The organism is Streptomyces sp. CA-250714 (assembly GCF_050936705.1).
Taxonomy (GTDB): Bacteria; Actinomycetota; Actinomycetes; order Streptomycetales; family Streptomycetaceae; genus Streptomyces.
On the sequence record NZ_JBNJMI010000002.1, the window covers coordinates 1,412,716 to 1,469,907 of the forward strand.

Annotated in this window: 47 protein-coding genes, 3 rRNA genes and 1 pseudogene (1 of these 51 only partly in view); 14 read left to right on the plus strand and 37 right to left on the minus strand. The window is 70.1% G+C overall.

The features are described 5' to 3' along the window. The 3 genes from ACQEU8_RS25220 to ACQEU8_RS25230 form a co-directional block, all read right to left on the minus strand. Positions 1–13: the start of a hypothetical protein gene (locus ACQEU8_RS25220; protein WP_433104866.1), read on the minus strand. 989 nt of this gene lie to the left of the window's left edge; 13 of the gene's 1,002 nt are visible here — the first part of the coding sequence; it begins with the start codon at positions 11–13; its stop codon lies beyond the left edge, outside the window. Continuing rightward, on the minus strand, positions 10–1,263 hold the full coding sequence (locus ACQEU8_RS25225) for a glycosyltransferase family 4 protein (protein WP_433104868.1): 1,254 nt from the start codon (positions 1,261–1,263) through the stop codon (positions 10–12). The genes ACQEU8_RS25220 and ACQEU8_RS25225 overlap by 4 nt, the downstream gene beginning before the upstream one ends. 255 nt (positions 1,264–1,518) lie before the next feature. Then, positions 1,519–2,166 carry a transglycosylase family protein gene (locus ACQEU8_RS25230; RefSeq protein ID WP_433104870.1) on the minus strand — a complete coding sequence of 216 codons (648 nt, stop codon included), beginning with the start codon at positions 2,164–2,166 and terminating at the stop codon, positions 1,519–1,521. A gap of 458 nt (positions 2,167–2,624) precedes the next feature. On the opposite strand from ACQEU8_RS25230, the gene ACQEU8_RS25235 reads away from it, so the two are divergent. Beyond that, positions 2,625–3,503 carry a hypothetical protein gene (locus tag ACQEU8_RS25235; protein WP_433108699.1) on the plus strand — a complete coding sequence of 293 codons (879 nt, stop codon included), beginning with the start codon at positions 2,625–2,627 and terminating at the stop codon, positions 3,501–3,503. A gap of 251 nt (positions 3,504–3,754) precedes the next feature. Then, entirely contained in the window at positions 3,755–4,009 is a 255-nt protein-coding gene (locus tag ACQEU8_RS25240; RefSeq protein WP_433108701.1) for a hypothetical protein, read from the plus strand. Between the two features lie 56 nt (positions 4,010–4,065). Here the strand turns inward: ACQEU8_RS25240 and der are convergent, their stop codons facing one another. The 5 genes from der to aroH form a co-directional block, all read right to left on the minus strand. Continuing rightward, positions 4,066–5,544 carry a ribosome biogenesis GTPase Der gene (gene der, locus ACQEU8_RS25245; RefSeq protein ID WP_433104872.1) on the minus strand — a complete coding sequence of 493 codons (1,479 nt, stop codon included), beginning with the start codon at positions 5,542–5,544 and terminating at the stop codon, positions 4,066–4,068. A gap of 76 nt (positions 5,545–5,620) precedes the next feature. Continuing rightward, positions 5,621–6,277 (minus strand): lysophospholipid acyltransferase family protein, encoded by a 657-nt coding sequence (locus ACQEU8_RS25250; protein WP_433104874.1) that lies wholly within the window; start codon positions 6,275–6,277, stop codon positions 5,621–5,623. Continuing rightward, positions 6,274–7,008 carry a (d)CMP kinase gene (gene cmk / locus ACQEU8_RS25255; RefSeq protein ID WP_433104876.1) on the minus strand — a complete coding sequence of 245 codons (735 nt, stop codon included), beginning with the start codon at positions 7,006–7,008 and terminating at the stop codon, positions 6,274–6,276. Before cmk ends, ACQEU8_RS25250 begins: the two co-directional genes overlap by 4 nt. A 356-nt stretch (positions 7,009–7,364) precedes the next feature. After that, positions 7,365–8,474, minus strand: coding sequence for a prephenate dehydrogenase (locus ACQEU8_RS25260; protein WP_433104878.1), 1,110 nt, complete (start codon positions 8,472–8,474; stop codon positions 7,365–7,367). Between the two features lie 15 nt (positions 8,475–8,489). Beyond that, positions 8,490–8,861 carry a chorismate mutase gene (gene aroH, locus ACQEU8_RS25265; protein WP_433104880.1) on the minus strand — a complete coding sequence of 124 codons (372 nt, stop codon included), beginning with the start codon at positions 8,859–8,861 and terminating at the stop codon, positions 8,490–8,492. A gap of 136 nt (positions 8,862–8,997) precedes the next feature. On the opposite strand from aroH, the gene ACQEU8_RS25270 reads away from it, so the two are divergent. Further along, a complete protein-coding gene (locus ACQEU8_RS25270) occupies positions 8,998–9,318 on the plus strand; it encodes a DUF952 domain-containing protein (protein ID WP_433104882.1) in 321 nt (106 codons plus the stop codon). Positions 9,319–10,018: 700 nt separating this feature from the next. On the opposite strand, the gene ACQEU8_RS25275 is transcribed toward ACQEU8_RS25270, so the two are convergent. The 9 genes from ACQEU8_RS25275 to ACQEU8_RS25315 all read right to left on the minus strand — a co-directional run bounded on the left by ACQEU8_RS25275 (position 10,019) and on the right by ACQEU8_RS25315 (position 21,504). Beyond that, positions 10,019–11,236 (minus strand): pseudouridine synthase, encoded by a 1,218-nt coding sequence (locus ACQEU8_RS25275; protein ID WP_433104884.1) that lies wholly within the window; start codon positions 11,234–11,236, stop codon positions 10,019–10,021. Beyond that, complete coding sequence (gene scpB / locus ACQEU8_RS25280; protein ID WP_433104886.1) at positions 11,236–11,943, minus strand: SMC-Scp complex subunit ScpB; 708 nt, start codon at positions 11,941–11,943, stop codon at positions 11,236–11,238. Before scpB ends, ACQEU8_RS25275 begins: the two co-directional genes overlap by 1 nt. Then, on the minus strand, positions 11,936–13,120 hold the full coding sequence (locus ACQEU8_RS25285) for a segregation/condensation protein A (protein WP_433104888.1): 1,185 nt from the start codon (positions 13,118–13,120) through the stop codon (positions 11,936–11,938). Before ACQEU8_RS25285 ends, scpB begins: the two co-directional genes overlap by 8 nt. Positions 13,121–13,145: 25 nt before the next feature. Next, on the minus strand, positions 13,146–13,865 hold the full coding sequence (locus ACQEU8_RS25290; protein WP_433104890.1) for a hypothetical protein: 720 nt from the start codon (positions 13,863–13,865) through the stop codon (positions 13,146–13,148). Next, a complete protein-coding gene (locus ACQEU8_RS25295) occupies positions 13,862–15,070 on the minus strand; it encodes a ParA family protein (RefSeq protein ID WP_209242470.1) in 1,209 nt (402 codons plus the stop codon). Before ACQEU8_RS25295 ends, ACQEU8_RS25290 begins: the two co-directional genes overlap by 4 nt. 384 nt (positions 15,071–15,454) lie before the next feature. Further along, the gene (gene ald / locus ACQEU8_RS25300) at positions 15,455–16,570 is read right to left on the minus strand and encodes an alanine dehydrogenase (RefSeq protein WP_433108703.1); all 1,116 of its coding nucleotides are present in this window, start codon (positions 16,568–16,570) and stop codon (positions 15,455–15,457) included. A 217-nt stretch (positions 16,571–16,787) separates the two neighbouring features. After that, the gene (locus ACQEU8_RS25305) at positions 16,788–19,022 is read right to left on the minus strand and encodes a tetratricopeptide repeat protein (protein ID WP_433104892.1); all 2,235 of its coding nucleotides are present in this window, start codon (positions 19,020–19,022) and stop codon (positions 16,788–16,790) included. A gap of 188 nt (positions 19,023–19,210) precedes the next feature. After that, the gene (locus tag ACQEU8_RS25310) at positions 19,211–19,849 is read right to left on the minus strand and encodes an NUDIX domain-containing protein (RefSeq protein WP_433104894.1); all 639 of its coding nucleotides are present in this window, start codon (positions 19,847–19,849) and stop codon (positions 19,211–19,213) included. A gap of 5 nt (positions 19,850–19,854) precedes the next feature. Next, on the minus strand, positions 19,855–21,504 hold the full coding sequence (locus ACQEU8_RS25315; protein WP_433104896.1) for a CTP synthase: 1,650 nt from the start codon (positions 21,502–21,504) through the stop codon (positions 19,855–19,857). A gap of 430 nt (positions 21,505–21,934) precedes the next feature. On the opposite strand from ACQEU8_RS25315, the gene ACQEU8_RS25320 reads away from it, so the two are divergent. Continuing rightward, positions 21,935–23,764 carry a glycoside hydrolase family 15 protein gene (locus ACQEU8_RS25320; RefSeq protein WP_433104898.1) on the plus strand — a complete coding sequence of 610 codons (1,830 nt, stop codon included), beginning with the start codon at positions 21,935–21,937 and terminating at the stop codon, positions 23,762–23,764. 105 nt (positions 23,765–23,869) lie between these two features. On the opposite strand, the pseudogene ACQEU8_RS25325 reads toward ACQEU8_RS25320, so the two are convergent. The 8 genes and pseudogenes from ACQEU8_RS25325 to ACQEU8_RS25360 all read right to left on the minus strand — a co-directional run bounded on the left by ACQEU8_RS25325 (position 23,870) and on the right by ACQEU8_RS25360 (position 32,455). Further along, positions 23,870–24,972, minus strand: a pseudogene (locus ACQEU8_RS25325) (glycosyltransferase family 4 protein). Between the two features lie 280 nt (positions 24,973–25,252). Further along, complete coding sequence (gene recN, locus ACQEU8_RS25330) at positions 25,253–26,995, minus strand: DNA repair protein RecN (RefSeq protein ID WP_433104900.1); 1,743 nt, start codon at positions 26,993–26,995, stop codon at positions 25,253–25,255. A 164-nt stretch (positions 26,996–27,159) separates the two neighbouring features. After that, complete coding sequence (locus ACQEU8_RS25335; RefSeq protein ID WP_433104902.1) at positions 27,160–28,149, minus strand: NAD kinase; 990 nt, start codon at positions 28,147–28,149, stop codon at positions 27,160–27,162. After that, the gene (locus tag ACQEU8_RS25340) at positions 28,146–28,952 is read right to left on the minus strand and encodes a TlyA family RNA methyltransferase (protein WP_433104904.1); all 807 of its coding nucleotides are present in this window, start codon (positions 28,950–28,952) and stop codon (positions 28,146–28,148) included. The genes ACQEU8_RS25335 and ACQEU8_RS25340 overlap by 4 nt, the downstream gene beginning before the upstream one ends. Positions 28,953–28,955: 3 nt before the next feature. Next, complete coding sequence (locus tag ACQEU8_RS25345) at positions 28,956–29,339, minus strand: hypothetical protein (RefSeq protein WP_433104906.1); 384 nt, start codon at positions 29,337–29,339, stop codon at positions 28,956–28,958. A 47-nt stretch (positions 29,340–29,386) separates the two neighbouring features. Then, positions 29,387–30,229 (minus strand): ABC transporter ATP-binding protein, encoded by an 843-nt coding sequence (locus ACQEU8_RS25350; protein WP_433104908.1) that lies wholly within the window; start codon positions 30,227–30,229, stop codon positions 29,387–29,389. Between the two features lie 85 nt (positions 30,230–30,314). Further along, complete coding sequence (locus ACQEU8_RS25355) at positions 30,315–31,367, minus strand: FecCD family ABC transporter permease (protein WP_433104910.1); 1,053 nt, start codon at positions 31,365–31,367, stop codon at positions 30,315–30,317. Beyond that, positions 31,364–32,455, minus strand: coding sequence for a FecCD family ABC transporter permease (locus ACQEU8_RS25360; RefSeq protein ID WP_433104912.1), 1,092 nt, complete (start codon positions 32,453–32,455; stop codon positions 31,364–31,366). Before ACQEU8_RS25360 ends, ACQEU8_RS25355 begins: the two co-directional genes overlap by 4 nt. Positions 32,456–32,619: 164 nt before the next feature. On the opposite strand from ACQEU8_RS25360, the gene ACQEU8_RS25365 reads away from it, so the two are divergent. Continuing rightward, a complete protein-coding gene (locus ACQEU8_RS25365) occupies positions 32,620–33,648 on the plus strand; it encodes an ABC transporter substrate-binding protein (RefSeq protein WP_433104914.1) in 1,029 nt (342 codons plus the stop codon). A gap of 83 nt (positions 33,649–33,731) precedes the next feature. Further along, positions 33,732–34,619, plus strand: a complete 888-nt coding sequence (locus ACQEU8_RS25370; protein WP_433104916.1) for a siderophore-interacting protein — start codon at positions 33,732–33,734, stop codon at positions 34,617–34,619. A 28-nt stretch (positions 34,620–34,647) separates the two neighbouring features. Here the strand turns inward: ACQEU8_RS25370 and ACQEU8_RS25375 are convergent, their stop codons facing one another. Then, positions 34,648–35,742: an HAD hydrolase-like protein gene (locus tag ACQEU8_RS25375; RefSeq protein ID WP_433104918.1), complete on the minus strand. Its 1,095-nt coding sequence runs from the start codon at positions 35,740–35,742 to the stop codon at positions 34,648–34,650. A gap of 157 nt (positions 35,743–35,899) precedes the next feature. On the opposite strand from ACQEU8_RS25375, the gene ACQEU8_RS25380 reads away from it, so the two are divergent. The 5 genes from ACQEU8_RS25380 (at position 35,900) to ACQEU8_RS25400 (ending at position 42,653) form a co-directional block, all read left to right on the plus strand. Further along, positions 35,900–37,189: a DUF1015 family protein gene (locus tag ACQEU8_RS25380; protein WP_433104920.1), complete on the plus strand. Its 1,290-nt coding sequence runs from the start codon at positions 35,900–35,902 to the stop codon at positions 37,187–37,189. A 139-nt stretch (positions 37,190–37,328) separates the two neighbouring features. Beyond that, complete coding sequence (locus ACQEU8_RS25385; protein ID WP_433104922.1) at positions 37,329–38,849, plus strand: pyridoxal phosphate-dependent decarboxylase family protein; 1,521 nt, start codon at positions 37,329–37,331, stop codon at positions 38,847–38,849. After that, positions 38,843–40,267 (plus strand): lysine N(6)-hydroxylase/L-ornithine N(5)-oxygenase family protein, encoded by a 1,425-nt coding sequence (locus ACQEU8_RS25390; protein WP_433104924.1) that lies wholly within the window; start codon positions 38,843–38,845, stop codon positions 40,265–40,267. The genes ACQEU8_RS25385 and ACQEU8_RS25390 overlap by 7 nt, the downstream gene beginning before the upstream one ends. Continuing rightward, positions 40,264–40,845: a GNAT family N-acetyltransferase gene (locus tag ACQEU8_RS25395; protein ID WP_433104926.1), complete on the plus strand. Its 582-nt coding sequence runs from the start codon at positions 40,264–40,266 to the stop codon at positions 40,843–40,845. The genes ACQEU8_RS25390 and ACQEU8_RS25395 overlap by 4 nt, the downstream gene beginning before the upstream one ends. Next, the gene (locus ACQEU8_RS25400) at positions 40,842–42,653 is read left to right on the plus strand and encodes an IucA/IucC family protein (protein ID WP_433104928.1); all 1,812 of its coding nucleotides are present in this window, start codon (positions 40,842–40,844) and stop codon (positions 42,651–42,653) included. Before ACQEU8_RS25395 ends, ACQEU8_RS25400 begins: the two co-directional genes overlap by 4 nt. Before the next feature lie 89 nt (positions 42,654–42,742). Here the strand turns inward: ACQEU8_RS25400 and ACQEU8_RS25405 are convergent, their stop codons facing one another. From ACQEU8_RS25405 to ACQEU8_RS25430, 6 genes are all read right to left on the minus strand, one after another. Continuing rightward, the gene (locus ACQEU8_RS25405) at positions 42,743–43,495 is read right to left on the minus strand and encodes a hypothetical protein (protein ID WP_433104930.1); all 753 of its coding nucleotides are present in this window, start codon (positions 43,493–43,495) and stop codon (positions 42,743–42,745) included. Continuing rightward, positions 43,435–44,346: a hypothetical protein gene (locus tag ACQEU8_RS25410; protein WP_433104932.1), complete on the minus strand. Its 912-nt coding sequence runs from the start codon at positions 44,344–44,346 to the stop codon at positions 43,435–43,437. The genes ACQEU8_RS25405 and ACQEU8_RS25410 overlap by 61 nt, the downstream gene beginning before the upstream one ends. 278 nt (positions 44,347–44,624) lie before the next feature. Beyond that, positions 44,625–44,741, minus strand: a 5S ribosomal RNA gene (gene rrf, locus ACQEU8_RS25415). Positions 44,742–44,862: 121 nt separating this feature from the next. Beyond that, positions 44,863–47,988, minus strand: a 23S ribosomal RNA gene (locus ACQEU8_RS25420). A gap of 310 nt (positions 47,989–48,298) precedes the next feature. Beyond that, positions 48,299–49,827 (minus strand): 16S ribosomal RNA (locus tag ACQEU8_RS25425). The 16S, 23S and 5S rRNA genes sit together here, the layout of an rRNA operon. A 408-nt stretch (positions 49,828–50,235) precedes the next feature. Beyond that, positions 50,236–50,931: a DNA-3-methyladenine glycosylase gene (locus tag ACQEU8_RS25430; RefSeq protein WP_433104934.1), complete on the minus strand. Its 696-nt coding sequence runs from the start codon at positions 50,929–50,931 to the stop codon at positions 50,236–50,238. 66 nt (positions 50,932–50,997) lie between these two features. On the opposite strand from ACQEU8_RS25430, the gene ACQEU8_RS25435 reads away from it, so the two are divergent. Beyond that, complete coding sequence (locus tag ACQEU8_RS25435; protein WP_433104936.1) at positions 50,998–51,780, plus strand: sporulation protein; 783 nt, start codon at positions 50,998–51,000, stop codon at positions 51,778–51,780. Between the two features lie 57 nt (positions 51,781–51,837). Here the strand turns inward: ACQEU8_RS25435 and ACQEU8_RS25440 are convergent, their stop codons facing one another. Further along, on the minus strand, positions 51,838–52,269 hold the full coding sequence (locus ACQEU8_RS25440; protein WP_433104938.1) for a barstar family protein: 432 nt from the start codon (positions 52,267–52,269) through the stop codon (positions 51,838–51,840). Between the two features lie 180 nt (positions 52,270–52,449). On the opposite strand from ACQEU8_RS25440, the gene ACQEU8_RS25445 reads away from it, so the two are divergent. Then, positions 52,450–52,989, plus strand: a complete 540-nt coding sequence (locus tag ACQEU8_RS25445) for a YbhB/YbcL family Raf kinase inhibitor-like protein (RefSeq protein WP_433104940.1) — start codon at positions 52,450–52,452, stop codon at positions 52,987–52,989. Positions 52,990–53,415: 426 nt separating this feature from the next. After that, the gene (locus ACQEU8_RS25450) at positions 53,416–53,925 is read left to right on the plus strand and encodes an HNH endonuclease (protein WP_433104942.1); all 510 of its coding nucleotides are present in this window, start codon (positions 53,416–53,418) and stop codon (positions 53,923–53,925) included. A 70-nt stretch (positions 53,926–53,995) separates the two neighbouring features. Here ACQEU8_RS25450 and ACQEU8_RS25455 read toward each other — a convergent pair whose 3' ends face one another. The 4 genes from ACQEU8_RS25455 to ACQEU8_RS25470 form a co-directional block, all read right to left on the minus strand. Continuing rightward, positions 53,996–54,763 (minus strand): sulfite exporter TauE/SafE family protein, encoded by a 768-nt coding sequence (locus ACQEU8_RS25455; RefSeq protein ID WP_433104944.1) that lies wholly within the window; start codon positions 54,761–54,763, stop codon positions 53,996–53,998. Positions 54,764–54,876: 113 nt separating this feature from the next. Next, on the minus strand, positions 54,877–55,842 hold the full coding sequence (locus tag ACQEU8_RS25460) for an SPFH domain-containing protein (RefSeq protein ID WP_433104946.1): 966 nt from the start codon (positions 55,840–55,842) through the stop codon (positions 54,877–54,879). A gap of 70 nt (positions 55,843–55,912) precedes the next feature. After that, positions 55,913–56,335 (minus strand): NfeD family protein, encoded by a 423-nt coding sequence (locus tag ACQEU8_RS25465; RefSeq protein WP_433104948.1) that lies wholly within the window; start codon positions 56,333–56,335, stop codon positions 55,913–55,915. Positions 56,336–56,356: 21 nt separating this feature from the next. Then, on the minus strand, positions 56,357–57,148 hold the full coding sequence (locus ACQEU8_RS25470) for an ABC transporter ATP-binding protein (RefSeq protein WP_433104950.1): 792 nt from the start codon (positions 57,146–57,148) through the stop codon (positions 56,357–56,359). Between the last annotated feature and the right edge of the window lie 44 nt (positions 57,149–57,192).

Here is a 57,192-nt window from a genome sequence, read left to right on the forward strand (position 1 = left end):
TGCTGCCGCTCATGCTGTGCGTCCTCCCTGGAGCGCTCCCGGCCCGGCGCCGGTGAGTGCGTCCTTGACTGCGTAGGCCCCGCTCAGCAGCGAGGCGCGGGTGCGGTGCAGCCCGCGGCTGCCCTTGCCGACGAGGTCGCGCAGTATCGACTCGTAGCGGGCCCCGATGTGGGCCGGATCGAAGCGCGCGGAGTCGGCGAGCGCTGCCCGGCCCATGCGGCGGCGCAGTTCGTCGTCGTTGATCAGGCCGAGCAGCGCCCCCGCGACGGCGTCCTCGTCGCCCATCGGGACGAGCCGGCCGTCGACGCCCGGGCGGACGATCTCGGCGGGCCCGTGCGGGCAGTCCGTCGCGACGACGGGCAGACCGCAGCGCATGGCCTCGACGATGGTCATCCCGAAGGACTCCAGGCTGGAGGTCACGGCGGCGATCGAGCCCTTGGCCCACTCCGGTTCGATGGGGTGGGTGGGGCCCATCAGGAAGACGTGGTTGTAGAGGTCGAGTTCGTCGATGAGGGTGCGCAGCCCCGGCCGCTCCCGGCCTCCCCCGTAGATCCGCAGCCGCCAGTCGGGCCGCTCGGCCACCACCTTGGCGAAGGCCCGTACCAGCAGGTCGTACCGTTTCGCCGGGGCGAGCCTGCCGGCCGCGACGACCCATTTGCTGTTGCCGTCGGCCGGGGTGACACCGGGCTCGGGCACGCTGTTGGGCACCGCGTCTATCCGCACGCCGGGCAGCCGCAGCAGTCGTCGGTAGTCGGCGGCGTCGGCCTCGGTGACGGTGGTCAGCGCGTCGAGCCGAGGGTAGACGCTGCGCAGTACGAGCTTCAGACGGCGGGAGTGGGTCGCGAGGGTGAGGTGCTCCTGGCCCACCCGTACGGGTCCGCGTCTGGTCTGGCGCGCGATGTGGGTGTTGAGGCCCGGCCGGGTGCCGATGACGACGTCCGCCTCGGTGCTGCCCAGGTGTTCCCCGATGAGGCGGTCGGTCAGCGCGCTGTACATCGGGTACTTGCCGTCGGCCTCCGGGAAGACCCGGGCGGGCAGCGTGTGTTCGGCGCCCAGGCTCTCCGGTGAGCGCACCCCGCGGGTGTCCACGAGGTGACGCAGCTTCACCCCGGGGCCTGGATCGAAGACGGGCCGGTCCCTGGTCCGGAACACCGAGACCACCTCGACGTCATGGTGTTCGGCCAGACTGCGGGCCAGGTTGTAGGTGGTACGGACGGTTCCCCCGATGGCGTACCCGTTGTGGAGCAAAAAGGAAATGTGCATTTTACCCGAGTCCCACGCATCCTCGCGGTCAGTCCCCCTCTGTCCGCCTGTCACCGAGCTAGACCGTTAAGTACCAGGGAGGGTTGGGCACATTGAGCGGGTTGTTTCAGAAGAGTTCTGAATGGTTTTACTTCTGTGACCCTGTGTTGGGAACCTTTTCGATACCTGAAACGTTCGGGATCCGATACGAACAAGCGACGGCCCCGTCAGGCAACTGCCTGACGGGGCCGCTCAGCTCTGCGAGCCATACGCAGCTCAGACGTTGAGCTTCTGGCCCGCGAGGATCAGGTCGGGGTCGCCCCCGATGACGTCCTTGTTGGCGCTGTAGATGTCCTTCCAGCTCTTCCCGTGCGCGTCGGCGATCGAGCCGAGGGTGTCGCCGGTCTTCACCGTGTAGTTGCCGGAGCCACCGCGTGCGGAGCCGCGGTTGGGGTGGGTGGCGGGACGGTCGTCCGACCCGGACCCGGCCTGCGGCGCGGACTGCTGTCCGCCCCCCTGTTCGCCGCCCTGTCCGGACTGCGCAGGCCCGGGGGCCGGCTGGGACGTCTGCGGCGGGGTGCCGGAGGCTCCCGCCTTCGCCGAGCAGCTGGGCCAGGCGCCCCAGCCCTGAGCCCGCTGCACCTTGGTGGCGACAGCGATCTGCTGCGCCTTGCTGGCCTTGTCTGCGGTGGGCGCGTAGGCGCCACCGCCGTACGCCTTCCAGGTGCCGGCCGAGAACTGGAGACCACCGTAGTAACCGTTGCCGGTGCTGGTCTGCCAGTTCCCTCCGCTCTCGCACTGTGCGATGCGGTCCCACACTCCGTCGTTCGACGCCGCCGAGGCCGTCGGAGCCGTGGCGGCGAGCAGGGCGAGCGGGGCGGCGAGGCCGGCACCCGTGAGCACTGCTGTACGACGCTTGGACAAATCAAACCCTCTCCACGAACCCGGGAAACCCCCTGTCTCCCCCCGTGTGGGCGAGTGCGGTCGGCGCATCGGGCGCCCGCACTCGGCTCCACGTGTCCCGGGTGGTGCTCGTTGCACCGTCGTGGAATGTAGAGAGCACCTCGCCCGGGTTTCAACCAGAACCTTGTCTTTGCAGGCCATGCCCTGGTTACCGGGTATAACATCAGTTTTAGGACACCCCCCAAACCACCGTATTCCGGGCAGTAGTTGACAGCTCGGCCCGCTTCTTGTGAGTCACTTCACCCCTCGAACTTCCTTGCCATTGCCAGTTATTGACGGGACGTGAACTCTTCCCCCACCTGCGTGACCGATTACGTACGAATCGGGGACGCGCGCAGGCGCACGCGCGTGACCGTGACCACAGATCACCCGTTGTCCAGGCGAACAGGAACCCAAAGCCAGGAGCTCCCGTGCCCCCCATGCTCGATGTCAGCGACGCCGTACGCGCCGAGATCGGCGAAGCAGAAGCCGACAGGCTGCTCGCCGGAGAGAACGCCCCAGGAGACTACGACTGCACCTCGTGCCGCACCCGGGGCAACACCGAACGGGAGCGCACCAGCACCGTGCTGTTCATCGGTGAGGAGACCGCCGTCCTCGCCTTCGCGCACGCGGCGTGCATCCCCTCCCAGGTCGTGACCGTCACCGAGGACCAGCTCCAGGGCGCCGTGCGTTCCATCACGGCGAGCGAGACCGCCCCACCGGCCGGACACACCGAGCCGCCGCCCGCGCCCTCTCCCGCCGCCCCGGCTCCCGCCGTTCCCTCCCCGGCCGCTCCCCCGCCCCCCGCCCCCTCCCGCCCGGCGGTGCCCGACACCGGGCCGCGCCAGGCAGTGCTCGGGGTCACCTGTGGGCAGGTCCTCATCGACGACACCGCGCACCCCGCCATCGTCGTCGAGCCCACCGGGCCCATCGCGCGCCCCGGTTCGGACGGGCCGGGTGACGACTTCCTCCCGCTGCTGATCGAGCAGGGCTTCATGCCCGTCACCGAAGTCGGCCGGCTGCCCGCACCGGTGGCCGGCTGGTCGGTGCTGGTGGCCATGGGGCAGCTGCACGCCATCTTCCAGCCACCCGCCTCACCGGGCGGCCAGCCGGTCGCCTGGTGGCAGGCGCACCAGCCGCTCGCCGTCACCGAGGGCTGGCGCACGGCGGCGGCCAAGAGCCACACCGTGGTGGTCTACGCGGCACCAGCGGGCTCCATCGGCCCACAGCCCCGCGAGGACCTGATGCGCGAGGCGCTGGAGAAGGCGGCGGCAAGCGGCGTCCTGGTCGCCGGCACCATGCCGCTGACGGGCACATGAGCCGCCCACAGCCGCCGCGCCCGAACCGCCCCCGGCCGCAGGGGGCGGCCGGGGGCGAGAGCGTGCACCAGCAGAGCAAGTACGAACAGGGACAACCTGTGCGATCCGGTCATTCGTCGCACGGGCCCGCATCCGGGGCGCCGCACGGTCGTTGGGCAGACGTGCAGCAATACGAGCCTCTCCGAGCCCACCACTCCCACCTCGGCCACGGGCGCGCCGTGAGCGCGGCCGGCGCCCCGGCGGTCCCCCGGATGCGGACACCGCACAGCTCGTCCACGGAAGGGTCCACACCCATCTACGACTCGCTGTACGCGGAGTACCGCAGACTCTTCCGGGCACTGCCCGGCGACCGTACCGGCGAGGAGGAGCTGCGCTTCGAGGGGTTCGGCACGGTGCACGGCACGGGGACGGGATCCTGGGGCGACCAGGAGCAGCCGGCCTGGCAGACCCCTTCCTGGCATCTGCCTGCGCTGCCACCCGCGCCCCGCCACGGCCACCACCACTGAGCCGCCCCGGCGGGGGGCTTGGTCTCGAAGCCCCGGCCGGGCGGGCCGTGCCGGGGCTACTTCTTGCGGCCGCGCTTCTCGCGCACCCGTACCGAGATCTGCACCGGCGTCCCCTCGAAGCCGAACTCCTCGCGCAGCCGCCGCTCCACGAACCGCCGGTAGCCGGCCTCCAGGAAGCCGGAGGCGAACAGCACGAACCGCGGCGGCCGGGTCCCGGCCTGGGTGCCGAAGAGGATGCGGGGCTGCTTGCCGCCGCGCACCGGGTGCGGGTGCGAGGCGACGATCTCGCCGAGAAAAGCGTTCAGCTTGCCCGTCGGGACCCGCGTCTCCCAGCTCTCCAGCGCGGTCTCGATGGCCGGGACCAGCTTCTCCATATGCCGCCCGGTGCGTGCCGAGACGTTGACCCGCGGCGCCCAGCGCACCTGGACGAGTTCCTGTTCGATCTCCCGCTCCAGGTAGTAGCGGCGCTCCTCGTCCAGGGTGTCCCACTTGTTGTACGCCAGCACCACGGCCCGGCCGGAGTCGACAGCCATGGTGATGATGCGCAGGTCCTGCACGCTGATCGACTCGCTGACGTCGATCAGTACGACCGCGACCTCGGCCTTCTCCAGCGCCGCCGCGGTGCGCAGCGAGGCGTAGTAGTCGGCGCCCTCGGTCATGTGGACCCGCCGCCTGATGCCCGCCGTGTCGACGAACTTCCAGGTCCTGCCGCCGAGTTCGATCAGCTCGTCCACCGGGTCGCGGGTGGTGCCCGCCTGCTCGTTGACGACGACGCGCTCCTCGCCCGCCACCTTGTTCAGCAGGGAGGACTTGCCGACGTTGGGCCGGCCGATGAGCGCGACCCGGCGCGGCCCGCCCAGCGGGGTGCCGCCGAAGGTCTGCCGGGGCGCCTCCGGCAGCACCTTGAGGACCTCGTCCAGCATGTCGCCCGTACCGCGCCCGTGCAGTGCCGAGACGGGGTACGGCTCGCCCAGGCCCAGCGACCACAGATAGGCGGCGTCCGCCTCGCCCGAAGGGCCGTCGACCTTGTTGGCGCACAGCACCACCGGCTTGCCCGCGCGGCGCAGCAGCTTGACGACGGCCTCGTCGGTGTCGGTGGCGCCCACCATGGCGTCAACCACGAACACCACGGCGTCGGCGGCCTCGACGGCGAACTCGGCCTGCGCCGCGACGGAGGCGTCGATACCGAGGACGTCCTGCTCCCAGCCGCCGGTGTCGACGACCTTGAAGCGGCGGCCCGCCCACTCGGCCTCGTAGGTGACCCGGTCCCTGGTCACTCCTGGGCGGTCCTCCACGACAGCCTCGCGGCGGCCGATGATCCGGTTCACCAGCGTCGACTTGCCGACATTGGGGCGGCCGACGACAGCGAGCACCGGCAGCGGACCGTGCCCCGCCTCGCCGAGCGCGCCCTCGACCTCCTCCTGGTCGAAGCCCTCCTCGGCGGCGAGCTCCATGAACTCGGCGAACTCGGCGTCACCCAGCTCGCCGTGGACGTGCTCGGTGCCGTCGTCGGCGGGGTGCATCTGGTCGTTCATGACGTCTCGTCCTCGTCGTTCAGCGGGTCTGATCAGCTGCTGCCGGTGCCGCGGCTGCTGGTGCGGGTGGTACGGGTCAGCGGCCGGTGAGCCGCCTGGCGTCGGTCAGGTGCCCGGCGAGCCGCTCCTGGAGCCGTACGGTGGCCTCGTCCAGCGCCTTCCTGGTCCGGCGCCCGGATCCGTCGCCCACGGTGAACGGGTCGCCGAAGACCACATCGACCCGGCTGCGCAGCGGCGGCAGCGCCCGTATCACCCGGCTCGGGCGGTCCGAGCTGCCGAGCACCGCGACCGGGACGACGGGCGCACCGGAGCGCAGCGCGAAGTAGGCGAGACCGCCCCGCAGCGCCGCGAAGTCGCCCTCGCCCCTGGTGCCCTCGGGGAAGATTCCCAGCACCCCGCCCTGCTCCAGCACGGCCAGCGCGCCGGTGACCGCCGTACGGTCGGCGGTGCTGCGGTCGACCTTGAGCTGGCCGATGCCGCGCAGGAACGGGTCGAGCGGCCCGATGAACGCCTCTTTCTTGATCAGGAAGTGCACCGGCCGGGGCGCCGTGCCCATCAGCATGGGTCCGTCGATGTTGTGCGCGTGGTTGACCGCCAGGATCACCGGCCCTCTCGGCGGCACCCGCCAGGCACCCAGCACCCGGGGCCGCCACAGGCCGTACATCAGCCCGATGCCGATCCGGCGGCCGACAGCGGCGCCCCGCTCGCTCGCAGCGGAGTCGGTTCCCGTCACCTGGCTGCCTTCTCCATGTTCTCCGCAGGGCCGGCCTTGTCCGCCGCGGCCTTCTCCACGAGCGTGACGATGCACTCGACGACCTGCTCCAGGGACAGCTCGGTGGTGTCCACCTCGACGGCGTCGTCGGCCTTCTTCAGCGGGGAGGTCTTACGGCTGGAGTCCGCCTTGTCCCGCGCGGCCAGCGCCTGCTGGGTGGCGGCCAGGTCGCTGACGGGCTTGCCATCGGCGGACTTCAGCTCGCCGTTGCGGCGGGCGGCCCTGGCCTCGGCCGAGGCGGTGAGGAAGACCTTCAGATCGGCGTCGGGCAGCACGGTGGTACCGATGTCCCGGCCCTCGACGACGATGCCGCCCCGCGCCTCGGCCGCGATGGTCCGCTGCAACTCGGTGATCCGCTCCCGGACCTCGGGCACCGCGCTGACCGCGCTGACCGCCGCGGTGACCTCCGGGGTACGGATCGGGCCCGAGGCGTCCACGCCGTCGGCGGAGATCGCCGGGGCCAGCGGGTCGGTGCCCGAGACGATGCTGGGCTTCCCCGCGGCCGCCGCGATGGCTTCCGGGTCGGCCACATCGACGCCGTTGTTCAGCATCCACCAGGTGATCGCCCGGTACTGCGCGCCGGTGTCGAGGTAGCTCAGCCCCAGCTGGGCCGCGACGGCCTTGGAGGTGCTCGACTTGCCCGTGCCGGAGGGGCCGTCGATGGCGACAATCACTGCCGGGGTTGCAGACACGGTTGTGGGCACCTTTCGTGGGTCTGGAGCTCTCGGCGCGCGGCGGCGCACGGGGACGGACGGGACCGGCCGGGTCCCCGCACAAGGCTACCGGCTGCCACGGTCGTGTCAGGCCCCGCGTTCGAGGCGGGGCCCTCCCTCCAGCTTGCCGCGTGCCGAGGCGGCACGGTGCCCTGCGTTTGGGCCGTCTCCGCGGGTCTTGCCCCGTCCCTCTCGTGTGCTGGCCACGGGGTGCCCCTGCCTGTCGTCCGCAGGCTGCGGGTTTCGTTGTGGCTGGTGGGGGCACCTCCCGGCCGGAGGCTGGGGGAGCAGTTCCCCGCGCCCCTTCGGGGCGCGCCAGCCCCGCCCGCCCGTGGTCACTGGCGCAGGGACCAGCCGCGCTCGCGCAGTACCTGCTCCAGCACCGGCACGGCGCCCGGCTCCACCATGAGCTGCATACGACCGGCCTGCTGCCCGGTCGCGTGCTCGATACGGACGTCCTCGATGTTGACGCCCACCGAGCCGGCGTCGGCGAAGATCCTGGCCAGCTGGCCAGGACGGTCGCTGATCAGCACCGTCACCGTCTCGTAGACGGCCGGTGCCTGGCCGTGCTTGCCAGGGACCCGGGCCCGCCCCGCGTTGCCGCGGCGCAGCAGCGCCTCGACGCCCGCCGCGCCGCTGGCCCGCTTGGTCTCGTCCGCCGAGTCCAGCTCGCGCAGCGCCCGCACCGCAGTCTCCAGGTCGCCGGCCACCTCCGCGAGGATGTCGGCGACCGGCCCCGGGTTGGCGGACAGGATGTCCACCCACATCCCCGGGTCGGAGCCCGCGATCCGGGTCACGTCCCGGATGCCCTGGCCGCACAGGCGTACGTCCGTCTCGGCGGCCTCCTCCAGCCGCGCGGCCACCAGGGTGGAGAGCAGCTGCGGGGTGTGCGAGACGAGCGCCACAGCCCGGTCGTGCGCGTCCGCGTCCATCACCACCGGTACGGCCCCGCACAGCGCGATCAGCTCCAGCGCGAGGTTGAGCACCTCCGTGTCGGTGCCCTGGGTGGTGTCGGTGCCCTGGGTGGGGGTGAGCACCCAGGGCCGCCCCTCGAAAAGGTCGGCCGTCGCGGCGAGCGGGCCCGACTGCTCACGGCCCGACATCGGGTGGCTGCCCAGGTACGTCCTCAGATCGCCGCCCCGCTCGATCAGCTCCCGGCGCGGCCCGCCCTTGACGCTGCCCACGTCGATGACCCCGCGTGCCAGCCCCCGGCGCTGCACGTCGGCCACCGTCGCCGCCAGGTGCGCGGGCGGTACGGCCACGATCGCCAGGTCCACGGGCGAGCCCGGCGCGGGCTCCCCCTCCGTCCCGGCGCCCAGCGCGGCGGCCGTACGGGCCCGCTCCGGGTCACGGTCGCTGAGGTGCACCTTGACTCCCCGTACGGAGAGGGCCAGCGCGGCCGAGGTGCCGATGAGTCCCGTGCCGAGCACGAGGGCGGTGCGCATTGCTGAGCGACGTCCTTACTGGGCGATGTCCTTGCGGAGTGCGGCGGCTGCGCCCAGGTAGACGTGGTTGATGCCGGACCTGGGCAGCTCGGTCTCCGTGTGAGCCAGGATACGGACCACCCGGGGCATCGCACCCGCGATCTCGAGCTCCTGCGCGCAGATGAGGGGCACGTCGACGAGGCCCAGCTTGCGGGCCGCGGCGGCGGGGAAGTCGCTGTGCAGGTCCGGGGTGGCCGTGAACCAGATGCTGATCAGGTCCTCTTTGGTCAGGTTGTTGCGCTCCAGCACCGTGGTCAGCAGTTCGCCGACGCGCTCGCTCATGTGCTCCGCGTCGTCCCGGTCCAGCTGCACCGCGCCGCGCACCGCGCGCACTGCTCGTTCCGCCACCGCCGCTCCTCGTCCTTGCCGGGTGCCTGTGCCTCTGTCTGTGCCTGTGCCTGCCGCTGCCTGGCCGGGTCAGGGTAGGTACGGCCACGCGCGGATGTCCGGGCCGACCGCCCAGTGAGACGGTACAAGTGGAGGCATGCTCTTCCACGTGGTCCCGCTCGACGACTGGTTGCTGGCCCCTGACCGCCCGTACGCGCCGCGGGCGCTGGCCGAGGACGGGTTCATTCCGTGCACGACCGACGAGGGGCTGGCGCTGGCCGTCGCCGACGCGCATTTTCGGGATGCCGTCGGTCCTGTGATGGCCCTCATGATCGATGAGCGCCGGCTGGACGCGCGCGTTTGCTGGGAGCCGGGGCCTCGCATTCATGGGCGGGTCAATCGGTCTGCGGTGGCCGGCATGCTCGAAGTTCGCCGCGACCCCAATGGTCGAGCCCTCGACCTCGCCCTGTGGTCCTGAGGGCCCACAGGGCGAGAGGGGGCGCGGGTGGGGGTGACGGTGCGGGGTGGTGGGGGCGCCGGTGTGGGTGGCGGCGCTGGGAGGGTGGGTTTGGTGGCGGCGCTGGGTGGGTGGGGTGATGTGGCTCGGGTGGGTGGGGGTAGTGGCGGTGCGGGGTGGGTGGGGGTTCGTGGTGGCGTGGGTGGGTGGGGGTGGTGGCCTGGGGTGGGTGGGGTTGGGGGCGGCTCCCCCCGCCTGCCGCCGGGACGGCTGCTTGTGGGGGCACGCCCCCTTTCGTTTTCGGCTGCCGCCGACAGGTCGTGTCGGGGGGCTCCGCCCCCCAACAGCCCCCCGCTAGGTGGGCTTCGCCCCCCTAGGACCCCCCTTCCGCAAGGCCTTGAGCCATTGACGTAAGAGCCGTCCGCTTCAGGGCTACTGCCTTTTGTCTGCGGGTGGCGCCCATATCTGGGGTTGGAGCAATGGGCGCTCTCATCCACCCCAGATATGGGCGCCACCCGCACCGAATAGTCCTGGACCAGGGGCGGGGGACAAATTGTCCAGAGGGAGGCATTGGGTCGGGGGGGCTCCTAGGGGGGCGGAGCCCCCGTAGCGGGGGGCAGTTGGGGGGCGGAGCCGCCCCAACGCCCGTCCGGCGAGGACCGGGGGTTTGGGGGCAGCGCCCCCAACAACGGGAGAGGGCCCAAAGGTGAGGCCCTCACTTTTAGAGGCCGACCTCCCTCATCAGCATGCCGACCTCCGTATTGGTGAGGCGCCGGAGCCACCCGGACTTCTGGTCACCAAGAGCGATGGGCCCAAACCGCGTCCGCACCAGCTTGTCCACCGGAAAACCGGACTCGGCCAACATGCGCCGCACAATGTGCTTACGCCCCTCGTGCAGCGAGACCTCCACGAGGTAGTTCTTCCCGGTGTTCTCGACCACCTTGAAGTGATCGGCCCGCGCATACCCGTCGTCCAGCCGGATGCCCTCCTTCAGCTGCTTGCCGAGATCCCGCGGCAGCGGCCCCTGGATGGCGGCGAGGTACGTCTTGGTGACGCCGTAGCGGGGGTGGGTAAGGCGATGGGCCAGCTCACCGTGGTTGGTGAGCAGGATGAGCCCCTCGGTCTCGGTATCGAGACGGCCCACGTGGAAGAGCCGGGTCTCCCGGTTCTGGACGTAGTCGCCCAGGCACTGGCGGCCGTCGGGGTCCTCCATGGACGCGACGACTCCGGCGGGCTTGTTGAGGGCGAAGAAGACGTAGGACTGGGTCGCGATGGTCAGCCCGTCGACCTTGATCTCGTCCTTCTCGGGGTCCACGCGCAGCCCCTGCTCGCGCACGATCTCCCCGTTGACCTCGACCCTGGCCTGCTCGACCAGCTCCTCGCAGGCGCGCCGCGAGCCCATGCCCGCGCGGGCCAGCACCTTCTGGAGGCGCTCGCCCTCCTGCTCGCCGAAGGTCTTGGGCAGCTTGACCGGGGGCTTGGCGTGCCGGGCCCGGTTGCGCTCCTCGATCTGCGCCTCGTACTCACGCGGGCGCGCGGGCGCCGAGGCCTTGCGGGCGCGCGCCTTGGGGGCGCCGCTCTTGGTCACGTCCTTGCGGACATTGCTCTTGGGGCCGCCGGGCTTGCCGCCCTTGGCCGCCTTCGGGGCGCCGGGCTTGGCGCCGCCCGGCTTGGCCCCGCCCGCCTTGGGACCGCCCGGCTTGGCGCCGCCGGGCTTGCCGCCGCCGGGCTGGGCACCGCCCTGGGTGTAGCGGCGCTCCTCGGGACGGAGTGGCCGGGAGCCCGAGGACTGCTGCCGCCCTCGCTGCCCGCCCTGGCCCCGCTGGCCTCGGGGGGCGCCCTGGCCGCCTTGCCCGCGCTGGCCCCCCTGGCCGGCGCGGCCCGCGCCGCCCTGCTTACCGCCTCGGTTGCCGCCGGTGTTCCTGCCGCTGCTTCGCATCAATGTTCCGTCTGGGAGTCGGGGGAAGGATCGTCTACGTCGAACGACGGCATACCTTCCTGGGTCTCCCCCTCCACGGCCTCCGCTTCCGGAAGGAAGGGCGCCAGCTCCGGAAGCTCGTCCAGGCCGCGCAGGCCCATCCGCTCCAGAAAGTAATGCGTCGTCCTGTAAAGGATCGCACCTGTTTCGGGTTCCGTGCCCGCCTCCTCCACCAGACCCCGCTGGAGGAGGGTGCGCATCACGCCGTCGCAGTTCACACCGCGTACGGCCGAGACCCGTGAGCGGCTGACCGGCTGCCGGTAGGCGACGACCGCGAGGGTCTCCAGCGCCGCCTGGGTCAGCCGGGCCTGCTGCCCGTCCAGTACGAAGCGCTCGACCGCGTCCGCGTAGTCACCGCGCGTATAGAAGCGCCAACCGCCTGCGACCAGCCGCAGTTCGAAGCCGCGGCCCTGGGTGGTGTATTCGTCGGCCAGCTCGCGCAGTGCGTCGGAGACCTCGCGCGGGCGCCGTTCGAGCACCTTGGCCAGGTGCTCGGGGGTGGCGGGCTCGTCGACGACCATCAGGACGGCCTCCAGCGCGGGCTTCAGCGGCAGCTGGGCCACATCGGAGGCGCCGGCGGGGTCCGGGGCCGCCTGGTCCGTCTCGGCTGCGGCTTCCTGGATCTCGTAGCTCTCGGGTGCCTCGTCGGGCCTGGTGATCTCAGTCATCCTTGCGCTCCCCTGGCTCCTGGTCGAACTCGTCGGTCACCAGCGGTTCGGTGTCCGCCGTGCCGCTCCATCTGACGAGGAGCGCGCCCAGCGCCTCGTCCTGCTCCAGCGTGACGGCCCGCTCGCGGTACAGCTCCAGCAGCGCGAGGAAGCGGGCGACGACCGTGAGGGTGTCGGGGGCGTCCTCGGTGAGTTCCTGGAAGCTGGCCTCGCCCCGCTCCCGCAGCCGTGCCACGACCACTTCGGCCTGTTCGCGGACGCTGACGAGCGGAGCGTGGATGTGCTCGACGTAGACCTGCGGCTTGGGCTTGGGCCGCATCGCCTTGACGGCCAGCTTGGCGAAGCCCTCCGGGCCGACGCTGAGCGCCACTTCGGGCAGCAGCTCGGCGTGCTGCTCCTCCAGGCCCACGGTACGGGGGAAGCGCCGGGCCTCCTCGTCCAGCCGGGCCGCGAAGATGTTCGCGATCTCCTTGTAGGCGCGGTATTGGAGCAGCCGCGCGAAGAGCAGGTCCCTGGCCTCCAGCAGCGCCAGATCGGCCTCGTCCTCCACCTCGGCCTGCGGCAGCAGCCGCGCGGCCTTCAGATCGAGCAGGGTGGCGGCGACGACCAGGAACTCGGTGGTCTGGTCGAGGTCCCACTCCGGGCCCATGGCGCGGATATGGGCCATGAATTCGTCGGTGACCTTGGAGAGCGCGACTTCGGTGACGTCCAGCTTGTGTTTGGAGATCAGCTGGAGCAACAGGTCGAAGGGGCCCTCGAAGTTGTCGAGGACGACCCTGAAACGGCCGTCGTCGGCCTCCTGGTCGGCCGCCCGGCCGGTCTGCGTCTCGTCCGCCCAGCCCTTCGGCGCGGGCTCTGTCGTGGCCTCCTGGCGGGGCTGGGAGGGCTCGTCGCGCGGCTCTTCCGCCACCGGTTCGTCGCGGGGCACTTCCGCCGGCTCGTCGCGGGGATCCGCCACGGGTTCGTCGCGAGGCTCCGCCACCGGCTCGTCCGGCGCCGGTTTCGGCTCGGCAACAGGCTGGGCCGGTACGGGCGTCGGGGCGACCGCCGGAGGTGGAGCCGGGGTCGGTTCCGCCGCCGGTTCGGGTGCCGGCTCCGACTCGTACGCCGCCCCGGGCCCCCGCCCCAGCGGTCGGCGGGAGCCCCGGCTGCGGAGTGCGTCGTCAGGAGTGGGCATCGCAGGCAGCGTACTGGCAAGCAGGTCAGCGCCCGCGCAACCGCCGTACGAGAATGCTCGCGTCTCCCCGCGATTCGAGATCGGCCAGCACCACGGCGACGGCCTCGCGCACGATCCGCCCGCGGTCGACGGCGAGTCCGTGCTCGCCGCGCAGCACCAGCCGGGCGTGTTCGAGGTCCATCAGTTCCTCGGCCGAGACATAGACCGTGATCTTCTCGTCGTGCCGTTCACGCCCGCTGGGACGGCGGGCCGCCCGGCCGCGACGGGAAGCCGCGGGTGCCGCGGAGGATGTGGAGGACGCAGCAGACGTGGGGGACGGAGAAGGGGCTGAAGAGCCCGTCGCCTGGCGCCCCTTGGCCGTGCTGCCGCGTCGGCCGGTCCGCTCGGCCGGTGCGGGGACGGCCTGTTGGGGCGGTGCGGTGGTGCGCGGCTCGTCCGTCTTGGCCCCGCCTCGCGCCCCGCGGGCCGTCCGCCGGCCGCCGTTGGCCGCCTCGTTCCCCGCATAGCTCCCGAGGTCGCCCGCCGCCGGTTCGGCGGCGTCGGTCTCCGGGTCGGGTTCGGAGGCGGGCGCCGGCACCTTGGGCCCGGGGGACGCCGCGCCGGCCGGGCCCGCCGGGGGCTGGGCCGACGGCGGCTCCCCGTTCGCCTGGCCGACCTGTGCGGACGGCTCCTGCTGCGGTGCCGAGGGCTGTACGGCGGCACCACCGGTCGTACGGAACAGTTCGTCGGCTGCCGGGAGACTCACTCGGCGTGGCACCGGGCGAGCACCTCCCTGGCGAGCTGGCGATAGGCGGCGGCGCCGACGGAGTTGGAGGCGTACGTCGTGATCGGCTCGCCCGCGACGGTGGTCTCGGGGAAGCGGACGGTGCGCCCGATGACGGTGTGGTAGACGTTGTCGTCGAACGCCTCCACGACCCGGGCGAGCACCTCACGGCTGTGCACGGTCCGCGAGTCGTACATCGTCGCCAGGATGCCGTCGAGCTCCAGTTGGGGGTTGAGCCGCTCCTGGACCTTCTCGATCGTCTCGGTCAGCAGCGCGACCCCGCGCAGCGCGAAGAACTCGCACTCCAGCGGAACGATCACCTTGTGCGCCGCGGTGAGCGCGTTGACGGTGAGCAGACCGAGCGAGGGCTGGCAGTCGATGACGATGAAGTCGTAGTCGTTGAGCAGCGGGCCCAGCGCGCGCTGGAGTGTCGACTCGCGGGCCACTTCGCTGACGAGCTGCACCTCGGCTGCCGACAGGTCGATATTGCTGGGCAGCAGGTCCATTCCGGCCACCGCGGTCTTCAGCAGCACCTCGTCGGGTGCCAGGCCGCGCTCCATGAGGAGGTTGTAGACCGTCAGGTCCAGCTCCATCGGGTTGACGCCGAGGCCGACCGAGAGGGCGCCCTGCGGGTCGAAGTCGACGAGCAGCACGCGCCGTCCGTACTCCGCGAGTGCCGCGCCCAGATTGATGGTCGACGTCGTCTTGCCGACCCCGCCCTTCTGGTTGCACATCGCGATGATCTTGGCCGGGCCGTGCTCGTTCACCGGACCGGGGATCGGGAAGTACGGCAGCGGGCGGCCGGTCGGACCGATGCGCTCGCGGCGCTGGCGTGCGGCGTCGGGCGCGAGCGTGGCCGCGTACTCCGGATCGGGTTCGTACTCCGCGTCCGGGTCGTAGAAGTGACCCTCTGGCAGTTCGCCGTAGTTGGGGTCGTAGTGCGGGTCACTGTAGTCGGCGAAACGCTCGGCGGACTGACCGTTCGTAGCGTCGCCGGCCGTGGCGTTCACGTGTTGGCCGTCCGTGCTCTGGTTGGCTGTCATGGTGGGCGTCGGGTTCTGGTGGGCTGCGAAGGTGCGGACAGCGACGGAGCCGACACCCTCGGGTCCTGTGGGACCTGAGGACCCCTGGCCTCGTACAGGCGCTCCTGGTTGACCACCCCCGGGAGAAAATGTCGACTCGTTCACAAGTCGTCGTACCTCCTTGGTGACCAGGAAATTTCTCAACAGGTCAGCGTGACACCATGCCGACGGTTGGCGACTCTATGGCGTGTCGGCGGTCCGCAGCAACACAATCCGCCTCAGACGGCCCGATGTGTCGGTATGCGGGCCCCCTTATGTCAAGAGGCTCCCGAGTGACGTCCGGGGACTTTCCCCGGTGGACAAAAAGGTTGGACTGTTACGTTAAGGGCAACTTGGGTCGCCGTCCCGCGGACACGACGACGTCACCGTCCGGACCTTCCCTCCAAGGTCCGGACGGTGACGTGATGTTGCTGACGTTGACGCCGGGGATTGACCCCGGGCGCGGGCTCTGTCCCAGCCCGCACGCCAGCCCGCCGGTGGGTCCGGAGCTCAGCCCAGCAGCGTCGCGATGTCCCGCACCGGCAGGTCGTGCGCCTCACCGACGGGGCCGTAAGTGACCTCTCCGTCATGGGCGTTGAGGCCCTTGGCCAGCGCCGGGTCGCGGCGCAGCGCGTCACGCCAGCCGCGGTTGGCCAGCTCCACGATGTAGGGCAGCGTCGCGTTGGTCAGCGCATGCGTCGAGGTGTTGGGCACGGCGCCGGGCATGTTGGCGACGCAGTAGAAGACCGAGTCGTGGACGCGGAAGGTCGGCTCGGCGTGGGTGGTCGGGCGCGAGTCCTCGAAGCAGCCGCCCTGGTCGATCGCGATGTCGACAAGCACACTTCCCGGCTTCATCCGGGAGACCAGCTCGTTGCTGATCAGCTTCGGCGCCTTGGCGCCCGGGATGAGGACGGCGCCGACGACCAGGTCGGCCTCCAGCACCGCGCGCTCCAGCTCGAAGGCGTTGGAGGTGATGGTGCGCACCCGATTGCCGAAGATCTTGTCGGCCTCGCGGAGCTTGTTGACGTCCTTGTCGAGCAGCGTGACGTGGAAGCCGAGGCCGACGGCGATCTGGGTGGCGTTCCAGCCGGAGACGCCGCCGCCGATGACGACCGCGCGGCCCGGGTTCACACCGGGGACACCGCCGGGCAGCACGCCGCGGCCGCCCGCGGAGGCCATCAGGTGGTAGGCGCCGACCTGCGGCGCGATCCGGCCCGCGACCTCGGACATCGGGGCGAGCAGCGGCAGCGCCCGGTTGGCCTGCTCGACGGTCTCGTAGGCGATGGCCGTCGTACCCGACTCGAGCAGCGCGTCGGTGCACTCTCGGGAGGCGGCGAGGTGCAGGTAGGTGAAGAGGGTCTGGTCCTTGCGGAGCCTGTGGTACTCCTCGGCCACCGGCTCCTTGACCTTCAGCAGCAGGTCGGCGGTGGCCCACACCTCGTCGGCGGTGCCCAGGATGGTGGCACCGGCATCGGTGTACTCGGCGTCCGGGATGGAGGAGCCGGCTCCGGCGTCCTTCTCCACGAACACCTGGTGTCCGTTCCGCACCAGCTCGTTCACCCCGGCCGGGGTGATGGCGACACGGAACTCGTTGTTCTTGACCTCGCGGGGGATACCGACCTTCACGTCGATCACGGTCCTTCACTCAGGGTGCAGAAGGCAGAGAAAGCCGGGTCGCGCATGCTCGAAAACACCGGGGGGACCGCGGCTCGACCAGTCTAATGAAGGAAGCTGAGCTGTCCAGCCTTACAAAGGGTCGATCTTTTTCGAGATCGCTATTCGTTTCGCAGGTTGCAGGTGGGGCGGCCCCCAGAAAGGCCCCGAGGGGGCGCCGGACAGCCGCTCAGTGGCCCTTGTCACTGTCCGCCGGGTACCCGGCAACCGGTTCCGCTTCTCCCCCGCGCCCCGGCCCGGCGGCCGGCGGACCGGCCGCCGCCGCGGCCCGCGCCGATGGGGCCCGCAGCCGGGCGGCCGCCGCCCGGTGCCGATGGGCCGCACGCAGGTTGCCCACCCGCTCACAGGCGTCGGCGGCCCGCAGCTCCAGCGCCGCCTCCAGCCCGGCGTCCTCCGCGCCCCGGGACGCCGCCAGCGCCTGCCCCCAGGTACGCAGCGCGTCCTGCGGCCACCCCGCGTACTCCTGCGCCTGGGCCGCCTCCGCCAGCGCCCGCGCCTGGGCGCCCGGTTCCCGGAGCCTGCGGAAGGCCGCCGCGGAGGCGCGCCAGGCCCGCAGCGCCTCCTCCCAGCGCTCCGCTTCCATATGGACGGTGCCGATCCGGCCGTGCAGCCGTGCCGTCGCCTCCCGGTCGGCACGCTCGTCGCGGGCCAGCCGGAGGGCGAGCGCCCTGCCGTACCAGTCGGTGGCGCGGTCCTGGTCGTCCAGTTCCGCATAGCAGTCGCCCAGGGACTCCAGGGCCCGGCCCGCCGCCCTCTCGTCGTTGCCCTGGCGGGCCGCGTCCAGCGCCGTGCGGTAGCGGACGAGGGCCTCCTCCAGACGGTCGGTACGCGCGTCCAGATCACCGAGGTTGAGCAGCGCCGCGGCCCGCTCCCGGTGCATACGGTTGCGTTCGGCGACCCGCAGCACCAGCTCGTGCAGCCGGTAGAGCTCCGGCTCGGCCTCCTCGGGGTCGCGGTGCGCGTCGAAGGCGCGGGCCAGCGCGGAGACCAGCCGCCTGGCCAGGGTGTCGAGTTTTCCCTCACCCTCCGCGACGGCCGTCCGAGCCGCGGACAGCAGCGCGGGCCGCCGCGTCTCCAGCCAGGCCCGCGCCTCCAGGGGGTGCAGAAAACGCAGTGCCCGCGGCATCCCCGCCAGCTGCCTGCGTGCCTCGGACCCCGCCGGTTCGCACACCGCGCGGCACGCCTGGAGCCGGCTCACCAGCCGCTCCAGCATCCGCGCCCGGGCCAGCAGGGTCTCGTCGGAACGCTCGTGCGCCGCCAACTCAGCGCGCAGCAGCGGGTCCAGACACGCCGGAACCTGGTAGCGGTCACCGAGGTCGACGCCGTAGCCGCCGTCCTCGTCGATCCGGCGCAGCAGACCGAGCCGTACGTACTCCTCCAGCGCCGAGTGCGCGGTACCCACCGAACAGCCGCCGAGCGCCGAGGCCAGCTGCGGGTCGACGAACCCGGCCGGGGCGAGGGAGAGCAGCCGCAGCAGGCGCGCATGCGGGCGGGACAGCGAGTCGTGGACGAGCCGGAAGGCGCGCGCGAGGGGCGCGGGGGGCCGTGGCGCCGCGGGCTGGGCCGCCTCCTCGCCGTCCGGTTCCGCGGCCGCGCGCGGCTCGCTCCCGGCAAGCCGCGTCGCGGCGTCGAGCACCGAGAGCTTGGGGTGGGCACCGAGCCAGCCGCCCATCAGCGTGAGCGCCGCGGGGAGGTCGCCGCACAGCTCGGCCAGCATCTCCGCGCTGCGCGGATCCACGGTGATACGGGGCGCGGAGCCGGCGTGCCGGGCCAGCAGCGCCACCGCCGAGGCGCGGTCGAGGCCGCCGAGGGTGCAGGGGCGTACGTCCGGAACGTCGGTGAGCGGCCCGGAGGAGACGGCGACCACGAGACAGTCCCGGCTCTCCGGTGCCAGGTCCAGCACCTGGTCGGAGGCGGCCACATCGTCGAGCAGCAGGATGATCCGGCCGCGGCGGAGGAGGGCGGCGCGGAGTGCCTCCGTCACCGCGGCGTCGTCGGCGCCGGGCGGCGGCGTGCTTGGGGGCGGTGTGCCTTGGGGCGGTGTGCCTTGGGGCGGTGTGCCGGGCGTTCCCCCGGCTTGCCCGGCGAGGGCCGCCAGCAGGTCGCGTGCGGTGCGCTCGGTGGGGACCGGGGTGCCGCCGGGGTCGGTGAGGCGGGCCCGCAGCACTCCGCCGGGATAGCGGTCGGCGATCCTGCGGACGAACTCTTCGGCGAGAGCGGTACGGCCGGATCCGGGCGCCCCGGCGATCAGCAGGACTCTGCTCTGCGGGAGGGGGCGGCCGGAAATGGTGTGCAGCCCCGCGCGTTCGATGTCCTCGCGCAGCGCGCGGAGTTCGCGGTCGCGGCCCGTGAAGGTGTGCGGGCCCGGCCCCGCGGTCGTGGGCTGCACCGCCTGATCTGTCACGGGCTACGCTCCCGTTCGCTGTTCACCTGGTGTGGGCGCGGACGAATGGTTGCGAGCGTAGTTCACCGCGGGGTGCCGGCCACCGCCGACAGCCGCCGCGCCCACCCCGAAAATCACCACATCGGCTCAGGTGACCTTCCCCGGCCGCCCGCCCTCATCGCGCGGCGGGTGGCCGGGGTGACCTTCCGTCACATCGGGTCGAAGGGCCGCGCCGGCCACGGCGTTTGGGCGGGCCGCAAGGCGCCCAGCCCGCCGCCGCTGCTGAGTGCGGCGCTCAGCGCCAGGGTTCCCACCACCAGGCAGTTGTTGTGCAGCTGCCCGGCCAGTGCACCCCGCACCAGCTCCTCCAGCGGTACCCGGGCCAGCTCCATGTCGGCCTCTTCGTCGGAGACCTCGAAGCGCTCGCCCTCGACCTCGGAGAGCTGGCGGGCCAGGAAGATCCGTACGGCTTCATCGGTGCCGCCGGGGCTGGTGTAGATGTCGACGAGGACGCGCCAGTCCTCGGCCTTGACGTGGGCTTCCTCGTACAGCTCCCGCTGTGCCGCCGCCAGCGGGTTCTCGCCGGGGACGTCCAGCAGCCCGGCCGGGATCTCCCACAGCTTCTCGCGCACGGGGTGCCGGTACTGGCTGAGGACCAGGACATGGTCCTGGTCGTCGAGGGCCAGGACGGCGACGGATCCGGGGTGGGTCTGGTAGTCCCGGCTGACGACGGAGCCGTCGGGCATGACGACCTGGTCGGTACGTACCCCGGTCTTGTTGCCCTGGAAGGGGGTGGAGGTCGCGGTGACCTCCCACTCCTCGGGGGTGTCGGCGATACGGCTGGCCATGGCGCTCACTTCCCCTGCTGGCGCTCGACGGCGGCCTTGACCAGACCGGCGAAGAGCGGGTGCGGACGGGTCGGGCGGGAGCGCAGCTCAGGGTGGGCCTGGGTGGCGACCAGGTAGGGGTGGACCTCGCGCGGGTATTCGACGTACTCGACCAGCTTGTTGTCGGGCGAGGTGCCGGAGAAGACGAGACCGGCCTTCTTCTCCAGCTCGGTGCGGTAGTGGTTGTTGACCTCGTACCGGTGGCGGTGGCGCTCGTCGACGTAGGGCTCGCCGCCGTACGTCTCGCGCACGATGGAGCCCTCCGCGAGCTTGGCCGGGTACATGCCCAGCCGCATGGTGCCGCCCATGTCGCCCTCACCGGCGACGATGTCGAGCTGCTCCTCCATGGTGGAGATGACGGGGTGCGCGGTGGTCTGGTCGAACTCGGTGGAGTTGGCGTCCTTGATGCCGGCCAGGTTGCGGGCGCCCTCGATGACGATGCACTGCAGGCCCAGGCACAGGCCGAGCAGCGGGACGCGGTTCTCGCGGGCGTAGGTGATGGCGCCGACCTTGCCGTCCACACCGCGTTCGCCGAAGCCGCCGGGGATGCAGATGGCGTCGCAGTCGCCGAGCCGGCGCTTGGCGCCCTCGGGGGTGCGGCAGTCGTCGGAGGTGACCCACTTGATCTTGACGCGGGCCCGGTTGGCGAAGCCGCCGGCGCGCAGCGCCTCGGTGACCGACAGATAGGCGTCGGGCAGGTCGATGTACTTGCCGACCAGCGCGACCGTCACCTCGTGGTCCGGCTGGTGGACGCGGCGCAGCAGGTCGTCCCACTGGGTCCAGTCCACGTCGCGGAAGGGCAGGTCCAGCTTGCGTACGACGTAGGCGTCCAGGCCCTCGGAGTGCAGGACCTTGGGGATGTCGTAGATGGAGCGGGCGTCCTTGCAGGCGACCACGGCGGCGTCGTCCACGTCGCACATCAGCCCGATCTTCCGCTTGATGGAGACGGGCACGTCGCGGTCGGCGCGCAGCACGATGGCGTCCGGCTGGATGCCGATGTTGCGCAGCGCGGCGACCGAGTGCTGGGTGGGCTTGGTCTTCAGCTCGCCGGAGGGACCGATGTAGGGCAGCAGCGAAATATGGACGACGAAGACGTTGTCGCGGCCGACCTCGTGCCGCACCTGGCGGACGGCCTCCAGGAAGGGCAGCGACTCGATGTCGCCGACGGTGCCGCCGACCTCGGTGATGACGACGTCCACGTCGTCGGTTGCCATCCGGCGGATGCGGTGCTTGATCTCGTTGGTGATGTGCGGGATGACCTGCACGGTGTCGCCCAGGTACTCGCCGCGCCGCTCCTTGGCGATGACCGTGGAGTAGACCTGACCCGTGGTGACGTTGGCGCTGCCGTCGAGGTCGACGTCGAGGAAGCGCTCGTAGTGGCCGATGTCCAGGTCGGTCTCGGCGCCGTCGTTGGTGACGAACACCTCACCGTGCTGGAAGGGGTTCATCGTGCCCGGGTCGACGTTCAGATAGGGGTCGAGCTTCTGCATGGTGACCCGCAGACCGCGCGCCTTCAGGAGCGCGCCCAGGCTGGAGGCGGTGAGCCCCTTGCCGAGCGAGGATGCGACACCCCCGGTGACGAAGAGGTGCTTGGTCGTCATGGACGTAGGCGGCATGGCCAAGAGGGGGCTCCCGTGGTCGCTTGGTGGGGTGCGGAGGCTGCATCCTGGATTGGTGTCCGAGGTGGCCTCGCTGCGGTTCGGGGGGCTGTCGTCTCGAACAGATCGCGTTCGCGTGCCCACCGCTCCACGGGCTACCAGCGTAACAGTGCCGCCGGGCCGCTGCGGCTGCCGAGGCCCCCGGCCGGGTCGGGAAGCGACTGGGCGCGTCCCAGCGTGACAGGCGAGTCGCAGCAGGTGAACGCGGTAGCCAAGGTCACCTAATCGGCGCAGCCGGACCCAGCCGACCGTCGAGCGGAAGGGTTCGCTGCGTCGTATCCTTCACGGACACTTGCCTGGGACAGCACGGACACTTGCCTGGGACAGGCACAAACACACAGGTCATCCAGCACGTCCCGCGGGGGCGTCGCAGTTCGTTCGACTGGAGATGCACGTGGCTGGGCGCATCGAGGATTACGCACTCATCGGGGATATGCAGACCGCGGCCCTTGTCGGCAGAGACGGCACGGTCGACTGGCTCTGCCTACCCCGCTTCGACTCCCACGCGGTGTTCGCCGGCTTGCTCGGCACCGAGGAGCACGGTTTCTGGCGGGTGGGCCCGGCGCACCCGGCAGGCGGCGACCCGCCACAGGCCGACCGCCGCCGCTACCGGGGGGACTCCCTGGTGCTGGAATCGGAGTGGGACACCCCGCGGGGTACCGTCCGGATCATCGACTTCATGCCTCCGCGTGAGAATCACGCACCGCAGCTGGTGCGGATCGTGGAGGGCGTCAGCGGACGGGTGCGGATGCGCTCGGCGCTGCGGATGCGGTTCTCCTACGGGTGGGTGGTGCCGTGGGTGCACAAGGCGGGGAACCGCACGGTAGCCGTCGCCGGGCCCGACTCGGTCTGGCTGGACACCGAGGCCGACACCTACGGCAAGGATCTGACGACCTACTCCGACTTCACCGTCGGCCCCGGTGACCGGGTGGCGTTCACCATCAGCTGGGAGGCGTCGCACCGGGAGGCACCGGAGCTGCCGGAGCCGGAGGAGGCGCTGCGCACCACCGAGGACTTCTGGCGCGAGTGGGTCGAGACCTGCACCTACCACGGGCCCTACCGGGAGGCCGTGGTCCGCTCGCTGATCACGCTCAAGGCGCTGACCTACGCGCCCACCGGCGGGATCGTCGCCGCGCCGACCACCTCGCTGCCCGAGGAGATCGGCGGGGTGCGGAACTGGGACTACCGCTTCACCTGGCTGAGGGACGCGGCCATCACCCTCTCCTCCCTGCTGCGCACCGGCTACCGCGAAGAAGCGCGCGCCTGGCGCGAATGGCTGCTGCGCGCGGTCGCCGGCGACCCGGAGAACCTTCAGATCATGTACGGCATCGCGGGCGAACGCGAGCTGTCCGAGGCCGAGTTGAGCTGGCTGCCGGGGTACGAGGGCTCCAAGCCGGTCCGGGTGGGCAACGGCGCCGCGGGCCAGCTCCAGCTCGATGTGTACGGCGAGATGGTCGAGGCGCTGCACCTGGGCCATATGACGGGCCTGGCGCGCAACGACTACGCCCAGCTGCTCCAGCTCAAGCTGATCGGCTACCTGGAGAACCACTGGGAGGAGAAGGACGAGGGCATCTGGGAGGTGCGCGGCCCGCGCCGGCACTTCGTGCACTCGAAGGTGATGGCCTGGGTGGCCGTCGACCGTACGGTCAAGCTCATCGAGTCGGGCGATGTGGACGGGCCGCTGGAGCGCTGGCGCGCCCTGCGTGACGAGATTCACCGCCAGGTCTGCGAGAAGGGCTACGACAAGGAGCGGAACACCTTCACCCAGTCCTACGGCTCCAAGGAGCTGGACGCCTCGCTGCTGCTGATTCCGCAGATGGGCTTCCTGCCGCCGGACGACAAGCGGGTCATCGGCACCATCGAGGCCATCCAGCGTGAGCTGACCACCGAGGACGGCTTCGTGCTGCGCTACCCCACCAGCAGCGAGGCGGGCGAGCACGGCACCGCCGAGAACGTGGACGGCCTCGCGGGCGAGGAAGGGGCCTTCCTGGCCTGCTCGTTCTGGCTCGCCGACGATCTGGCGATGATCGGGCGGGTGGACGAGGCCAGGAAGCTGTTCGAGAAGCTGCTGGCCCTGCGCAACGACGTGGGTCTGCTGGCCGAGGAGTGGGACTCCGTGCGCCAGCGGCAGGTCGGCAACTTCCCGCAGGCCTTCAGCCATGTCCCTCTGATCGACACGGCCCTGCGGCTGACAGCGTCGGGAGCGTACGGGGTCTAGACCCTCCCCGGACGCGGCGCTGCGGTTACTCTCTCCCGGTCCTCGGCCGGGAGAGGCGCAGTTGCTGCGGGACGGGTTCCGCCGGCACGCAGGCACCTCCCGGTCTCAGTGCTCACCGGGTGGGATGTGTCTGACCTCGTCGTAGACGCTCAGCACCTGCGCCGCGGCGTCGTCCTCCGTCGGCCAGGTGCGGGCCCGTGCCCGTCCCGCAGCGGCGAGTGCGGCGCGCCGGGCCGGGTCGGCGAGGAGGCCGAGGACGGCGGAGGAGAGGGAGTCGGCGTCTCCGCCGGGCACCAGCAGGGCGGCGGTGCCGACGAGTTCGGCGACGCCGCCGCCGTCCGCCGCGACCAGCGGCACCCCGGCACGCAGCGCTTCCTGGGCGACCAGGGACCGCCCCTGGCCGTGGGCCGGCAGCAGCGCGAGGTCGGCGCCCGCCAGCAGCCGCAGCGCGTCGTGCCGACGGCCCAGCAGCCGTACCGGCAGCTCTCCTCGTCGATCCGGCGCTGGAGCACGGCCCGCTCGGGCCCCTCCCCCGCGACGGCGAGCAGCGGCGGCGGTGTGAGGCGGCGCCAGGCGCGGGAGGCGGTCAGTGCGGTGTCGAGACCGCGCCGTCCGTCGAGGCGGCCGACAACCACGATCAGCGGCCGGTCGAGGGCACCGATGCCCGCGCGCGTCTTGTGCCGCAGCACCTCCTCGTCGTCCGCGCTCTGCGCCCTGGGGCGGGCCGCCGTACCGGCCAGCGGGATGGGGGCGGGGGCGAGCCGGGCGTCGCGGGCGCCGCTGCGGCGGGCCATGTCGACCAGTTCGGTGGTGGCGCCGAGGACGACGGTGGCGGCCCGGGCCACCCGCCTCGCCAGCAGCCGGTTCACCAGTTCGCGGGCGGCTTCCGCGCGGCCGGTGTGTTCGGCCCGTGACCTGGGCAGGGCGTGCCAGGTGACGACGAGCGGCACCTCGCCGCGCCGTCTGCCGAGCGCGAGGGCCGCCAGCAGTCCGGCGCGCGGTCCGTGCGCGTGGACGACGTCGGCGTCGGCGCAGACGGTACGCAGCCGGGCCGCCGTGTCGGCCTCCGTACGGCCGGGCAGGGCGGTGAACTGCGCGCCGGTTTCCGCGAACACATGCCGCAGTGCGTCATCGTGCCGGGTGCACACCGTCACCCGCACCCCGCGTGCCGTCAGTCCTTCGGCGAGGGAGCGCGCATGAGCTGCCATATGTGCCGAGGGCGGCTCGGCTCCGCCTGCCGCCGGGCCGCCGCCGAGCACGTGTACGGCGTGCGGCGGGCGCGCGCCGACCGCGGGCCGACGCGGCGCGGGGGTGCGGCTCGGGCTCACGGCAGGCGGGCTCCCTGGCTGACGGTGGGGGGTGGGGCCTGCCCAGGATGCCAGGCGAGGGGGACCCGCCGCGCCGCCGAACGCACCGGAGAGCCGTCACGGTGGGGCGCACGCCGCACGCTCTCACTCACAAGAGTGAGAGCGTGCGCGCCGCTGAACGTCACGTTCCGGTACGGGCCGCTTCGAGAAGCTCCTCGGCGTGGGCGCGGGCGAGTTCGGAGTCCTCCTGGCCGGCGAGCATCCGGGACAGCTCGCGCACCCGGTCCTCGCCCTCCATTGCCTGGACACCGCTGCGGGTCACCGAGCCGTCGTCGGTCTTCTGCACCACGAGGTGCCGGTCGGCGAACGCGGCCACCTGCGGCAGATGCGTGACCACCACCACCTGTGCCGACTTGGCCAGCCGCGCCAGCCTGCGGCCGACCTCGACGGCCGCCTTGCCGCCGACGCCCGCGTCCACCTCGTCGAAGAGGTAGGTCGGCACCGGGTCGGAGTCGGCGAAGACGACCTCCACGGCGAGCATCACCCGTGACAGCTCGCCGCCGGAGGCGCCCTTGGCGATGGGCCGGGGCGGGGCACCGGGATGCGGGGCGAGCAGCAGTTCGACCTCGTCGGTGCCGTGCGGGCCGAAGGCGAGAGTCCGCCCGTCGATGTCGAGCCCTTCGGGGTCCTCGTTGTGCTTGAGCTCGAAGGTGACCCGGGCGTGCGGCATGGCCAGTTCGGCCAGCTCCTCGGTGACCGCGTCGGCGAACCGTTTGGCGGCGTCGGCGCGCGCCTCGGTGAGTGTGCGGGCCAGCGAGGCGAGTTCGGTGCGGAGCGCGTCCCGCTCGGCGTCCAGCTCGCCGATCCGGTCGTCGTCCCCCTCCAGTTCGGCCAGCCGCTCGGCGCTCTGTTCGGCCCAGCCGAGCACGGCGGTGATGTCCTGGCCGTACTTGCGGGTGAGCTGGGCCAGTGCGGCGCGGCGTTCCTCGACGGCGGCGAGGCGGAGCGGGTCGGCGTCCAGGTCGTCGGCGTACCCGGCCAGTTCGCCCGCGATGTCGGAGAGCAGGATGTGCACTTCTCCCAGCCGGTCGGCGAGTGCGGCGAGCGCCGGATCGTGTGCGCGCACCGCCTCCAGGGCGCGGTGGGCTCCGGCGACGAGGGTGGCGGCGTCGACGCCCTCCGGGTCGGCGGGGTCGCCGGCCAGGGCGCCGTGCGCGGTGGTGGCCGCGGAGGCGAGGGCCTCGGCGTGGCCCAGCCGTTCGGCCTCGGCCGCGAGTTCGGCGTCCTCGCCCGGCTGGGGTTCGGCGGCCTCCACCTCCTGGATGCCGAAGCGCAGCATGTCGGCTTCCTGTGCGCGCTCCCGGGCGCGGGTGGTCAGCTCGGTCAGCTCCGCCGCGACGGTGCGCAGCCTGCGGTACGCCTCCCGGTAGGCGGCCAGCGGCCGGGCGACGGCCTGACCCGCGTAGCGGTCCAGCGCCTCGCGCTGCCGCGCTGCACGCAGCAGGCCCTGCTGGTCGGTCTGGCCGTGCACGGCAACCAGGTCGTCGCTCAGCTCCGCCAGCAGTCCGACCGGGACCGAGCGCCCGCCGACGTGCGCGCGCGAGCGGCCTTCGGCCGAGACGGTGCGGCTGACCAGCAGCGCCCCCTCGTCCAGCTCCGCGCCCGCCTCCTCGGCGCGGCGCGCGGCTGGGGCGTCGGGCGCGAGCGCGATCCGGCCCTCGACGATGGCCGACTTGGCGCCGACCCGGACGAGCCCGGCGTCGGCGCGCCCGCCGAGCAGCAGCCCGAGGCTCGTGACGACCATGGTCTTGCCGGCCCCGGTCTCACCGGTTACCGCGGTGAAGCCGGGGGACAGTTCGACAACGGCGTCGTCGATCACGCCCAGGGCTTTGATCCGCATCTCCTCCAACACGGATACGACCATACGAGGTCTCCTCGCCCGGTCCACACCTGTGGTCCGGGTGGTAGCCGGATCGTGGGGCCGTGCACCGTGCCGGTCCGCGGCGGGTTGCGGTGTCTTATCCGTTTTCTCCCCCTGGCCCGCCGTTGTGTTTCTCCCCTCGCCTCCCTCCCCCGCTCCCGGGCGGGCTAGCGCGGTGCCCCGCGCCAGCCCGTGACCGGAAGTGCGAACTTGGCCACCAGGCGGTCCGTGAACGAGGCGTGGTGCAGCCGCGCCAGCCGTACCGGCACCGCGCCGCGCCGCACCTCCACCCGGGCCCCGGCCGGCAGTTCGACGCTGCGCCGTCCGTCGGCCCACAGCACCCCGTGCGGGGTCTGCGGCTGCACCTCGACGGCCAGCACCGAATCGGGCGCGGTCACCAGGGGTTTGGCGAACAGCGCGTGGGCGCTGATCGGCACCATCAGCAGCGCCTCCACCTCGGGCCACACCACGGGCCCGCCCGCCGAGAAGGCGTACGCGGTGGATCCGGTGGGGCTGGCGCACACCACGCCGTCGCCGCCGAAGCTGGAGACAGGGCGGCCGTCGACCTCGATGACGACCTCCAGCATCCGCTCGCGGGCCGCCTTTTCGACGGAGACCTCGTTGAGCGCCCAGTCGGCGTGCACGACATGGCCGGTGCCGGGGGTGTGCGCGTTGTAGCCCGCGTTGCGTACGAGCACGTCGAGGGTCATCCGCTCCTCGACCTCGTAGGCGCGGGAGACGACGCGGTCCACGACCTTGTCCAGATCGTCCCGCTCGGCCTCGGCGAGGAAGCCGACCCGGCCGAGGTTGACGCCCAGCATCGGCACACCCGAGGCGCGGGCGAACTCGGCGCCGCGCAGCAGTGTCCCGTCCCCGCCCAGCACCACCAGCAGCTCGCAGCCCTCGGCGGCGTCCGGCTTGGCCGTCACGGTCTGCACCCGGTCGGGCAGCGGCAGATCGGCCGCCTCCTCCGCGAGCACCCGCACCCCGATGCCGCAGCGCAGCAGCCCCTGGACGACCAGCTCGGCGCTGCGCACAGCGGCGGGTCTGCCGGTGTGGGCGAGGAGGAAGACCGTACGGTCCCCGCCCTCGGCGGCGTCCCCCGCACCGGTCCCGTGGGGCTGTGCTGGCCGCGTAGCTCGGCTGTCCTCGGTCACTTGGGCCCCTCCGCCACCGCTCGCTCGACTTCGGCCGGGTCGAGGTCGTCGGCCCCGGCACGCAGCCACAGAAAGTATTCGACGTTTCCCGAGGGCCCGGGCAGCGGACTCGAGGTGACGCCCAGCGCGCCCAGACCCAGGGCAGCCGCCTGTCCGGCGACCGTCCGCACGGCCTCGGCACGCAGCTCGGGGCTGCGCACGACACCGCCGCTGCCCAGCCGTTCCCTGCCCACTTCGAACTGTGGCTTCACCATCAGCACCAGGTCCGCCTCGGGCACGGCACACCGGACGAGCGCGGGCAGCACGAGCCCCAGGGGGATGAACGACAGATCACCGACGACGAGTTCCACCGGCTCGCCACCGATCGCCTCCAACGTCAGTTCCCGGACATTCGTACGGTCCTTGACGGTGACGCGGGGGTCGCTCTGCAAGGACCAGGCAAGTTGCCCGTAGCCCACGTCCACGGCGACCACATGGTCCGCACCCGCGCGCAGCAGCACATCGGTGAAACCGCCGGTGGAGGCGCCCGCGTCCAGCGCACGCCGGCCCGCCACCCGCAGCCCGCGCGGAACGAAGGCCTCCAGCGCCCCGGCGAGCTTGTGGCCGCCGCGCGAGACATAGTCCGGATCGCTCTCGTCCGACTTGACCACCACGGCGGCGCTCGTCTCGACCTGGGTGGCCGCTTTCGTCGCCACGTTGCCCCCGACCGTGACCCGCCCCGCGGCGATCAGCCGGCCGGCGTGCTCCCGCGAACGGGCGAGGTTGCGGCGCACCAGCTCCGCGTCCAGTCGGCGTCGTGCCACGGGTCAGCTCCGGGGGGTGTGGGGTCGGTCCAGCGCGGCCAGGCTCTCGCGCAGGCCGCGGTGGACATCTTCGTACACCTCCAGATGGCCGGAGACAGCGAGGTGGTCGGCGTCCTCCAGTCGCTTGAGCTGGGCGTCGACCGGGGCGTATCCGGTGGGGCGCACCCCCACGCCGAGGGGCCGCGGGCCCTCCTCGGGCTCGTCGGCCGGCTCCGCGGCGCCGCCGACGCCCTCGGCGCTCCCGGCGCCTTCGGCCGGCTCGACCGGCTCGGCCTGCCCGTGCGGCTCCTCGGGCTGCGCTGTCTCGTCGTACCGCTCGGTGCCGCCGGCCGAGAGGTGCTGCTCGGGGGTGGGGGCGTGCCCGGGTCCCTGCGCGAACTCGCTCATGCCCCGACGCTACCTCCCGGGTCTGACAGACTCCCGGGTCCGGCAGCTCAGCGTCGCGCGGCGGGCACCACCAGGGGGGTACCGGTCTCCGGGTCGTCGATGACGCGGCACGGCATGCCGAAGACCTCCTCCACCAGCTCCGCCGTCACCACCTCGGCGGGCTCCCCCTGCGCGACGATCCGGCCGTCCCGCATGGCGATCAGGTGGGTGGCGTAGCGGGCCGCGTGGTTGAGGTCGTGCAGTACGGCGACGAGCGTCCGGCCCTCCTCCTCGTGCAGCCGCGCGCACAGGTCGAGGATCTCGATCTGGTGGGCGATGTCCAGATAGGTGGTGGGCTCGTCCAGCAGCAGCAGCGGCGTCTGCTGGGCCAGCGCCATGGCGATCCATACGCGCTGCCGCTGGCCGCCGGAGAGTTCGTCCACGAACCGGTCGCCGAGCCCCTCCACGCCGGTGGCCGCCATGGACTCGGCCACCACCCGCTCGTCGTCCCGCGACCACTGGCGCAGCAGGCCCTGGTGCGGGTAGCGGCCGCGGGCCACCAGGTCGGCGACGGTGATCCCGTCCGGGGCCGTGGACGACTGGGGCAGCAGTCCCAGGGTGCGGGCCAGCGCCTTGGCGGGCAGGCCCGCGATGTCGCTGCCGTCCAGCAGCACCTGCCCCCGCGTGGGCTTGAGCATCCGCGAGAGGGCGCGCAGCAGCGTCGACTTGCCGCAGGCGTTGGGGCCGACGACGACCGTGAACGACTGGTCCGGTACGGCGACATCGAGCTCGCGGGCGATGGTGCGCTGGTCGTAGGCGAGGGTGAGGCCGTGCCCGGTCAGCCGGGGCTCGCCGGTCGCCGTGGCAGCGCCGTCGGAGGCCGGCTCCTTGTTCTCCGTCGCGGTCTTCATCGTGTCCCCGCCTCTGTCGTGTGCGTCTTTCCTGGGTGGGCCCGAGCCGTTCGCCGCGGCGCCGCAGCCGAAATGTTCGGCCCTCTCATATCCGTCCCGCCCTGCGCTCGCTCGCCAGCAGCCACACCAGATAGCTGCCGCCCACCACGCCGGTGATCACGCCGACGGGGAGCTGGTGCTCCCCGAAGGCCCGCTGGGCCATCAGATCGGCGCAGATCAGCAGTGCGGCGCCCATGCACAGCGAGGGCAGCAGGTTGGGGCCCGGCGCCTTGGTGAGCCGCCGGGCGAGCTGCGGTGCCGTCAGCGCGACGAAGGAGACCGGCCCCGCCGCGGCGGCCGACAGCGCCACCAGCAGCACCCCGGCGGCCAGCAGCGCGAGCCGGGTGCGTTCGACGCGGACGCCGAGCGCGTAGGCCGCGTCGTCGCCCATCTCCATCATCCGCAGGGCACGTCCGCAGCCGAGCAGCACCAGCGGGACGAGCACCACCATGCCGTAGACCAGCGGCAGTACGTCGCTCCAGCCGCGCCCGTCCAGGCTGCCGGTCATCCACAGCACGGCCCGGGACGCCTCGGTGATGCCCGCGCGGGTGATCAGATAGCTGTTGACGCCGGTGAGGATGGCGGTGGCGCCGACTCCGACGAGCACCAGCCGGTAGCCGTGCATACCGCGTTTCCAGGCGAGGGCGTAGATCAGCGTGCCGGTGACGACGGCTCCGGCGACGGCGCCGCCCGCCAGCAGTGCGCTGCTGCCGCCCGTCGCGAAGATGACCAACAGCGCCCCGGACGCGGCCCCGTTGCTGAAGCCGAGGATGTCGGGGCTGCCCAGCGGGTTGCGGACGACGGCCTGGAAGACGGCGCCGCACAGCCCCAGGCTCGCCCCGACGAGCAGTGCGGTCGCGGCGCGGGGCAGCCGCAGTTCGTTGACGATGAACGCGTCGGCGGGATCGCCCTGGCCGAGCAGCGTACGGATCACATCGCCAGGCGCCATGGGGTATTCGCCGCTGCCGATCGCGAACACCGCGGCGACCAGCGCGAGCAGCAGGCAGCCCGCGCCGATGAGCAGGGCGCGCGGCCGGTAGTTGACGGAGAGGCCGCCGGGGGTGCGTACGACACTCGTACGGATGCCGGTGAGGCTCATGCTTGTGCCACCCTCCGCCTGCGCACGAAGTAGAGGAAGAACGGCCCGCCCACCACGACGGTCACGATGCCGACCTGGAGTTCGCTGGGCCGGCCCAGAATGCGTCCGAGGATGTCCGCGCCGAGCAGCAGCACGGGGGCCAGGACGGCGCAGTACGGCAGCATCCAGCGCTGGTCGGGGCCGGTGAGCGCGCGCACCATGTGCGGCACCATCAGCCCGACGAACACGATCGGCCCGCAGGCGGCGGTGGCGGCGCCGCACAGCAGGGTGATGGCCACGATGGCGGCGGCACGCGTCCGGGTGGGCCGGGAGCCGAGCGCACGTGCCGCGTCGTCGCCGAGCGCCAGCGCGTTCAGCGGCCGGGCCAGTACGAGCGCCAGCAGGGCGCCGACGGCGATGAAGGGCAGCGCCGAGGCGACCGTCGAGTCCTGGGCGCGGGCCAGTGAGCCGACCATCCAGAACCGCATCCGGTCCAGCGAGGCGGTGTCCAGGAGCTGAACGGCGCTCACATACGAGACCAGCGCGGCGTTCAGCGCCGTACCCGCGAGGGCGAGCCGGGCCGGGGTGGCTCCGCGCCCGCCGCCGACGGCGTAGACGAGTGCGGAGACGGCGGCGGCGCCGAGGAAGGCGAAGCCGATGTAGCCGGTGTACCCGGTGATGCCGAAGAAGGAGATGGCGGTGACGACCGCCGCCGCCGCGCCCGCGTTGATGCCCAACAGCCCGGGATCGGCCAGCGGGTTGCGGGTGAGCGCCTGCATGACGCCGCCCGCCAGGCCGAGCGCGACCCCGGCGAGCAGGCCCAGCAGGGTGCGCGGCAGCCGCATCTCGTGGACGACGGTGTAGCTCGCCGAGCCGCTGTCGACCAGCCCCGACCATGCCTCGCCGAACGAGAGCGGGCGGGCGCCGAAGACGAGGCTGAGGAAGACGACGAGCAACAGGACGAGTGTGGCGGCCAGCAGACCGGCGGCCCGTGCGAGCGGAGCCCGGGCACGTGCGGGCTGGTCCTCCTGCCCGGCCGCCGGTTGTCCCGCTCCACGGCGTACTGCCGCTGAACCCCCTTGGACCTGCGGGGACTTGGTGAGAGTCACGTACGCGCTCCGGTCGGGGCCGGGGAAGACGGGACGCCCGGCCACTGGACAACAACAACTTTGGTTAGGTTAGCCTAACTGCGAACTCGGCCCCATGGCCGCCCCGTGTACGTCCGCGGTATGGCCGCGGTGCGTTCTCAGTACGTCGAGAGAAGGCCGGAGAAATGCCCAGCTCTTCCCCCATATCCCACCTTTCGCGCCGCGGTCTGCTGGCCGCGGGCGGCGCCGCCGGTCTCGGAGCGCTGCTCGCCGCCTGCGGAAGTGAAGGCTCCGGATCCGGTTCGGGTGGTGGCTCGAAGGGCGAGGGCTGGGCCTTCACCGACGGCCGCGGCAAGAAGGTCACCCTGGACGCCGTTCCCGAGCGGATCGTCGCCTACACGGCCACCGCCGCGGCGCTGTGGGACTTCGGCGTACGCGACAAGGTCGTCGGTGTCTTCGGCCCGACGAAGCAGAAGAACGGCAAGCCCGATGTGCTCGCCGGGGACATGGACATCTCCAAGGTGAAGATCATCGGAAACGCCTTCGGCGAGTTCGACCTGGAGAAGTACGCCAAGCTCCGCCCCCAACTGCTGATCAGCAACATGTACCTCAAGGACGCGCTCTTCTACGTCCCGGACGAGAGCAAGGACAAGATCTTCAAGCTCGCGCCCCAGGTGGCCATGAAGGCCGCGGAGGTCCCGATGCTCGAGGTCATCCAGCAGTACGCGAAGCTCGCCGAGTCGCTGGGCGCGGACGTGAAGGCCAAGTCCGTCACGGACGCCAAGGCGCGCTTCGAGCAGGCGGCCGAGCGGCTGCGCAAGGCCGCCAAGAGCGGTATCCGCGTGATGGCCGCCTCCGGCGCACCCGACCTGTTCTATGTCTCCGACCCCGACGCCAACGCCGACCTCAAGTACTTCAAGCAGCTCGGCGTCGACTTCGTGAAGCCCAAGAAGATCAGCAAGCAGGGCTTCTTCGAGGAGCTGAGCTGGGAGAACGCCGACAAGTACCAGGCCGACCTGATCATCCTGGACAACCGGACCCGGTCCCTCCAGCCCAAGGCCCTCAAGTCGAAGCCGTCCTGGAACGACCTGCCCGCCGTCAAGAAGGACCAGGTCGCCCCGTGGGCGGCCGAGCCGCGCTTCTCGTACGCGGGCGCCGCACCACTGCTGGAGAACCTCGCGGAAGCGATCGAGAAGGCCAAGAAGGTCCGTTGATCCTCCGCTGACGCGGCTGCCGCCCGGCCCGCGTCCCGACCACCCGCACGCCGGACCCCTCCCCCTCGCCAGGAGCAGACACGATGAGCACGGTCAGCACGGCGCAGTCCGCGCCCTCCACCGTTCCGTTCGAGTTCTTCGAGCTGCACGTCGTACGAACCCGTCGGCTGGGCCCGACCATGCTGCGGGTCACCTTCGGCGGCGAAGGGCTGGATCGTTTCGCCTCCGGCGGCCGGGACCAGCGCTTCAAACTCTTCCTGCCGCAACCGGGCCAGACCAGGCCCGTGGTGCCGGTCGAGGCGGGCGAGAACTGGTTCACCGAGTGGCGCGCGATGGACGAGAACATCCGCGGGATCATGCGCAGTTACACCGTGCGGGCGCTGCGCAGGGGCAGCGAGTACGGCGCCGCCGACGAACTGGACGTCGACTTCGCCCTGCACGGCGAGACCGGTCCCGCCTCGCGCTGGGCGCTGCGTGCCATGCCCGGGGACCGGGTCACCCTGCTCGGCCCGGTCGTCGCGGACAACGCCGGCGTCGACTTCCGGCCGCCCGAGGGAACCGACTGGGTGCTGCTGAGCGGCGACGAGACGGCGCTGCCCGCCATCGGCGCCATCCTGGAGTGGCTGCCCACCGGGATGCCGGTACGGGTGTTCGCGGAGGTGGCGCACCGGGAGGACGTCCAGGATCTGCCGACCCTCGCGGACGCGCGGATCAGCTGGCTGGTACGGAACGAGGCGGCGACCGCTTCGCGGACGGAGCGGATGGTCGAGTCGGTGCGCGCCGCCGAACTTCCCGCGGGCACGCCGTACGCGTGGCTCGCGGGCGAGGCCGGCTCCGTCAAGGCCGTGCGCAGGCACCTGGTCGCCGAGCGCGGATTCGACCGCCGGGCGGTCAAGTTCACCGGGTACTGGCGGCTGGGGGCGACGGAGGAACAGCTGGTCGCGGAGGCGCTCGCGGGCTCGGCCGGCTGAGGCCGGGCGCACCGGCCCGGCCGGGGTCTCAGAACCCCAGCCGGGCCAGCGCGTTCTCCGTATCCAGTCGGCACTCCCCCGCCGCCGACCAGGCCGCGCCGCACAGTGCGCGCAGCCCGTCCACCGGGTCGCCGTCGCCCTCCAGCGTCAGTTGGTCCGCTCCGGCGTGCGCCAGCCAGCCGCGGCACCCGAAACCCGAGTCGGCGTCCCCCGTCACCTCCGGCTGGGACTCCAGCAGACTCCGCAGGTCACGGGCCACATAGGTGGGCCGGTGCACGGGCCGCGCCGCGAGCAGTTGAGCGGCGTCCGTCACGCCGGTCAGTACCAGAAGTGAGTCCACGCGCCCCGCGTGCGCCCCCTCGATGTCGGTGTCGAGCCGGTCGCCGACCACCAACGGGCGTCGTGCGCCGGTACGCAGGATGGACTCCCGGTGCATCGGCGGCAACGGTTTACCCGCGACTTGCGGCTCCGGCGGCGTCCGCAGCCACCGGGTGGCGATACGGACGACTTCGACGGCCGAGCCGTTGCCGGGCGCGATGCCGCGCCCGCTGGGAATCGTCAGATCGGTGTTGGACGCGAACCAGGGCACCCCGCGCTGCACGGCGATCGCCGCCTCGATCAGCCGCCCCCACTCCATGGCGGGCCCGCCATAGCCCTGCACCACGGCCGCGGGCTCCTCGTCGGCCGTCTCGACGACGGTCAGCCCCCGCTCCTCCAGCGCGACCCGCAGCCCGTCGGCACCGACGGCCAGTACCCGGGCGCCCCGTGGAACCTGTTCGGCGATGAGCCGGGCGACGGCCTGCGCCGACGTGATCACCTCCTCCGCCGCCGCGGGCACGCCCAGCCGGGTCAGATGCGCGGCGACCGTCTGCGGCGTGCGGGCCGCGTTGTTCGTCACGTACGCCAGCCGCAGCCCGCTCTCCCGCGCGGCGGCCAGTGAATCGACCGCGTGCGGCACGGCCTCTCCCCCGGCGTACACCACCCCGTCCAGGTCCAGCAGCGCCGTGTCGTACGCGGTGTGCAGCCCGCTGTCGCACGGCAGCGGGCGGGACGGCAGGACCGGCTCGGCGGGCTCGGTTGCCCGGGCGGTGCCGGCTGCCTCGGCTGCTGGGCTGTGCTGCATGAGGGCTTGCTCCTTGTTTTCTCTCCCGTGGTGCGCGGAGGGCCGTGGGCGGTCCCCGCGCCGTACCGATCCTCTCGTACACCGCCGCGCGCTCCGCACCCCTGCGCCCCCTGTGCCCCGCTCCACCGGGGAGAGGGAACGGGCATACCATGCACAGATGACCGTCCGAGGACTGAGACTCGCCCCGTTCCGGGGGCTGCGCTACGCGCCGGAGAGGGTCAGCAGCCTCGCTGCAGTGACCTCGCCGCCGTACGACGTGGTGGTCACGCCGGACGGACTGCGGCAGCTGGAGACGGCGGACCCGTACAACATCGTGCGGCTGATCCTTCCGCAGGCCGAGGACCCGACCACCCGGCACCACAAAGCAGCCGAGACACTGGGCCGCTGGCAGGCCGACGGGGTGCTGTCCCGCGATCCACAGCCGGCGCTGTACGTCTACGAGCAGCGCAAGGGCGAACTGCTGCAACGCGGCCTCATCGGGGCGCTGCGGCTGTCGGCTCCCGAGGAGGGTGTCGTCCTGCCGCACGAAGAGGTGATAGACGAGGTCGTGGCCGACCGCGCCGATCTGATGCGCGAGATGGCCGCCAACCCCGAGCCGCTGCTGCTCTCCTACCGCGGCAACGGCACCCGTACCGGCGCGACCGCCGTCATCGAGCGGGCCACGCTCGGCCCGCCGCTGGCGGCGACGACCACGGAGGACGGCTTCGCGCACCGGCTGTGGGCCGTCACGGACCCGGCCGAAATCGCCGAGGTCGACGCCGAACTCTCCCGGCGCAGCGCACTGATCGCCGACGGTCACCACCGCTGGGCGACGTATCTGCGGCTGCGTGCCGAGCAGGGCGGCTCCGCCGAGGGTTCGCCGTGGGACTACGGCCTGGTCCTGCTGGTCGACACCGCGCGCTATCCCCTTCAGGTCCGCGCCATCCACCGGGTGCTGCCCAGGCTGCCGCTCAAGCGGGCGCTCGACCTCCTCGACCGCGCGGGCGCCGGATACGGGGAGGGGGGCGCCTTCCGCGTCCGTACGCTGGAGGCGCCGCTGGACGAGGCGCTGGAGGAGCTGGAGGACACGGCGGGGAACGCCTTCCTGCTGACCGAGGGAGAGGGCGTCTTCCATCTGGTCGACCAGCCCTCCCCCGCCCTGCTGGAGCGTACGGTCGACACGCACCGGCCCGCGGCGTGGCGGCAGTTGGACGCCGCGGTGCTGCACTCGACGCTGCTGGACGCTGTCTGGCAGGTGCCCGACCGCCCCGAGGACATCAGCTATCTGCACCACACCGAGGCGGCTCTGGAGCAGGCGGCGGGGCACGGCGGTACGGCCGTACTGCTGCGCGCCGTTCCGGAGGAGACGGTGCGGGCGCTGGCCGAACAGGGCGTCACCATGCCCCGGAAGTCGACCTCGTTCGGCCCGAAGCCCGCCACCGGGCTGGTGCTCCGCCCCCTCTACTGACCGGCACATCACCCTCCGGCACGGCCTACTCACGCTGCCCGGGACCCACTTGCATGCTCAGCGACGGGTTTGGTTAGGCTAGCCTTACCTGACCGCGCGAGCCGCGCGGTGTGCCACGTCCGTGTCAGGAGGACACTTCATGAGCAGCAGGTCCCACCTGCTCAACGACAGGACAGCGGAGCACTACAGGCGCTCCCTCACGCACGGCGTCGAGCGGGTCGCCGCGAAACTCGCCGGCGCGGAACAGCCGTTCACCGGCGTCACGCCGGCCGAGCTCGCCCCCACCGTCTCCGCTGTGGACCTGGACAAACCCCTGGGCAACGCTCGCGAAGCGCTGGACGAACTGGAGCGTGTGTACCTCCGCGACGCTGTCTACTTCCACCACCCGCGCTATCTCGCACACCTCAACTGCCCCGTGGTCATCCCGGCGGTACTCGGCGAAGCCGTCATCGCGGCCGTCAACTCCTCGCTGGACACCTGGGACCAGAGCGCGGGCGGCACCCTCATCGAGCGCCGCCTCATCGACTGGACGGCACAGCGCATCGGCTTCGACACCGCGGCGGACGGCATCTTCACCAGCGGCGGCTCCCAGTCCAACCTCCAAGCGCTGCTGCTCGCCCGCGAGGAGACCTGCCGCCTCGTGCGCAAGAACTCCGAGACGTCGCTGAGCACCGCGCAGATCCTGCCCACGCTGCGGATCCTCACCTCCGAGTGCAGCCACTTCAGCATCGAGAAGGCCGCCGTGCTGCTCGGTCTCGGACCCGAGGCCGTCATCCCGGTCCCCACCGACGAGCAGCGCCGGATGCGCGTCGACGCGCTGACGGAACAGCTGGAGCGCTGCGCGCTTGCCGGAGAGACGGTGATGGCCGTCGTCGCCACCGCGGGCACCACCGACTTCGGCAGCATCGACCCGCTGCCCGCCATCGCCGACCAGTGCGAGCGGACCAACACCTGGCTGCATGTGGACGCCGCCTACGGCTGCGGGCTGCTGACCTCGCCGCGCCGCCGCGCGCTGCTGGACGGTGTGGAGCGCGCCGACTCGGTGACCGTCGACTACCACAAGTCCTTCTTCCAGCCGGTCAGTTCCAGCACCGTCCTGGTCCGCGACCGGGACACCCTGCGCCATGTCACCTACCACGCGGACTACCTCAACCCGGCCCGCAGCGTGGAGCAGGAGATACCCAACCAGGTCGACAAATCGATCCAGACCACGCGCAGGTTCGACGCGCTCAAGCTCTGGATGACGCTGCGTGTGATGGGCGCCGACGCACTCGGTGAACTCTTCGACGAGGTCGTGGACCGCGCCGCCGACGCCTGGCGGCTGCTGGACGCCGACGAACGGTTCGAGGTCGTCGTCGAACCCCAGCTCTCCACCCTCGTCTTCCGCTACCTGCCCCGAGACGGGCACTTGGACGACGGGACGCTGATCGACCGGGCCAATCTGCACGCCCGCGAGGCGCTGTTCGCCTCCGGCGAGGCCATCGTCGCCGGCACCGTGGTCGACGGCCGCCACTACCTCAAGTTCACCCTGCTCAACCCGGAGACCTCGCTGGCCGACATCGCCACGGTCCTCGACCTGATCGCCGCACACGCCGGCCAGTACGCCGACCGGCACAACGCCGCCCACCCGCCCGCCCTCAGCGCCGCCCAGGCATGCTGACCGACCCCCCACGGAGCCCCCACGTGACTCCCTCCAGCGCCCACCCGGCCGACGCGCCCGTACACGACTTCGTCGCCATCGGCCTGGGCCCCTTCAACCTGGGCCTCGCCTGTCTGACCGCACCGATCGCCGAGCTCGACGGCGTCTTCCTGGACGACAAGCCGGAGTTCAACTGGCACCCCGGCATGATGCTGGACGACAGCACCCTCCAGACCCCGTTCCTGTCCGACCTGGTCACCCTCGCCGATCCGACGTCGCCGTTCTCCTTCCTCAACTACCTCAAGGAGTCCGGCCGGCTGTACTCGTTCTACATACGCGAGAGCTTCTACCCGCTGCGCGCCGAGTTCAGCGACTACTGCCGCTGGGCCGCCGACCGCCTCGGCGAGACCGTACGCTTCAGCCACCGCGTCACCAGCGTCGAGTACGACGAGGGCGAGGGGCACTACACCGTCCACGCCGAATACCTGCCGGGCGGAGAGCGCCCGGTGCCGCGCACCTTCCGCGCCCGGAAACTGATCCTGGGCACCGGCACCCCGCCGTACCTCCCCGAATCCTGCCGGGACCTGGGCGGCGACCTGATCCACAACTCCCGCTACCTGGAGTACAAGGAAGCCCTCCAGAAGAAGAAGAGCATCACCCTCGTCGGCAGCGGCCAGAGCGCGGCGGAGATCTACTACGACCTCCTCCAGGACATCGACAGCCACGGCTACTCCCTCACCTGGCTCACCCGCTCCCCCCGGTTCTTCCCCCTCGAATACACCAAGCTGACGCTGGAGATGACCTCCCCGGAGTACGTGGACTACTTCCACTCCCTCCCGCCCGACACCCGGGACAGCCTGGTCGCCTCGCAGAAGAACCTCTACAAGGGCATCAACTCCGATCTGATCGACGCCATCTTCGACCTGCTCTACCAGAAGAACCGCCTCGCGCCCTGCCCCACCCGGCTGATGACCAACACCGCGCTCACCGACGCCTCGTACGACGAGACCGACGGCACCTACACCCTCGGGCTGCGCCAGGAAGAGCAGAAACGCGACTTCAGCCTGACCACCGAGGGACTGATCCTCGCCACCGGCTACCGCTACCAGCGGCCCGCCTTCCTCGACCCGATCGCCGACCGCATCGAGTGGGACGCCCGCGGCCGCTTCGCCGTACGCCGCGACTACAGCATCGACACCGCCGGACAGGAGATCTACGTCCAGAACGCCGAGCTGCACACCCACGGCTTCGTCGCCCCCGACCTCGGCATGGCCGCCTACCGCAACTCCTGCATCATCCGCGAACTGCTCGGCCGCGAGGTCTACCCGATCGAGAAGTCCATCGCCTTCCAGGAGTTCACCGCGCCCACGGACGAACCGGCCGGCGCGGCAACGGACGACGCCAGGGCGGGAGCGGACGGTCTGGAGGCAGCGCTGTGACGGCCACCGACGCCACCGTCTTCACCCGTACCGACGAGACGCTGGGCACCTTCGCCCTCCGCCCCGTCGACCCGCTCACCGACGCCGAGCTGCTGCACCGCTGGGTGACCCACCCCAAGTCGGCGTTCTATCTGCTCCAGGACGCCTCACTGCCCGAGGTGGAGCGGGAGTTCATGAGCATCGCGGCCTCCCCGCACCACGACGCCTTCCTCGGTCTGCACAACGGCTCGCCGGCTTTCCTGATGGAGCGCTACGACCCCCGCCATGTGGAGCTGGCCGGGCTCTATCCGCACCAGCCCGGCGACGTCGGCATGCACTTCCTGTGCGCGCCCACCGAGCAGCCGGTGCACGGATTCACCCGCGCGGTCATCACCACCGTCATGGCGATGCTCTTCGCCGACCCGGACACCAGCCGCGTCGTCGTGGAGCCGGACGTCCGCAACACCGCCGTGCACGCCCTCAACGAGGCGGTCGGCTTCCGCGTCGACTCCACCCTCACCAAACCGGAGAAGGAAGCCCTGCTCAGCTTCTGCACCCGCGAGCAGTTCCGGACCGCCACAGGAGTGACCCCCGTATGACCCTCCCCATCACGCCCCAGCCGACCCAGCCGTACGAGGCCGTCAGCCATCTCACCCCCGAGCGCTGGGCGCAGGCCACCCGGCTCCTCGTCCGTAAGGCGCTGGCCGAATTCAGCCACGAGCGGCTGCTGAGACCGGCCCCGCTCGACGACGGCGACAACCGGTACGCGGTCCGCTCCGACGACGGCACCACCGAGTACCGCTTCGCGGCCCGCCGCTTCGCCCTCGACCACTGGCAGGTCGACGCCGACAGCATCACCCGGCACCGCGAGGGCGGCGAACTCCCGCTGGACGCCCTCGCGTTCATCACGGAGCTGCGTGACACGCTGGGCCTGGGCGAGGAGATCCTCCCCGTCTACCTCGAGGAGATCAGCTCCACCCTGGCCAGCACCGCCTACAAACTCGCAGCCCCACCGGTCACCGCCGCGGAGCTGGCCGCTGCCCCCTTCCAGGCCATCGAGGCGGGGATGACCGAGGGCCACCCCTGCTTCGTCGCCAACAACGGCCGCCTCGGCTTCGACATCGCCGAGTACCGTGCCTACGCCCCCGAGACCGGCTCGCCCGTGCGCCTCATCTGGATCGCCGCGCGCCGCGACCGTGCCACCTTCACCGCCTGTACGGACCTCAGCTACGACAAGCTGCTGCTCTCCGAGCTCTCCGCTGGCACGCTGCGCCGCTTCTCCGCCGCCATGACCGAGCAGGGCCTGGACCTGGACGACTACTACCTCATCCCCGTCCACCCCTGGCAGTGGTGGAACAAGCTGTCGGTGACCTTCGCCGCCGAGGTCGCCCAGCGCCACCTGGTCTGCCTCGGCCACGGCGACGACGAACACCTCGCCCAGCAGTCCATCCGTACCTTCTTCAACGCCACCAACCCCGCCAAGCACTATGTGAAGACCGCCCTCTCGGTCCTCAACATGGGCTTCGTGCGCGGCCTGTCCGCCGCCTACATGGAAGCCACCCCCGCCATCAACGACTGGCTGGCGGACCTGGTGGCGAACGACGACATCCTGCGCGACACCGGCCTGGGCGTCCTGCGCGAACGCGCCGCCGTCGGCTACCACCCCGCCCCCTACGAAGCAGCGGCCCCCAAGGGCTCCGCCTACCTCAAAATGCTGGCGGCCCTCTGGCGCGAGAGCCCGGTACCGTTCCTCGACGAGGGCGAGAAGCCCGCCACCATGGCGTCGCTCCTGCACGTCGACCGCGACGGCAACTCTCTGGCCGCAGCCCTCATCGAGAGCTCAGGGCTGGAGCCCACCGAGTGGCTACGCGCCTACCTGCACGCCTACCTGACGCCGCTGCTGCACTGCTTCTACGCCTACGACCTGGTGTTCATGCCGCACGGCGAGAACGTGATCCTGGTCCTGGACGAAAACGGTGCCCCACGCCGCGCGCTCTTCAAGGACCTGGCCGAGGAGATCGCGGTCATGAGCGAGGACGCCGAACTGCCCCCCGAGGTGGAACGCATCCGCGCCGATGTCCCTGAGGACATGAAGATCCTCTCCCTCTTCACCGACGTCTTCGACTGCTTCTTCCGCTTCCTGGCCCCCACCCTCGACGCGGCCGGAGTCCTGGACGAGGCGAGCTTCTGGGCGACGGTGGCCGACGTGACGAAGGCCTACCAGAAGGCAACCCCCCACCTGGCAGCCCGGCACGCCCAGTACGACCTCTTCGCCGACGAGTTCGCCCTCTCCTGCCTCAACCGCCTCCAACTGCGCAACAACCAGCAGATGGTGGACCTCCAGGACCCCGCCGGCGCCCTCCAACTGACCGGCACCCTGAAGAACCCCCTGAGCGCTCACAAATAGGCCGCGGCGAATAATCCCGGGCCGAACGCAGCGAAGGGCGGATCCCGCAGGGGATCCGCCCTTCGCCTCAACGCACTGCCGCCGAAGACTCAGCCCTCAGCCGACGGCTCACCCTTGTCGGCGTCCTTGTCAGCGTCCTTATCGACGTCATCGTCGGCGTCCTCGTCCAAGGCGTCGATGAACTCGACGCCGTCCAGCTCCGCGAGCCGGTCGGAGGCATCCGTCACCCCGCCCTGATCCGCTTCCAGCGCCTTGCCGAACCACTCGCGCGCCTCGTCCTCACGCCCGACCTCCAACAGCGCGTCTGCGTACGCGTAGCGCAGCCGAGCCGTCCAAGGCTGCGTCGAGTTGGACGCCAGCTCCGGACTCTGCAACGTCACCACAGCGGCGTCGGGCTGCCCCATGTCACGGCGGGCCCCCGCCGCGACCAGCCGCATCTCGACCTGCCCCGCTTTGTCGAGCTTCTGCACCTCGGGCTCGCCCGCCATCGCCAGCGCCTTCTCCGGGCGCCCCAGACCGCGCTCGCAGTCGGCCATGACCGGCCACAGGTGCTGCAGCCCGGTCATCCGCCGGGCAGCCCGGAACTCCGCCAACGCCTCGGAGTACTTCTGCACCCCGTACGCGGCGAACCCGGCCGCCTCCCGCACCGACGGCACCCGCGACGCGAGCCGCAGCGCCACCTTCGCGTACGCGTACGCCTGCTCGGGGTCCTCGTCCAGCAGCCGCGCCACCATCACCAGGTTCCGCGCCACATCCTCGGCCAAGGTCTTCGGCAGGCTCATCAGCTCCTGCCTGACGTCCTTGTCCAACTCCTCGCCGGTGACATCCTCATCGATCGGCAACCGCCGCAGCGGCTCCCGCTCCTGCCGGTCCCGCCCCCGGTCACGGTCCCGATCGCCGCGCCCGTACGGCCGGTCCCGGTCATCGTCGCGCCGGAAGCCACCCCCACGGTTGTCGTCCCGCCGGTCGTCCCGTCCCCGAGCACCACCGCCCTGCCCATACGGCCGATGCCCGCCACGGTCGTCCTCCCGCCGCGGCCCACGACCACCCTGCGGCCGCCCACCGTCCCGGTCATCCCTGCGATACGGCGCACGCCCGCGATCCCGGTCATCCCTGCGCTCATCACGCGCTCGGTCGTCCCTGCGGTACGGCGCACGCTCCCGACCCCGGTCATCCCGCTGCGGCCGATCCTCCCGAGAGCCGCCACGCCGATCGTCCCGGCGCTCGTCACGCGCCCGGTCGTCCCTGCGATACGGCGCACGCTCGCGATCCCGGTCGTCCCGCTGCGGCCGATCGCCCCGCGACTCACCACGCCGATCGTCCCTGCGCTCGTCACGCCGGAACCCCCCACGTCCACGGTCGTCACGGCCCTGGGAATCCCCTCCCCGGTCAGCCGGGCCACGGCCCGAACGACCGGAACCGAACCGGTCCCGATCGCCCCCACGCTCATCACGACGATCGTCCCGACGGTCATCCCGGCGGTCGTCCCGCCGAAAGCCGGGACCGTCCTGGCCACCGCGCCCGCGACGGTCGCCACCCCCGCGGTCATCGCGTCCACGGTTGTCGTACCCCCGCTCACCACGCGGCCGGTCGTCCCGCCGACGCTCATCCCCACGCCGCTCGTCCCCGCGGCGCTCATCCCGGCGGAAACCGCCCGACGAGCCGCCTCGATCGTCACGGCCTCGTTCATCACGCCGGAAGCCCCCGCCGGCCCGGCCACCGTCCTCCCGCCTGGGTCCGCGGGAACGCTCACGGCCATTGCTGCTACGCGGGCCGGACTGTCGTGGCCGACGGTCGGCTCGGCCGCGGTCGTCGGAGGAGTTGGGGGACATGATGACTCCTGTCTGCGTGCCTGCGCATCAATTCTCGCGCAGGCGGTGGAACAACGCTCTTCGGAAAAGCGAAGGGTAAAAACAAAAAAGCCCTTGGCCTCCAGCGCATGCACGCTGAAGGCCAAGGGCCATAAAGATTGTTCGGCGGTGTCCTACTCTCCCACACGCTCCCGCATGCAGTACCATCGGCGCTGAAAGGCTTAGCTTCCGGGTTCGGAATGTAACCGGGCGTTTCCCTAACGCTATGACCACCGAAACTCTGTTCAGGACTTCCGGATCAACAGAATCCGGGCCCTGGAGTCTCTTAGCGAACAAGCACACTCTTCAATTGAAGTGCGGTTGTTGTCTCAGAACCAACACAGTGGACGCGAGCATCTACGGACAAGCCCTCGGCCTATTAGTACCGGTCACCTCCACCCATTACTGGGCTTCCAGATCCGGCCTATCAACCCCGTCATCTCCAGGGAGCCTTAACCCCTCCAAGGGGGTGGGAGTCCTCATCTCGAAGCAGGCTTCCCGCTTAGATGCTTTCAGCGGTTATCCTTCCCGAACGTAGCCAACCAGCCATGCCCTTGGCAGAACAACTGGCACACCAGAGGTCCGTCCGTCCCGGTCCTCTCGTACTAGGGACAGCCCTTCTCAAGACTCCTACGCGCGCAGCGGATAGGGACCGAACTGTCTCACGACGTTCTAAACCCAGCTCGCGTACCGCTTTAATGGGCGAACAGCCCAACCCTTGGGACCGACTCCAGCCCCAGGATGCGACGAGCCGACATCGAGGTGCCAAACCATCCCGTCGATATGGACTCTTGGGGAAGATCAGCCTGTTATCCCCGGGGTACCTTTTATCCGTTGAGCGACGGCGCTTCCACAAGCCACCGCCGGATCACTAGTCCCGACTTTCGTCCCTGCTCGACCCGTCAGTCTCACAGTCAAGCTCCCTTGTGCACTTACACTCACCACCTGATGACCAACCAGGCTGAGGGAACCTTTGGGCGCCTCCGTTACCCTTTAGGAGGCAACCGCCCCAGTTAAACTACCCACCAGACACTGTCCCCGATCCGGATCACGGACCCAGGTTAGACATCCAGCACGACCAGAGTGGTATTTCAACAACGACTCCACAACCACTGGCGTGGCCGCTTCACAGTCTCCCACCTATCCTACACAAGCCGAACCGAACACCAATATCAAGCTGTAGTAAAGGTCCCGGGGTCTTTCCGTCCTGCTGCGCGAAACGAGCATCTTTACTCGTACTGCAATTTCACCGGGCCTATGGTTGAGACAGTCAAGAAGTCGTTACGCCATTCGTGCAGGTCGGAACTTACCCGACAAGGAATTTCGCTACCTTAGGATGGTTATAGTTACCACCGCCGTTTACTGGCGCTTAAGTTCTCAGCTTCACCACCCCGAAGAGTGACTAACCGGTCCCCTTAACGTTCCAGCACCGGGCAGGCGTCAGTCCGTATACATCGCCTTACGGCTTCGCACGGACCTGTGTTTTTAGTAAACAGTCGCTTCTCGCTGGTCTCTGCGGCCACCCCCAGCTCACCAAGCATGTTGGATCACCAGAAATGGCCCCCCTTCTCCCGAAGTTACGGGGGCATTTTGCCGAGTTCCTTAACCATAGTTCACCCGAACGCCTCAGTATTCTCTACCAGACCACCTGAGTCGGTTTAGGGTACGGGCCGCCACACAACTCGCTAGAGGCTTTTCTCGACAGCACAGGATCACCCACTTCACCACAAACGGCTCGGCATCAGGTCTCACCCCTCATGCCAGGCGGATTTCCCTACCCGACGGGCTACACCCTTACCCCGGGACAACCATCGCCCGGGCTGGACTACCTCACTGCGTCACCCCATCACTCACCTACTACAAGCTCGGGCCGTCGGCTCCACCAAAACCCTTTCACCCGAAGGATCCAGAGCGGCTTCACGGACTTAGCATCACCTGATTCGATGTTTGACGCTGCATAGCGGGTACCGGAATATCAACCGGTTCTCCATCGACTACGCCTGTCGGCCTCGCCTTAGGTCCCGACTTACCCTGGGCAGATCAGCTTGACCCAGGAACCCTTAGTCAATCGGCGCACACGTTTCTCACGCATGTATCGCTACTCATGCCTGCATTCTCACTCGTGAACCATCCACAACTCGCTTCCACGGCTGCTTCACCCGGCACACGACGCTCCCCTACCCACCCACACACCCGTTAAGGCTATCCATGTGAGTGACACGACTTCGGCGGTGTACTTGAGCCCCGCTACATTATCGGCGCGGAATCACTTGACCAGTGAGCTATTACGCACTCTTTCAAGGATGGCTGCTTCTAAGCCAACCTCCTGGTTGTCCCTGCGACTCCACATCCTTTCCCACTTAGCACACGCTTAGGGGCCTTAGTCGATGCTCTGGGCTGTTTCCCTCTCGACCATGGAGCTTATCCCCCACAGTCTCACTGCCGCGCTCTCACTTACCGGCATTCGGAGTTTGGCTAAGGTCAGTAACCCGGTAGGGCCCATCGCCTATCCAGTGCTCTACCTCCGGCAAGAAACACACGACGCTGCACCTAAATGCATTTCGGGGAGAACCAGCTATCACGGAGTTTGATTGGCCTTTCACCCCTAACCACAGGTCATCCCCCAGGTTTTCAACCCTGGTGGGTTCGGGCCTCCACACGGTCTTACCCGCGCTTCACCCTGCCCATGGCTAGATCACTCCGCTTCGGGTCTTGAACACGCTACTGGGTCGCCCTCTTCGGACTCGCTTTCGCTACGGCTCCCCCACACGGGTTAACCTCGCAACATGCCGCAAACTCGCAGGCTCATTCTTCAAAAGGCACGCAGTCACGACACCAAGTGCAAACACTTGATGCGACGCTCCCACGGCTTGTAGGCACACGGTTTCAGGTACTCTTTCACTCCGCTCCCGCGGTACTTTTCACCATTCCCTCACGGTACTATCCGCTATCGGTCACCAGGGAATATTTAGGCTTGACGGGTGGTCCCGCCAGATTCACACAGGATTTCTCGGGCCCCATGCTACTTGGGAAATCTCCAAACGAGCCGCAATGATTTCAGCTACGGGGGTCTTACCCTCTACGCCGGGCCTTTCGCATGCCCTTCGCCTATCACCACGGTTTCTCACTCGCCGACCGGCCGGCAGACCGATCAAGGAAACTCCCACAACCCCGCATGCGCAACCCCTGCCGGGTCTCACACACATACGGTTTAGCCTCCTCCGGTTTCGCTCACCACTACTCCCGGAATCACGGTTGTTTTCTCTTCCTACGGGTACTGAGATGTTTCACTTCCCCGCGTTCCCTCCACACCGCCTATACATTCAGCGGCAGGTGACAGCCCATGACGACTGCCGGGTTCCCCCATTCGGACACCCCCGGATCACAGCTCGGTTGACAGCTCCCCGGGGCCTATCGCGGCCTCCCACGTCCTTCATCGGTTCCTGGTGCCAAGGCATCCACCGTGCGCCCTTAAAAACTTGGCCACAGATGCTCGCGTCCACTGTGCAGTTCTCAAACAACAACCAGCCACCCACCACCCCCAACACAAGCTGGAGTTCACTGGGACCGGCACCAAGAGCTACAACCACACGGCCGTGCCCTCAGACACCCAACAGCGCGCCCAACCCGGCCAGTACAGGTTTCCGTGTTCCACGCTCCGAGGAGCAGTACTAGCGAAACCCGCCTGAACCAGGCTGAATAGTCAACGTTCCACCCATGAGCAACCCACCGTCAGACACTCGCTGACGTAGTGGGCCTCTGACCGGGCAAAGCCCGGTAAGAAGTGCTCCTTAGAAAGGAGGTGATCCAGCCGCACCTTCCGGTACGGCTACCTTGTTACGACTTCGTCCCAATCGCCAGTCCCACCTTCGACGATTCCCTCCCACAAGGGGTTGGGCCACCGGCTTCGGGTGTTACCGACTTTCGTGACGTGACGGGCGGTGTGTACAAGGCCCGGGAACGTATTCACCGCAGCAATGCTGATCTGCGATTACTAGCGACTCCGACTTCATGGGGTCGAGTTGCAGACCCCAATCCGAACTGAGACCGGCTTTTTGAGATTCGCTCCACCTCACGGCATCGCAGCTCATTGTACCGGCCATTGTAGCACGTGTGCAGCCCAAGACATAAGGGGCATGATGACTTGACGTCGTCCCCACCTTCCTCCGAGTTGACCCCGGCAGTCTCCCGTGAGTCCCCAACCTCCCGAAGGAGTTGCTGGCAACACAGGACAAGGGTTGCGCTCGTTGCGGGACTTAACCCAACATCTCACGACACGAGCTGACGACAGCCATGCACCACCTGTACACCGACCACAAGGGGGCCCCTGTCTCCAGAGGTTTCCGGTGTATGTCAAGCCTTGGTAAGGTTCTTCGCGTTGCGTCGAATTAAGCCACATGCTCCGCCGCTTGTGCGGGCCCCCGTCAATTCCTTTGAGTTTTAGCCTTGCGGCCGTACTCCCCAGGCGGGGCACTTAATGCGTTAGCTGCGGCACGGACCACGTGGAATGCGGCCCACACCTAGTGCCCAACGTTTACGGCGTGGACTACCAGGGTATCTAATCCTGTTCGCTCCCCACGCTTTCGCTCCTCAGCGTCAGTATCGGCCCAGAGATCCGCCTTCGCCACCGGTGTTCCTCCTGATATCTGCGCATTTCACCGCTACACCAGGAATTCCGATCTCCCCTGCCGAACTCCAGCCTGCCCGTATCGAATGCAGACCCGGGGTTAAGCCCCGGGCTTTCACATCCGACGCGACAAGCCGCCTACGAGCTCTTTACGCCCAATAATTCCGGACAACGCTCGCACCCTACGTATTACCGCGGCTGCTGGCACGTAGTTAGCCGGTGCTTCTTCTGCAGGTACCGTCACTTACGCTTCTTCCCTGCTGAAAGAGGTTTACAACCCGAAGGCCGTCATCCCTCACGCGGCGTCGCTGCATCAGGCTTTCGCCCATTGTGCAATATTCCCCACTGCTGCCTCCCGTAGGAGTCTGGGCCGTGTCTCAGTCCCAGTGTGGCCGGTCGCCCTCTCAGGCCGGCTACCCGTCGTCGCCTTGGTAGGCCATCACCCCACCAACAAGCTGATAGGCCGCGGGCTCATCCTACACCGCCGGAGCTTTCCACACGGAGATCATGCGATCCCGTGTCATATCCGGTATTAGACCCCGTTTCCAGGGCTTGTCCCAGAGTGCAGGGCAGATTGCCCACGTGTTACTCACCCGTTCGCCACTAATCCCCGACCGAAGCCGGTTCATCGTTCGACTTGCATGTGTTAAGCACGCCGCCAGCGTTCGTCCTGAGCCAGGATCAAACTCTCCGTGAATGCATCATTCGCGGAAGAGCGGAACAGTAACCAGAGGAATAGTCCGGCACTGTCCACAGCGTCCTCGCTGTAATTTTCTTCAAAGGAACCTCAACTCGCCTTCGGCGAGTCGGGGTATCAACATATCTGGCGTTGACTTTTGGCACGCTGTTGAGTTCTCAAGGAACGGACGCTTCCTTTGGATTCCCTCGCGGGTTTCCTCCGGACGTTTGCCCTTTCGGTGTCCACTACGTTAGCGCGTTTCCCCGGAGACTCATAATCGAGTCCTCGGAGTCAGTTTTCGGCGTACCGAAAGTGACCCCGATTCTGGGGTACATCGTAGGTAGTGATTGTCCGCTTCCGGGGGCCGCTCTCACTGGGCCTTCAGGCCCGTGGCAAGCCGTCCCGTTTCCAGCGGCTCGTCCAACATTAGGGGGTGGACCGGCCTGCGTCAAGCGAGGGCCGACGGTTCCGGGGCTTGTGCGGCCGGTAAGGGCTCACCGTCGGGTCGCCGTCGAGCCAGAAGCGCCAGGGGTAGTGGGCGCCGTCGCCGCCCACGCCGGTCCGCGGGCCGTTCTTAGTGGCCTCGGGATCCTGCCCCTCACCTGCGAGGATGCTCAGTGGGGCGGAGTCGTCGTGGGAGCACACGTCGGTGCCGTTCAGCTCCCGGTCCACGGCGAGGGCGGTGGCGAGGCGGGCAGGGCCCTTGGCCAGTTCCAGGTCTTTGCGGGCCTTGGGTCGGCGCTGCCGGGCCAGCTCCACTCCGTCCAGCACCTCGCCGGCGCGGATCAGTACACCGCTGGCCTGGCCCTCGGGGCCGCAGACGAGGTTGAGACTGAACCACATGCCGTAGATGAAGTAGACGTATGCGTGACCCGGCGGACCGAACATCGAGGCGTTGCGTTCGGTCCTGCCGCGGTAGGCGTGGGAGCCGGGGTCGGCCTCGCCCGCGTACGCCTCGACCTCCGTGATGCGCAACCGCATACGCCCCTGTGTCGTCGTGCGTACCAGGACGCGTCCGAGGAGGTCGGGAGCGACATCCAGGACAGGACGGTCGAAGAAGGCTCGGGGTAGGTGCGCATCGCCGCTGGTGGTGCTGGGGTTGCGGTCTCGGCCTGCGATCATGCCGTCCGAGCGTACAAGAACTGGTCGTGCTTCCCACGGGGGAAGCCGAAAGGGGAGGACAAGGGGATGGGCTTCAAGAAGCTGTTCGCGAGCATGGGGATGGGCGGCGCATCGGTGGACACGGTGCTGCACGAGCCGCATGCCGTGCCCGGTGGTGTGGTGCAGGGTGAGGTGCGGATCGAGGGCGGCTCGGTCACGCAGGAGATCCAGTCGCTTTCGGTGGGGCTCCAGGCCCGGGTCGAGGTGGAGACGAACGACGGGGAGGCGCACCAGAACATCGAGTTCGGCACCCAGCAGCTCGGCGGGGAGCTCACCCTGCACGAGGGGGCCTCGCATGTGGTGCCCTTCTCTCTTGAGGTGCCGTGGGAGACGCCGATCACGATGTTCCTGGGGCAGCAGCTGCGCGGCATGCAGATCGGGGTGACGACGGAGCTGGCGATCGCGCGGGCGCTGGACTCGACCGACCTCGATCCGGTGGAGATCCATCCGCTGCCGGCGCAGCAGGCGATCCTGGACGCCTTCGGACAGCTCGGGTTCCGCTTCAAGTCGGCGGACATGGAGAAGGGGCATATCCGCAACACGCGTCAGCGGCTCCCCTTCTACCAGGAGATCGAGTTCCACGCGCCGCAGCAGTACCGGGGGCTCAACCAGGTCGAGCTGTCGTTCGTCGCGGACTCGCGGGGGATGGATGTGGTGCTGGAGATGGACAAGAAGCCTGGGCTGTTCTCGGAGGGCAGTGACACCTTCCGCGCCTTCCCGGTGGACTTCGACTCCTACCAGCAGACGGACTGGGCCGGGTACCTCAATCAGTGGCTGGCCGAGGTCGGCGGCAAGCGGAATTGGTTCTGAGACCGGAGACCGGCGGAGAGCCGCCCCGGTCGTCGGGGAGCGTCGTCTGGACCCCGCTCAGCCCAGCAGGATGCTGAGCGGGGTTTCGCGTACCGACCAGAAGCCGACTGCCGCGGTGAAGACGTCCGCAGCGGCGGCGGCGTCCTCCGGGTCGGCCTGTTCGAACTCGGACCAGCCGGTGGCCAGCAGCAGATAGCCGCGGGGCTTGCCCCACCAGGACAGATCGGTGAGGAGGTCGGCGAGCGCGTCCCAGTTGCGGCCGAAGTAGTCGGGGAGCTCGAGACCGGTGGCGCAACGTTCCATGAAGTCGGCCTTGTTGTCGACGCCGGTCAGGTCCACCACAGTGCCGAACCAGCCTGCCGCGTCCGCCTGCATCAGCGCGTCCGGGCCGACCGAGGGCAACCGGTAGACGCCGGGAGGCACCGAGTCGTCGAAGAGGCCGGGGAGGTCGGCCTGGGGCAGCTCGGGCAGGTCCACGGGGCTGGTCATGGTCGGCACCACCGCTTCGGGGTCTCGTCGTGGTCACTCACCTGATGGCGTTGACGGCTGCGGGCACAGGGCTGGGGTGTACGGGGTGTGCTGTCGCACCCCGTCATGGTGGCAAAGAGAGGCTGTCCGGATCGTTAGGCTGGCCGTTGCAGCGATTCGCGTGACGAGGAGGTTCCCGACGTGACCGACCAGCAACGGCGCCCGCTCCCCCATGACTTCCACCCCCCGGTGCCGTCAATCCGCGTGGTGAGCAACGATCTGGCGGACGGCGGCCATCTGGGTTCCGCACAGGTGTACGCGGAGGGGAACACCTCGCCCTACCTGCGCTGGGAGGGCTTCCCGGAGGCGACGAGGAGCTTCGCCGTGACGTGCTTCGATCCGGACGCTCCGACCGGGAGCGGGTTCTGGCACTGGTCCGTCTTCGACATCCCCGCCTCGGTGACCGAGCTGCCCGCCGGTGCCGGTACGGGGGAGATGAAGGGGCTCCCCGAGGGGGCCGTGCATGTGCGCAACGACTTCGGGACGCGTGACTTCGGCGGGGCCGCGCCGCCGCCCGGGGACGGGCCGCATCGCTATGTCTTCACCGTCTATGCCGTGGACACCGAGAAGCTCGGTCCCGATGCCGAGGCGACGCCTGCCTTCGTGGGGTTCAATCTGCGCTTCCACACGCTGGCGCGGGGGCAGCTGATCGGCGAGTACGAGATCCCCGCGGAGGGCTGATCCCGCGGGGCTGTCCCGAATAATTCCGTTGCGCCGCGCTCCTGCGCGGCGCAACGTGTATGGGGGCAGTCGGCACCGTGGCGCGGTACATCACCGCGAGCGGGGGTGGCAGGCGCTGATCAGCGCCGCTGTCTGCCGGAGTCCGGCCGGGGGTCGGACGGCCGCGCCGACTGCCTTCGCTGCCGTCCGGGGCCGCTCTTTTCTCCGTTCCCGAAGTTCTCGTCTCGGTTCTCGAAGTTCTCGAATTCTCCGCGATTTGTCCCTCCGTGATCCTTTTCCGCCCTCTGTGACCTGGCATTCCCGGGTGCTTCATTTCCTGTACAGCTTGGGGAAATTGCGTTGTCGGCGTGCGTGGACAACGGCACAGTTGGTGCCACCCCGGCGCGGGCGCGTGCGGGCGGAGACGGAGAAGGGGAGGCGGTCGGGATGCGGGAGACGCTGGTACTGAACGCGAGCTTCGAGCCGCTGTCGACGGTGTCGCTGCGGCGGGCAGTGGTGCTCGTGATGCGGGAGAAGGCCGTGGTCGAGCAGTCGCATCCCGGGCTGCGGGTGCGTGCGGCGCAGGTGGAGCTTCCGGTGCCGCAGGTGATCAGACTCTGCCGGTATGTGCGGGTGCCCTTTCGACAACGGGCCCCGTGGTCGCGGCGGGGCGTCCTGGTGCGGGACCGGCATCGGTGTGCGTACTGCGGGCGCCGGGCGACCACGGTGGATCACATCGTTCCGCGTTCGCACGGCGGTGGGGACACGTGGCTGAACACGGTCGCGGCGTGTGCGGCGGACAATCACCGGAAGGCGGCCAGGACGCCGGCGCAGGCGGGGATGAAGCTGCTGGTCAAGCCGTTCGAGCCGACTCCGGCGGACGCGCTTCTGCTGGCGCTGGGGCTGAAGGAGGGGGAGTCGCTGCCGGAGTGGCTGTCGCTGCCGGCCGCGGCGTGAGCGAGGGGGCGGGGTGAGCAGGGCCCGGCGACCGGGCTCCGCTCACCCGCCCGGTGGACCGGGCCGTCGCTCACCGCAGCAGGAGCTGGACGATCGCGACGATGCCGACGGCCACGATGACGCCCCGCAGCACTCCGGGGGCCAGCTTGCGTCCGACCCGGGCGCCGAGCTGGCCCCCTACTGCTGAGCCGACGGCGATCAGCAGCACGGCGGTCCAGTCGAAGTCCGCGACGAAGAGGAAGAAGACGGCGGCTGTGCCGTTGACGACCGCGCCGAGGACGTTCTTGACGGCGTTGATGCGCTGGAGGTCGTCGGGGATGAGCAGGCCCATCAGGGCCAGGTAGATGACGCCTTGGGCGGCGCCGAAGTAGCCGCCGTAGGCGCTGGCCAGCAGTATGCCGCCCTGGAGGGGCAGCCCGCCGTGCGGGTGGGCGCTGTTGTTCTGGCGTTCGCGGCGGCGACGGACGGCGGCGGCCAGCCGGGGCTGGAGGACGACGAGCACCAGGGCGAGCGCGATCAGCACCGGGACGATGGTGTCGAACGCTTTGGACGGCAGGGTGAGCAGCAGGATGGCGCCGCCCAGCCCGCCGAGGAGCGCGACGGTGCCGAGCCGGATGACGCGGCGGCCCTGGCCGCGCAGCTCCCGGCGGTAGCCGATGGCGCCGCTGATGGAGCCGGGGACGAGGCCGAGCGAGTTGGACACGTTGGCGGTCACGGGCGGCAGGCCGACGGCGAGCAGCACGGGGAAGGTGATGAGTGTGCCGGAGCCGACGATGGCGTTGATGCCTCCGGCGCCGATGCCTGCCGCGCAGACGGCCACGGCCTCCCATACGGTCACGCGTCAGCCCCTTCGGTGATCGGTGTCAGTGCCACTGATCATGCCCGAAGGGGCTGCTCGTATGTGCGGCGGTCCGACTGCTGGACCTCGGCTGCGCCGTGCCCGCGGGGTCGTCAGGAGTCGAGCGGGGGCTGCTCGCGCGGGGGCTTGGGGACGCTGGGCGGGGTGGGGGTGCCGCCGCGAGTGCCGCCGTTTCCGCCGGAGTCGGGGCGGAAGTTGTCGAGGGCGCCGCCGAGGCCCTTGAGGGCGTCGCCGATCTCGCTGGGGACGATCCAGAGCTTGTTGGCGTCGCCCTCGGCGATCTTCGGGAGCATCTGGAGGTACTGGTAGGAGAGCAGCTTCTGGTCCGGGTCGCCGGCGTGGATGGACTCGAAGACCGTGCGGATGGCCTGGGCCTCACCTTCGGCGCGCAGAGCGGCGGAGCGGGACTCACCTTCGGCGCGCAGGATGGCCGACTGCTTCTCACCCTCGGCGGTGAGGATCTGCGACTGGCGGACACCTTCGGCCTGGAGGATCGCGGCGCGCTTGTCACGGTCGGCGCGCATCTGCTTCTCCATCGAGTCCTGGATGGAGGTGGGCGGCTCGATGGCCTTCAGCTCGACGCGGTTGACGCGGATGCCCCACTTGCCGGTGGCCTCGTCGAGGACGCCGCGCAGCGCGGCGTTGATCTCCTCGCGGGAGGTGAGCGTCCGCTCCAGGTCCATGCCGCCGATGATGTTGCGCAGGGTGGTGACGGTGAGCTGCTCGATCGCCTGGATGTAGCTGGCGACCTCGTAGGTGGCGGCGCGGGCGTCGGTCACCTGGTAGTAGATGACGGTGTCGATGTTCACCACGAGGTTGTCCTGGGTGATCACCGGCTGCGGGGGGAAGGGGACGACCTGTTCCCTGAGGTCGACACGGTTGCGTACGGTGTCGATGAAGGGGACGACGATGTTCAGGCCCGCGTTGAGGGTCCGGGTGTACCGGCCGAAGCGCTCGACGATCGCCGCACTCGCCTGTGGAATGACCTGGATCGTCTTGATGAGTGCGATGAAGACCAGCACCACCAAGATGATAAGGACGATGATGATGGCGTCCATGGTCTTGCCCCCTGCATGGTGTAAAGCGCTGCCTGAAGAGTTACTGCCCGTGTGCGGATGCTCATAGCCATCACATCACGACCGCGGTGGCCCCGTCGATCTCGACCACGTCAACCTGACTGCCAGGCTCGTAAGTTGTGTCCGAATCGAGGGCGCGAGCTGACCAGATCTCACCGGCGAGCTTGATACGGCCGCCGGTTCCGTCGACCTTCTCCAGCACCAGGGCCTGCTTGCCCTTGAGCGCGTCGACTCCGCTTGCCAGAGCGGGGCGTTCGGTCCGCATCCGGCGTGCGACGGGCCGTACGACCAGGATCAGTGCCGAGGCGACGATCGCGAAGACGATGACCTGGGCGACCGGGCCTCCGCCGATCCCGGCCGTCCCCGCGGCAGCGACCGCGCCCACCGCCAGCATGCCGAACTCGGGCATGGCCGTGATGATGAGCGGAATCCCCAGCGCTGCGGCGGCTACGAGCCACCAGACCCATGCGTCCACACGGCCATGGTAGGCGTACGGTCAGCGCAGCGGCAGGCCCTGTGCGGTCCAACGGCCGTTCTGCGTCTCGACGACCAGCGGCAGGCCGAAGCACAGCGAGAGGTTACGAGAGGTCAGTTCGGTCTCCAGTGGCCCGGCTGCCAGCACCCGTCCCTGGCGGAGCATCAGAACATGGGTGAAGCCCGGCGGGATCTCCTCCACGTGGTGGGTGACCATCAGCATGGAGGGGGCGTACGGGTCGCGCGCGAGCCGTCCGAGGCGCCGTACGAGGTCCTCGCGCCCGCCCAGGTCGAGTCCGGCCGCGGGTTCGTCCAGGAGCAGCAGTTCGGGGTCGGTCATCATGGCCCGCGCGATCATGGTGCGCTTGCGCTCGCCCTCGGAGAGGGTGCCGAACTTCCGGTCCAGGTAGTCGGACATACCGAGCCGGTCGAGGAAGGCGAGCGCGCGGTCCTCGTCGACCTTGTCGTAGCTCTCCTGCCAGTGCGCCGTCATGCCGTAGGCCGCGGTGAGCACGGTCTCCAGCACGGTCTGGCGGCGGGGCAGCTTCTCGGCCATGGCGATGCTGGCCATGCCGACGCGGGGACGCAGCTCGAACACGTCTACGCTGCCGAGGCGTTCACCGAGGACGGCGGCGCTGCCGGAGGTCGGGAACAGATAGCTGGAGGCGATGTTGAGCAGCGTGGTCTTGCCCGCGCCGTTCGGCCCGAGGATGACCCAGCGTTCGCCCTCCTTGACCGACCAGGAGACATCGTCCACCAGAGCACGTCCGTCGCGGACCACGGATACGTCCACCAGCTCCAGTACTTCGCTCATGAGCGCGTTGTCTCCTATTGCAGTCGCGTTTAGGTGCCTGTGGG

Bases quoted from the DNA above. Each gene is read 5' to 3' on its own strand.
- ACQEU8_RS25450 (WP_433104942.1), top strand. From the start codon at position 53,416: ATGCGGGAGACGCTGGTACTGAACGCGAGCTTCGAGCCGCTGTCGACG.
- ACQEU8_RS25345 (WP_433104906.1), bottom strand. From the start codon at position 29,339: ATGAGCGAGTTCGCGCAGGGACCCGGGCACGCCCCCACCCCCGAGCAG.
- recN (WP_433104900.1), bottom strand. From the start codon at position 26,995: ATGGTCGTATCCGTGTTGGAGGAGATGCGGATCAAAGCCCTGGGCGTG.
- ACQEU8_RS25460 (WP_433104946.1), bottom strand. From the start codon at position 55,842: ATGGACGCCATCATCATCGTCCTTATCATCTTGGTGGTGCTGGTCTTC.
- ACQEU8_RS25355 (WP_433104910.1), bottom strand. From the start codon at position 31,367: ATGAGCCTCACCGGCATCCGTACGAGTGTCGTACGCACCCCCGGCGGC.
- ACQEU8_RS25320 (WP_433104898.1), top strand. From the start codon at position 21,935: ATGCACGTGGCTGGGCGCATCGAGGATTACGCACTCATCGGGGATATG.
- ACQEU8_RS25315 (WP_433104896.1), bottom strand. From the start codon at position 21,504: ATGCCGCCTACGTCCATGACGACCAAGCACCTCTTCGTCACCGGGGGT.
- ACQEU8_RS25260 (WP_433104878.1), bottom strand. From the start codon at position 8,474: ATGCGCACCGCCCTCGTGCTCGGCACGGGACTCATCGGCACCTCGGCC.
- ACQEU8_RS25235 (WP_433108699.1), top strand. From the start codon at position 2,625: ATGCTCGATGTCAGCGACGCCGTACGCGCCGAGATCGGCGAAGCAGAA.
- ACQEU8_RS25385 (WP_433104922.1), top strand. From the start codon at position 37,329: ATGAGCAGCAGGTCCCACCTGCTCAACGACAGGACAGCGGAGCACTAC.
- ACQEU8_RS25380 (WP_433104920.1), top strand. From the start codon at position 35,900: ATGACCGTCCGAGGACTGAGACTCGCCCCGTTCCGGGGGCTGCGCTAC.
- der (WP_433104872.1), bottom strand. From the start codon at position 5,544: ATGAACGACCAGATGCACCCCGCCGACGACGGCACCGAGCACGTCCAC.
- ACQEU8_RS25275 (WP_433104884.1), bottom strand. From the start codon at position 11,236: ATGCGAAGCAGCGGCAGGAACACCGGCGGCAACCGAGGCGGTAAGCAG.
- ACQEU8_RS25365 (WP_433104914.1), top strand. From the start codon at position 32,620: ATGCCCAGCTCTTCCCCCATATCCCACCTTTCGCGCCGCGGTCTGCTG.
- ACQEU8_RS25370 (WP_433104916.1), top strand. From the start codon at position 33,732: ATGAGCACGGTCAGCACGGCGCAGTCCGCGCCCTCCACCGTTCCGTTC.
- ACQEU8_RS25470 (WP_433104950.1), bottom strand. From the start codon at position 57,148: ATGAGCGAAGTACTGGAGCTGGTGGACGTATCCGTGGTCCGCGACGGA.
- ACQEU8_RS25270 (WP_433104882.1), top strand. From the start codon at position 8,998: ATGCTCTTCCACGTGGTCCCGCTCGACGACTGGTTGCTGGCCCCTGAC.
- ACQEU8_RS25430 (WP_433104934.1), bottom strand. From the start codon at position 50,931: ATGATCGCAGGCCGAGACCGCAACCCCAGCACCACCAGCGGCGATGCG.
- ACQEU8_RS25225 (WP_433104868.1), bottom strand. From the start codon at position 1,263: ATGCACATTTCCTTTTTGCTCCACAACGGGTACGCCATCGGGGGAACC.
- ACQEU8_RS25350 (WP_433104908.1), bottom strand. From the start codon at position 30,229: ATGAAGACCGCGACGGAGAACAAGGAGCCGGCCTCCGACGGCGCTGCC.
- ACQEU8_RS25440 (WP_433104938.1), bottom strand. From the start codon at position 52,269: ATGACCAGCCCCGTGGACCTGCCCGAGCTGCCCCAGGCCGACCTCCCC.
- ACQEU8_RS25400 (WP_433104928.1), top strand. From the start codon at position 40,842: ATGACCCTCCCCATCACGCCCCAGCCGACCCAGCCGTACGAGGCCGTC.
- ACQEU8_RS25390 (WP_433104924.1), top strand. From the start codon at position 38,843: ATGCTGACCGACCCCCCACGGAGCCCCCACGTGACTCCCTCCAGCGCC.
- ACQEU8_RS25435 (WP_433104936.1), top strand. From the start codon at position 50,998: ATGGGCTTCAAGAAGCTGTTCGCGAGCATGGGGATGGGCGGCGCATCG.
- scpB (WP_433104886.1), bottom strand. From the start codon at position 11,943: ATGACTGAGATCACCAGGCCCGACGAGGCACCCGAGAGCTACGAGATC.
- ACQEU8_RS25310 (WP_433104894.1), bottom strand. From the start codon at position 19,849: ATGGCCAGCCGTATCGCCGACACCCCCGAGGAGTGGGAGGTCACCGCG.
- ACQEU8_RS25240 (WP_433108701.1), top strand. From the start codon at position 3,755: ATGCGGACACCGCACAGCTCGTCCACGGAAGGGTCCACACCCATCTAC.
- ACQEU8_RS25285 (WP_433104888.1), bottom strand. From the start codon at position 13,120: ATGCCCACTCCTGACGACGCACTCCGCAGCCGGGGCTCCCGCCGACCG.
- ACQEU8_RS25375 (WP_433104918.1), bottom strand. From the start codon at position 35,742: ATGCAGCACAGCCCAGCAGCCGAGGCAGCCGGCACCGCCCGGGCAACC.